52 protein-coding genes and 1 riboswitch (1 of these 53 running past the window's edge) are annotated in these 57,671 nt (G+C 45.9%); of the genes, 34 read left to right on the forward strand and 18 right to left on the reverse strand.

Features of this window, described 5'->3' with window-relative positions; all coding sequences use genetic code 11:
* Positions 1-78 precede the first annotated feature (78 nt).
* Genes hemG through AB4512_RS09385 form a run of 3 tightly spaced genes read right to left on the reverse strand, consistent with a single transcriptional unit; the run spans position 79 to position 2,732 of the window.
* Positions 79-606, reverse strand: a complete 528-nt coding sequence (gene hemG / locus AB4512_RS09375) for a menaquinone-dependent protoporphyrinogen IX dehydrogenase (protein ID WP_017058824.1) — start codon at positions 604-606, stop codon at positions 79-81.
* Between the two features lie 10 nt (positions 607-616).
* A complete protein-coding gene (locus AB4512_RS09380; RefSeq protein ID WP_008223210.1) occupies positions 617-2,074 on the reverse strand; it encodes a TrkH family potassium uptake protein in 1,458 nt (485 codons plus the stop codon).
* Between the two features lie 34 nt (positions 2,075-2,108).
* On the reverse strand, positions 2,109-2,732 hold the full coding sequence (locus AB4512_RS09385) for a YigZ family protein (protein WP_017058823.1): 624 nt from the start codon (positions 2,730-2,732) through the stop codon (positions 2,109-2,111).
* A gap of 227 nt (positions 2,733-2,959) precedes the next feature.
* Between AB4512_RS09385 and fadB the strand changes: the two genes are divergently transcribed.
* The 3 genes from fadB (at position 2,960) to AB4512_RS09400 (ending at position 7,544) form a co-directional block, all read left to right on the forward strand.
* Complete coding sequence (fadB, locus tag AB4512_RS09390) at positions 2,960-5,131, forward strand: fatty acid oxidation complex subunit alpha FadB (protein ID WP_017058822.1); 2,172 nt, start codon at positions 2,960-2,962, stop codon at positions 5,129-5,131.
* Between the two features lie 26 nt (positions 5,132-5,157).
* Complete coding sequence (gene fadA, locus AB4512_RS09395; RefSeq protein WP_372174821.1) at positions 5,158-6,321, forward strand: acetyl-CoA C-acyltransferase FadA; 1,164 nt, start codon at positions 5,158-5,160, stop codon at positions 6,319-6,321.
* Between the two features lie 242 nt (positions 6,322-6,563).
* A complete protein-coding gene (locus AB4512_RS09400) occupies positions 6,564-7,544 on the forward strand; it encodes an MDR family oxidoreductase (RefSeq protein ID WP_017058820.1) in 981 nt (326 codons plus the stop codon).
* Between the two features lie 135 nt (positions 7,545-7,679).
* On the opposite strand, the gene AB4512_RS09405 is transcribed toward AB4512_RS09400, so the two are convergent.
* Positions 7,680-8,621 (reverse strand): LysR family transcriptional regulator, encoded by a 942-nt coding sequence (locus AB4512_RS09405; protein WP_004736673.1) that lies wholly within the window; start codon positions 8,619-8,621, stop codon positions 7,680-7,682.
* A 156-nt stretch (positions 8,622-8,777) separates the two neighbouring features.
* Complete coding sequence (locus AB4512_RS09410; RefSeq protein WP_004736674.1) at positions 8,778-8,963, reverse strand: hypothetical protein; 186 nt, start codon at positions 8,961-8,963, stop codon at positions 8,778-8,780.
* 149 nt (positions 8,964-9,112) lie between these two features.
* Between AB4512_RS09410 and tusA the strand changes: the two genes are divergently transcribed.
* The gene (gene tusA / locus AB4512_RS09415) at positions 9,113-9,364 is read left to right on the forward strand and encodes a sulfurtransferase TusA (protein WP_004736675.1); all 252 of its coding nucleotides are present in this window, start codon (positions 9,113-9,115) and stop codon (positions 9,362-9,364) included.
* A gap of 83 nt (positions 9,365-9,447) precedes the next feature.
* Here tusA and AB4512_RS09420 read toward each other — a convergent pair whose 3' ends face one another.
* Complete coding sequence (locus AB4512_RS09420) at positions 9,448-9,702, reverse strand: hypothetical protein (protein WP_136977445.1); 255 nt, start codon at positions 9,700-9,702, stop codon at positions 9,448-9,450.
* A 151-nt stretch (positions 9,703-9,853) separates the two neighbouring features.
* Entirely contained in the window at positions 9,854-10,408 is a 555-nt protein-coding gene (locus AB4512_RS09425; RefSeq protein WP_017058817.1) for a TMEM165/GDT1 family protein, read from the reverse strand.
* A gap of 93 nt (positions 10,409-10,501) precedes the next feature.
* A riboswitch (yybP-ykoY riboswitch) is annotated at positions 10,502-10,618 on the reverse strand.
* Positions 10,619-10,828: 210 nt separating this feature from the next.
* On the opposite strand from AB4512_RS09425, the gene glyQ reads away from it, so the two are divergent.
* From glyQ to AB4512_RS09445, 4 genes are all read left to right on the forward strand, one after another.
* On the forward strand, positions 10,829-11,746 hold the full coding sequence (gene glyQ / locus AB4512_RS09430) for a glycine--tRNA ligase subunit alpha (RefSeq protein ID WP_017058815.1): 918 nt from the start codon (positions 10,829-10,831) through the stop codon (positions 11,744-11,746).
* Between the two features lie 2 nt (positions 11,747-11,748).
* Positions 11,749-13,815 (forward strand): glycine--tRNA ligase subunit beta, encoded by a 2,067-nt coding sequence (gene glyS, locus AB4512_RS09435; protein WP_372174823.1) that lies wholly within the window; start codon positions 11,749-11,751, stop codon positions 13,813-13,815.
* 202 nt (positions 13,816-14,017) lie between these two features.
* Positions 14,018-16,105 carry an alpha-amylase gene (locus AB4512_RS09440; RefSeq protein WP_372174825.1) on the forward strand — a complete coding sequence of 696 codons (2,088 nt, stop codon included), beginning with the start codon at positions 14,018-14,020 and terminating at the stop codon, positions 16,103-16,105.
* A gap of 254 nt (positions 16,106-16,359) precedes the next feature.
* A complete protein-coding gene (locus AB4512_RS09445) occupies positions 16,360-17,610 on the forward strand; it encodes a valine--pyruvate transaminase (protein ID WP_372174827.1) in 1,251 nt (416 codons plus the stop codon).
* 109 nt (positions 17,611-17,719) lie between these two features.
* On the opposite strand, the gene AB4512_RS09450 is transcribed toward AB4512_RS09445, so the two are convergent.
* From AB4512_RS09450 to dnaA, 5 genes are all read right to left on the reverse strand, one after another.
* The gene (locus AB4512_RS09450) at positions 17,720-18,154 is read right to left on the reverse strand and encodes an Hsp20 family protein (RefSeq protein ID WP_009848140.1); all 435 of its coding nucleotides are present in this window, start codon (positions 18,152-18,154) and stop codon (positions 17,720-17,722) included.
* A 504-nt stretch (positions 18,155-18,658) separates the two neighbouring features.
* Entirely contained in the window at positions 18,659-21,076 is a 2,418-nt protein-coding gene (gene gyrB, locus AB4512_RS09455; protein WP_017058811.1) for a DNA topoisomerase (ATP-hydrolyzing) subunit B, read from the reverse strand.
* A gap of 17 nt (positions 21,077-21,093) precedes the next feature.
* Positions 21,094-22,173 (reverse strand): DNA replication/repair protein RecF, encoded by a 1,080-nt coding sequence (gene recF, locus AB4512_RS09460; protein ID WP_017058810.1) that lies wholly within the window; start codon positions 22,171-22,173, stop codon positions 21,094-21,096.
* Between the two features lie 53 nt (positions 22,174-22,226).
* The gene (gene dnaN, locus AB4512_RS09465) at positions 22,227-23,327 is read right to left on the reverse strand and encodes a DNA polymerase III subunit beta (RefSeq protein WP_017058809.1); all 1,101 of its coding nucleotides are present in this window, start codon (positions 23,325-23,327) and stop codon (positions 22,227-22,229) included.
* A gap of 81 nt (positions 23,328-23,408) precedes the next feature.
* Positions 23,409-24,830: a chromosomal replication initiator protein DnaA gene (gene dnaA, locus AB4512_RS09470; RefSeq protein ID WP_017058808.1), complete on the reverse strand. Its 1,422-nt coding sequence runs from the start codon at positions 24,828-24,830 to the stop codon at positions 23,409-23,411.
* A gap of 311 nt (positions 24,831-25,141) precedes the next feature.
* Here dnaA and AB4512_RS09475 point away from each other — a divergent pair, with 311 nt between their 5' ends.
* The 24 genes from AB4512_RS09475 (at position 25,142) to AB4512_RS09590 (ending at position 47,199) form a co-directional block, all read left to right on the forward strand.
* Positions 25,142-25,891 carry an amino acid ABC transporter substrate-binding protein gene (locus tag AB4512_RS09475; protein WP_009848135.1) on the forward strand — a complete coding sequence of 250 codons (750 nt, stop codon included), beginning with the start codon at positions 25,142-25,144 and terminating at the stop codon, positions 25,889-25,891.
* Between the two features lie 135 nt (positions 25,892-26,026).
* Positions 26,027-26,698 carry an amino acid ABC transporter permease gene (locus AB4512_RS09480; RefSeq protein WP_009848134.1) on the forward strand — a complete coding sequence of 224 codons (672 nt, stop codon included), beginning with the start codon at positions 26,027-26,029 and terminating at the stop codon, positions 26,696-26,698.
* Positions 26,695-27,432 (forward strand): amino acid ABC transporter ATP-binding protein, encoded by a 738-nt coding sequence (locus AB4512_RS09485; RefSeq protein ID WP_017063027.1) that lies wholly within the window; start codon positions 26,695-26,697, stop codon positions 27,430-27,432. The genes AB4512_RS09480 and AB4512_RS09485 overlap by 4 nt, the downstream gene beginning before the upstream one ends.
* A gap of 206 nt (positions 27,433-27,638) precedes the next feature.
* Positions 27,639-27,773 (forward strand): 50S ribosomal protein L34, encoded by a 135-nt coding sequence (gene rpmH / locus AB4512_RS09490; protein WP_004735800.1) that lies wholly within the window; start codon positions 27,639-27,641, stop codon positions 27,771-27,773.
* Between the two features lie 45 nt (positions 27,774-27,818).
* Positions 27,819-28,142, forward strand: coding sequence for a ribonuclease P protein component (gene rnpA, locus AB4512_RS09495; protein ID WP_017055478.1), 324 nt, complete (start codon positions 27,819-27,821; stop codon positions 28,140-28,142).
* The gene (gene yidD / locus AB4512_RS09500) at positions 28,109-28,366 is read left to right on the forward strand and encodes a membrane protein insertion efficiency factor YidD (protein WP_004735802.1); all 258 of its coding nucleotides are present in this window, start codon (positions 28,109-28,111) and stop codon (positions 28,364-28,366) included. Before rnpA ends, yidD begins: the two co-directional genes overlap by 34 nt.
* 2 nt (positions 28,367-28,368) lie before the next feature.
* Complete coding sequence (gene yidC / locus AB4512_RS09505; protein ID WP_017069558.1) at positions 28,369-29,991, forward strand: membrane protein insertase YidC; 1,623 nt, start codon at positions 28,369-28,371, stop codon at positions 29,989-29,991.
* A gap of 130 nt (positions 29,992-30,121) precedes the next feature.
* Positions 30,122-31,483 (forward strand): tRNA uridine-5-carboxymethylaminomethyl(34) synthesis GTPase MnmE, encoded by a 1,362-nt coding sequence (gene mnmE / locus AB4512_RS09510; RefSeq protein ID WP_029235098.1) that lies wholly within the window; start codon positions 30,122-30,124, stop codon positions 31,481-31,483.
* 50 nt (positions 31,484-31,533) lie between these two features.
* Complete coding sequence (gene mioC, locus AB4512_RS09515) at positions 31,534-31,968, forward strand: FMN-binding protein MioC (RefSeq protein ID WP_372174828.1); 435 nt, start codon at positions 31,534-31,536, stop codon at positions 31,966-31,968.
* A 482-nt stretch (positions 31,969-32,450) separates the two neighbouring features.
* On the forward strand, positions 32,451-34,346 hold the full coding sequence (gene mnmG, locus AB4512_RS09520) for a tRNA uridine-5-carboxymethylaminomethyl(34) synthesis enzyme MnmG (protein WP_017058802.1): 1,896 nt from the start codon (positions 32,451-32,453) through the stop codon (positions 34,344-34,346).
* Entirely contained in the window at positions 34,346-34,978 is a 633-nt protein-coding gene (gene rsmG / locus AB4512_RS09525; RefSeq protein WP_017058801.1) for a 16S rRNA (guanine(527)-N(7))-methyltransferase RsmG, read from the forward strand. Before mnmG ends, rsmG begins: the two co-directional genes overlap by 1 nt.
* A gap of 14 nt (positions 34,979-34,992) precedes the next feature.
* Positions 34,993-35,766, forward strand: a complete 774-nt coding sequence (locus AB4512_RS09530; protein WP_029235097.1) for a ParA family protein — start codon at positions 34,993-34,995, stop codon at positions 35,764-35,766.
* Between the two features lie 23 nt (positions 35,767-35,789).
* The gene (locus AB4512_RS09535) at positions 35,790-36,671 is read left to right on the forward strand and encodes a ParB/RepB/Spo0J family partition protein (RefSeq protein WP_017058799.1); all 882 of its coding nucleotides are present in this window, start codon (positions 35,790-35,792) and stop codon (positions 36,669-36,671) included.
* Between the two features lie 192 nt (positions 36,672-36,863).
* The gene (locus AB4512_RS09540) at positions 36,864-37,253 is read left to right on the forward strand and encodes a F0F1 ATP synthase subunit I (protein WP_017058798.1); all 390 of its coding nucleotides are present in this window, start codon (positions 36,864-36,866) and stop codon (positions 37,251-37,253) included.
* A gap of 8 nt (positions 37,254-37,261) precedes the next feature.
* The gene (gene atpB, locus AB4512_RS09545) at positions 37,262-38,059 is read left to right on the forward strand and encodes a F0F1 ATP synthase subunit A (RefSeq protein WP_017058797.1); all 798 of its coding nucleotides are present in this window, start codon (positions 37,262-37,264) and stop codon (positions 38,057-38,059) included.
* A gap of 48 nt (positions 38,060-38,107) precedes the next feature.
* Positions 38,108-38,365: a F0F1 ATP synthase subunit C gene (atpE, locus tag AB4512_RS09550; protein ID WP_004411110.1), complete on the forward strand. Its 258-nt coding sequence runs from the start codon at positions 38,108-38,110 to the stop codon at positions 38,363-38,365.
* A 59-nt stretch (positions 38,366-38,424) separates the two neighbouring features.
* Positions 38,425-38,895: a F0F1 ATP synthase subunit B gene (gene atpF / locus AB4512_RS09555; protein WP_032545592.1), complete on the forward strand. Its 471-nt coding sequence runs from the start codon at positions 38,425-38,427 to the stop codon at positions 38,893-38,895.
* Positions 38,896-38,910: 15 nt separating this feature from the next.
* Positions 38,911-39,444 carry a F0F1 ATP synthase subunit delta gene (atpH, locus tag AB4512_RS09560; protein ID WP_017058795.1) on the forward strand — a complete coding sequence of 178 codons (534 nt, stop codon included), beginning with the start codon at positions 38,911-38,913 and terminating at the stop codon, positions 39,442-39,444.
* 13 nt (positions 39,445-39,457) lie between these two features.
* Positions 39,458-40,999, forward strand: coding sequence for a F0F1 ATP synthase subunit alpha (gene atpA / locus AB4512_RS09565; protein ID WP_372117522.1), 1,542 nt, complete (start codon positions 39,458-39,460; stop codon positions 40,997-40,999).
* 48 nt (positions 41,000-41,047) lie between these two features.
* Positions 41,048-41,914: a F0F1 ATP synthase subunit gamma gene (atpG, locus tag AB4512_RS09570; protein ID WP_372174830.1), complete on the forward strand. Its 867-nt coding sequence runs from the start codon at positions 41,048-41,050 to the stop codon at positions 41,912-41,914.
* Between the two features lie 52 nt (positions 41,915-41,966).
* On the forward strand, positions 41,967-43,370 hold the full coding sequence (gene atpD, locus AB4512_RS09575; RefSeq protein WP_017071781.1) for a F0F1 ATP synthase subunit beta: 1,404 nt from the start codon (positions 41,967-41,969) through the stop codon (positions 43,368-43,370).
* An 18-nt stretch (positions 43,371-43,388) separates the two neighbouring features.
* Positions 43,389-43,811, forward strand: coding sequence for a F0F1 ATP synthase subunit epsilon (locus AB4512_RS09580; RefSeq protein WP_017069564.1), 423 nt, complete (start codon positions 43,389-43,391; stop codon positions 43,809-43,811).
* A gap of 182 nt (positions 43,812-43,993) precedes the next feature.
* Entirely contained in the window at positions 43,994-45,352 is a 1,359-nt protein-coding gene (gene glmU / locus AB4512_RS09585) for a bifunctional UDP-N-acetylglucosamine diphosphorylase/glucosamine-1-phosphate N-acetyltransferase GlmU (protein ID WP_372174832.1), read from the forward strand.
* Positions 45,353-45,579: 227 nt separating this feature from the next.
* The gene (locus tag AB4512_RS09590; protein WP_372174834.1) at positions 45,580-47,199 is read left to right on the forward strand and encodes a diguanylate cyclase; all 1,620 of its coding nucleotides are present in this window, start codon (positions 45,580-45,582) and stop codon (positions 47,197-47,199) included.
* Between the two features lie 70 nt (positions 47,200-47,269).
* Here the strand turns inward: AB4512_RS09590 and punC are convergent, their stop codons facing one another.
* Positions 47,270-48,481: a purine nucleoside transporter PunC gene (gene punC / locus AB4512_RS09595; RefSeq protein WP_017063021.1), complete on the reverse strand. Its 1,212-nt coding sequence runs from the start codon at positions 48,479-48,481 to the stop codon at positions 47,270-47,272.
* Positions 48,482-48,644: 163 nt separating this feature from the next.
* On the opposite strand from punC, the gene punR reads away from it, so the two are divergent.
* On the forward strand, positions 48,645-49,559 hold the full coding sequence (gene punR / locus AB4512_RS09600) for a DNA-binding transcriptional activator PunR (RefSeq protein ID WP_372174836.1): 915 nt from the start codon (positions 48,645-48,647) through the stop codon (positions 49,557-49,559).
* Positions 49,560-49,656: 97 nt separating this feature from the next.
* On the opposite strand, the gene ilvA is transcribed toward punR, so the two are convergent.
* Genes ilvA through ilvG form a run of 5 tightly spaced genes read right to left on the reverse strand, consistent with a single transcriptional unit; the run spans position 49,657 to position 55,993 of the window.
* Complete coding sequence (ilvA, locus tag AB4512_RS09605) at positions 49,657-51,201, reverse strand: threonine ammonia-lyase, biosynthetic (RefSeq protein WP_102429012.1); 1,545 nt, start codon at positions 51,199-51,201, stop codon at positions 49,657-49,659.
* 3 nt (positions 51,202-51,204) lie between these two features.
* Entirely contained in the window at positions 51,205-53,046 is a 1,842-nt protein-coding gene (gene ilvD, locus AB4512_RS09610; RefSeq protein WP_065584155.1) for a dihydroxy-acid dehydratase, read from the reverse strand.
* Between the two features lie 33 nt (positions 53,047-53,079).
* Positions 53,080-54,048, reverse strand: coding sequence for a branched-chain amino acid transaminase (locus AB4512_RS09615; protein ID WP_017071777.1), 969 nt, complete (start codon positions 54,046-54,048; stop codon positions 53,080-53,082).
* 12 nt (positions 54,049-54,060) lie between these two features.
* Positions 54,061-54,345, reverse strand: coding sequence for an acetolactate synthase 2 small subunit (ilvM, locus tag AB4512_RS09620; RefSeq protein WP_017055442.1), 285 nt, complete (start codon positions 54,343-54,345; stop codon positions 54,061-54,063).
* A gap of 1 nt (position 54,346) precedes the next feature.
* Positions 54,347-55,993, reverse strand: a complete 1,647-nt coding sequence (gene ilvG, locus AB4512_RS09625; RefSeq protein ID WP_102321080.1) for an acetolactate synthase 2 catalytic subunit — start codon at positions 55,991-55,993, stop codon at positions 54,347-54,349.
* 472 nt (positions 55,994-56,465) lie between these two features.
* On the opposite strand from ilvG, the gene AB4512_RS09630 reads away from it, so the two are divergent.
* Positions 56,466-57,671, forward strand: the 5' portion of a protein-coding gene (locus AB4512_RS09630; RefSeq protein ID WP_017058783.1) for a YifB family Mg chelatase-like AAA ATPase. The gene runs 318 nt beyond the window's last position; only the first 1,206 of its 1,524 coding nucleotides appear in the window; it begins with the start codon at positions 56,466-56,468; the stop codon falls past the right edge of the window.

The raw sequence follows: 57,671 nt of genomic DNA on the forward strand, positions 1-57,671 counted from the left end.
CCCTTTTTTAAGTTTTTTTCGTTTTTTTATTCGTTCGATTAAAAAGAACTCAAAACGCCTCAAAAGTAGGCTTTTATCTTACATATTCTTCAGTTTTTCAGTGAACAAAGAGACTTTTTCCCAGTTTGTGTACTCAACTTCCTTCGTTGTATCCGTTTCACCACCTGTCATATTCATAATAAAGCGGATCATGGTTCTATCGAACCAGTTATAACGTGGGTAATAGAGGGCACCTGCAAATACACCGATTAAAGTCGGCTGCCATGGAGACTTGGTAAGGAACTTCTTAATATACGCACTGCCTTCTGGTGTATCTTTGCCTTGGTCTTCTTTACGCGCCGTTAAGTTAACACAGAAGAACGCAACCTTGCTTGATTGCAACTGAGTAAGGTTGGCATCAATAAATTGATATAGCTTCTTATTAAGGTGGCCATAACGAATCGATGCGCCAATCAACACTCTGTCGTACTGAGCAAAGTCCACCTTGCCAATAGTGTGCAGATCTTGAAGCTCACATTCGAACTCACTCATTTCTTCTTTTATATAGTTCAAGATTTTCTTGGTCTGCCCTTCACGGCTTGAATACAAAAATAGAACTTTTGCCACAATGTTGTCCTTAGCTACGCCAAAACGTAGGGGTCAATAAGATTAATAAGGTGAAGATTTCTAATCGGCCAAACAGCATAGATACGATAAGTACCCATTTTGCTTTGTCGTTCACATCGCCAAAGTGCACCGCGACTTCACCAAGGCCCGGGCCAAGGTTATTTAATGTCGCCGCTACCGCAGAGAAAGCACTCAACTCGTCCATACCAGTTGCAATAAGAGCCAGCATACAAACCACAAACACTAATGCGTATGCAGAGAAGAAGCCCCAGACCGCATCTACAACACGTTGTGGTAGTGCAGAACCGCCAACCTTGATGGTATAGACAGCCCGTGGGTGAACAAGACGCTTCATTTCACGAGCACCTTGCAGAGTAAGTAGTAAGATTCGAATCACTTTCATACCACCACCCGTAGAACCTGCACATCCCCCTATAAAAGAAGAGAACAAAAGCAGTACGGGTAAGAACAATGGCCACTCTGAGAAACCCGTCGTTGTAAAACCCGCGGTCGTAGAGATAGACACGGTTTGGAACAAGGCTTGGTCGAAAGCATCGTAGTACGAATCATAAGAGTGATGATTGAGCAGTAATAAGAAACAAACCAAGAACAGTACTGCCTGAATAAAGATAAAGGCGCGGAACTCAGGATCTTTCCAATAATACTTAGGATGCACACCACCTGAAGCAAATGCAGCAAAGTGAAGCGAATAGTTACATGCGGATATAAGAAGGAACACAACTGTAATCATGTTGATCGCAGGGCTATTGAAATACCCCATGCTCGCATCGTGAGTCGAGAAGCCACCAATCGCAATAGTAGAGAAGCTATGACTGATGGCATCAAAGAAGCTCATCCCAGCAAGCCAAAACGCCACTGCACAAGCAATGGTTAAGCTCAGGTAGATGTACCAAAGCGCTTTTGCCGTTTCAGCAATACGCGGAGTCATCTTGCTATCTTTTACTGGACCCGGGATTTCAGCACGATATAACTGCATACCACCGATACCCAGAACAGGGAGGATAGCTACCGCTAATACGATGATACCCATACCACCAAACCATTGTAGGAACTGACGATAAAAAAGAATCGCCTTAGGCAGATCATCGAGGCCGACAATTACGGTCGCACCTGTCGTAGTTAATGCAGAGAAGGATTCGAAGAAAGCATCGGTTACCGACACATTGGGGTTATCGGCGATCAAAAACGGCAGCGCACCCGCACTACCGATTACCGTCCAAAACAGAACAACAATCAAAAAGCCATCACGCGCTTTCAATTCATGCTTATAACGTCGGTTTGGAAACCAGCAAGTTGCTCCACAGAATAAGAGAACGAAGAAGGTCGTCACAAATGGCACACCCGCACCATCTCGATAGATCAGTGCGACGAGCGCAGGAGCAAGCATTGATACACTAAAAAGTGCTAATAATAATCCGACGATTCGAATAATTGAGCGAAATTGCATGAGCTATTGAACGAAGCGAAATGCTTCACACTTCCTAGTTGTCTTTGACTTTCGTTACCAGTGCCTTAGCACCGCTTTTATTGATCATGGTTTGGGTAAACGAATCTACCTGAAGGAGCTCTATTTCAATAATAAGCTCAACTTGAACACCATAATCCGCTTGGACCTCAACAGCCTGATGCTGAGCCATGATGGATTGTGCGATCGGCACAAAGCCATAGTCTAACTCTAGCCGTAATTTTGTGGTTATTTTTTTCTCGATAGTTTGAAGCAGCTTGAGAGCTTGTTGTACGCCACCGCCGTAAGCCTTAACCAAACCGCCGGTTCCAAGCTTAATTCCGCCAGAGTAGCGCGTCACAACAGCCGTTAATTCACCGACACCAGAGCCCGATAGTTGCGCCAAGATAGGCTTACCCGCTGTACCCGAGGGTTCACCATCATCACTGAAACCCCAAAGCATTGAGTCTTCAGGTCGACCAGCAACAAAACCCCAACAGTTATGTCGTGCTGAAGAATGCTCTTTTTTCACCTGTTCTACGAACTGTTTTGCAGCTTCAACACTTGGAGTATGAGCAAGATGCGTAATAAAGACGCTCTTTTTTATCTCTTCTTCAAACAGAGCCGACGCAGAAGGTATTAAATAAGGCTGTTCATTCATATCGTTAACTTAGTTAATAAGAGCGACGAAGTGTATCACGCGTGAATAATAAGGGTTAGAGGATCTGTGCTATCGCACAATGTTAAACAATTGTTTAAAAAATGTATTGAAATTAATCAAGCAGAGGTACAGACTAAGATAACTGGTCTTACCAGGTATTCTACAATAATAGAAAGATAACAAGATTCTCTCAAACAATCGTGGATTGTATGTCATGGAGATAGACAATGATTTACCAAGCTAACACCCTACAGGTAAAGGAATTACAAGATGGTATTGCGGAATTAAGCTTCTGTGCACCAGCCTCTGTAAACAAACTCGACCTTGCTACTTTAGAATCACTAGATAAAGCGTTAGATGCTCTTAATGCTCACGCAGGATTACGTGGTTTAATCTTAACTTCAAACAAAGACGCGTTCATTGTAGGCGCAGACATCACTGAATTTCTTGGCCTATTTGCTAAGCCAGAAGCAGAACTTGATGAATGGTTAAGATTCGCTAATTCAATCTTCAGCAAGCTCGAAGACCTTCCTGTCCCAACTCTTTCAATGATGCGTGGCCATGCCCTTGGCGGCGGCTGTGAATGTGTACTCGCTACCGATTTCCGTATCGGTGACAAGACCACCAGCATTGGCCTACCTGAAACCAAACTTGGCATCATGCCTGGTTTTGGTGGTTGTGTACGCCTACCTCGTGTTATCGGTGCTGACAGCGCAATGGAAATTATCACGCAAGGCAAAGCATGCCGTGCAGATGAAGCGCTTAAAGTTGGCTTGTTAGATGCGATTGTTGAAACAGACCAGTTACTAGAATCGGCAATCAATACCGTTTCTCTGGCTGCTAATGAAAAATTAGACTGGCAGCTACGCCGTAAACAAAAGACATCAGCGCTTTCACTAAGCAAACTCGAAGCGATGATGAGCTTTACCATGGCGAAGGGCTTAGTTGCTCAAAAAGCAGGGCCTCACTACCCAGCTCCGATTACTTCTGTGATTGCGATTGAAGAAGCAGCACGCAGCAATCGCGATGCAGCACTCGACATCGAACGTAAGCACTTCGTTAAGCTAGCGAAATCGGAAGAAGCAAAAGCATTAGTTGGCTTATTCCTGAATGACCAGTACATCAAAGGCTTAGCGAAACAAGCGGGTAAGTCAGCAAACAAAGCAACTGAGCGTGCAGCCGTACTTGGTGCAGGTATCATGGGCGGCGGTATTGCTTACCAATCAGCTCTAAAAGGCGTGCCAGTGATGATGAAAGACATCGCACAAGCATCGCTTGATCTAGGTATGAACGAAGCATCTAAGCTGTTGAATAAACGCTTATCACGCGGTCGCTTAGATGGATTCAAGATGGCAGGTATTCTGTCTTCTATTACTCCAAGCCTGCATTACGCGGGTGTAGAACAGTCGGATGTGATTGTTGAAGCAGTAGTAGAAAACCCGAAAGTAAAAGCAGCAGTACTGAGCGAAGTGGAAGGTTTGGTTGGTGAAGACACGGTTCTAACATCAAACACCTCTACAATTCCGATCAACCTGCTAGCGAAATCACTGAAGCGCCCAGAAAACTTCTGTGGCATGCACTTCTTTAACCCTGTGCATCGCATGCCTTTGGTTGAGATCATCCGTGGTGAACAAACTTCAGAAGAGACCATCAATCGCGTGGTTGCTTACGCAGCGAAGATGGGTAAATCCCCAATCGTTGTTAACGACTGCCCAGGCTTCTTCGTTAACCGTGTACTTTTCCCTTACTTTGGCGGTTTCAGCATGTTGCTACGCGACGGTGCTGATTTCACTAAGATCGATAAAGTGATGGAGCGCAAGTTCGGTTGGCCAATGGGCCCGGCTTACTTACTAGACGTTGTAGGCCTAGACACTGCACACCACGCACAAGCTGTGATGGCGCAAGGTTTCCCAGAGCGTATGGGCAAAGAAGGTCGTGATGCGATTGATGCACTTTACGTTGCTGAAAAATACGGTCAGAAAAACGGTAGCGGTTTCTACACATACAGCGTAGACAAGCGTGGTCGTCCGAAGAAGACCTTCTCTGAAGACATTCTTCCTATCTTGGCTGACGTATGTCAAGCACCACAAGATTTTGATGACCAAACAATTATCCAGCGCGTGATGATTCCAATGATCAACGAAGTGGTGCTTTGTCTAGAAGAAGGCATTATCGCGACACCGCAAGAAGCGGATATGGCACTGGTTTACGGTTTAGGCTTCCCTCCATTTAGAGGCGGCGTATTCCGCTACTTAGACAGTGTGGGCATTGGTAACTTCGTTGAAATGGCGAAAGGCTACCAAGACTTAGGTGCAATGTACCAAGTTCCTCAGCTATTGCTTGATATGGCAGCGAAGGGCGAAAGCTTTTACGACAGCCAACAAGCCAGTTCTCTGTAACCCACATTTGGAAAAGGAATAGCAAAATGAAAAATGTAGTTGTTGTTGATTGCCTTCGCACCCCAATGGGACGTTCCAAAGGTGGAGCTTTCCGTCACACTCGTGCTGAAGATCTGTCTGCACATTTGATGAAAGGCATTTTAGAGCGCAACCCAGAAGTAAACCCTGTCGAAATTGAAGATATTTACTGGGGTTGTGTACAACAAACACTAGAGCAAGGCTTCAACGTTGCACGTAACGCTGCCTTGCTTGCTGGTCTACCGATTGAGATTGGTGCTGTAACAGTCAACCGTTTATGTGGTTCATCTATGCAAGCTTTGCATGATGCAACTCGCTCTATCATGGTTGGTGATGCTGAAATCTGCCTGATTGGTGGTGTGGAGCACATGGGCCACGTACCAATGAACCATGGTGTTGATTTTCACCCAGGCATGTCAAAACACGTAGCGAAAGCGGCCGGCATGATGGGGCTAACCGCTGAGATGCTAGGTAAAATGCACGGTATTAGCCGTGAAGACCAAGATGCATTCGCAGCACGCTCACATGCTCGAGCTCAAGCAGCAACAGTTGAAGGTCGTTTCAAAAACGAAATTCTACCAACCGAAGCTCACGCAGCCGACGGTTCACTGTTCACTCTGGATTACGATGAAGTCATTCGCCCAGAAACTACGGTTGAAGGCTTATCTCAGCTTCGCCCGGTATTTGACCCAGCAAACGGTACGGTAACAGCAGGTACTTCATCAGCACTGTCTGATGGTGCATCGGCAATGCTTATCATGAGCGAAGAGAAAGCCAACGCACTTGGCCTGAAGATTCGCGCTCGCGTGAAGTCGATGGCTATCGCTGGCTGCGATCCTTCAATCATGGGTTACGGCCCAGTACCAGCGACGAAAAAAGCACTTAAACGTGCAGGCCTAACCATCGAAGATATGGGTGTGATTGAGCTAAACGAAGCGTTTGCTGCTCAATCTCTTCCATGTGCGAAAGACCTAGGTCTACTGGATGTTATTGACGAGAAAGTAAACCTTAACGGCGGTGCGATTGCTCTGGGTCACCCACTAGGCTGTTCTGGTTCTCGTATCTCGACGACGCTAATCAACCTGATGGAAGCACAAGACGTGAAATACGGCTTGGCGACTATGTGTATTGGTTTAGGCCAAGGTATTGCAACGGTATTTGAACGCCCATAGCGTTTACTGACTGTAATATTTGAAGGGTAATCTTTTGTGCAGCTATATTTATATAGCTGCACTTTTTATTGCTTGGCATCCAACAATGCATCGATTGTGTTCAGCGAACTCAACGAGAGAAAAACCAACCCTGACATCTATGCACAAAACGCATATATTCAATGTTGATGTTTCATTATTTTTTCTCGGATGATTCAACTAAAGTTACTTCAGTTTCCTAATATTCCTCCACGGAGCAGATCATGTTTAAAGCACTTGTACTAAACCAAGAAGACAAAAAAACTATCGCGTCAGTTTCTCAAATTGAAGAATCTCAATTACCAGAAGGTAACGTGAAGATTGATGTTAGCTACTCTTCTTTGAACTACAAAGATGGTTTGGCGATTACAGGTAAAGGGCGCATTGTTCGCAACTTCCCTATGGTTCCTGGTATCGACCTTTCTGGTGTGGTTTCACAATCTGATGACCCACGCTACAAAGCAGGCGACGAAGTTGTTTTAACGGGTTGGGGGGTTGGTGAAGGTCACTGGGGCGGCATGGCTGAAAAAGCGAGCCTAAACGGTGATTGGTTAGTGCCAATGCCTAAAGGTCTAGACGCTAAGAAAGTCATGGCGATCGGTACAGCAGGCTTCACGGCAATGCTTTGTGTGCAAGCTATCGTAGATGCAGGCATCAAACCAGAAGACGGTGAAATCCTAGTTACCGGCGCAAGTGGCGGTGTAGGTAGCGTATCTATCACTCTACTAAACCAACTGGGCTACAAAGTGGCAGCAGTGACTGGCCGTGCTTCTGTAAACGGTGAACTACTTAAATCACTAGGCGCGACACGTATTGTAGAGCGTGCTGAACTAGAAGAACCAGCTAAGCCACTAGAAAAACAACTGTGGGCTGGCGCTATCGATACGGTAGGCAGCAAAGTGCTTGCGAAAGTATTGGCGCAAATTGATTACAACGGTGCGGTTGCGATGTGTGGTCTAGCAGGCGGTTTTGACTTACCAACCACGGTAATGCCATTCATTCTGCGTAACGTTCGCCTACAAGGTGTTGATTCTGTAATGTGCCCTCGTGAAAAACGTATTAAAGCGTGGGAACAACTGGCTGAGCTACTACCAGAATCTTTCTACGCTCAAGCAACCAAAGAAGTGTCTTTAGACGGTGCAATTCAAGCAGCAGAAGACATCACTAACGGTCAAATCACTGGTCGCGTAGTCATTAAACTATAGGCTCTCAAACATAAAGTTATCAAACCTTAAGCAACAGCTTTAGGCTTGGATAACCCAAAACAACAAAGGGCTGATTTTTATCAGCCCTTTTGCGTTTTTGTCATTCGGGTCAAGTGAACTCAGACTCAGATCCGGTTAACCCAAACCGACATCCGCAATCCGTTTTTGAATCAACTCACCACACTCTTCTTTTACCACTCTTCTTAACCATTGTTGTGAAGCAGAAGAATCGCAACGCGAGTGCCAGATCAGTGAGTAATCAAACGGCATAAATTCAAATGGTAATGGCTTAACAACCAAGTCATAACGCTCTGCTACCAAATAAGCCAAATCAGCAGGCACAGTAATCACCAACGGCATTCTATCAACAATCGCCAATGCAGCTTCAAGGTGATAAGCACGCAACACCATTTTACGAGGCTGTTGATTGGCTAACGCGTTGTCTAATAAAGCCTTAACACCATCACTGATCGCAATCATCGCATGTGGGAGTGAAACATAGTCTTCAAGGCTTAAAGGTTGATCGGCTAATGGATGGTTTTTAGATAACAGACACGACACACCAACCGGCCCCAAGACTTCTTGATGAAGTGGTGCAATGCTGCCACTCGGACGACAGATCGCCATATCAACGCGTTCGGTGCTGAGCTGTTTAAACAAATGCTCATGCTGCAACGGAGCAAACTCCAAAGAGATATTGGGTGCTTGTTCATAAATCTTAGGCAACGCATAAGGCAAGATGGTTTGCATCGCATAATCGGTGGTAGCGATCAGAAAACGTTCGCTGCAATAGTAAGGGTCAAAGTCACTCGGACTCAGCAATTGGCGAAAAGACTCCAAAGGCTGATCAATACGCTGACTGATCTCGAGTGCTTTCTTGGTAGGAATAAGGTGCTGACCTTGACGTGTAAACAACGGATCGTTTAGTAATTCTCTTAAACGCCCTAATACTCGACTGGTTGCGGATTGGCTTAAGTTAAGACGAAGCGCGGCCTGGCTTACGCTGCCCTCTTCAATCAATACCTTTAAAGCGACCAATAAATTAAGGTCTCTACGATAGATGTCTTCTAATTCCACGCCACTTACCTAGCTGTATACGATTGCCATTAGTCACTAAGTTGTTTATAGCATGCTTTAGATAAAAAAAATCCCGCAATTACGCGGGGAAGCCCAAGAAAATTGGGGGATAGTGTCGGAATGTTGTCGTATCGGAATTCGCTTGCTGTATTCGGGTTAGTGCTCTTGCTCTTCGGCTATGCCTTGCCAACGGCGCATCTCTACCCAAATACCAATAATCGTTGCTACTATGCCAAAAATAGGCATCAGTGAGGTCTCTGTCGATGAGCGTAGTACTAACGCACAAAAAGAAATAAAACAGAGAACCGAATAAATTGTTAATCTATCTAATCCTGTCAACATCGCCACTCCTTAGCTAGTTGCCTTTGCTTCAAGTTGTTATCAACTTGTTAACTAAGTTATAGGAAATGATTCTGTTTGCCAAGCACTTATTGCATATTTTTTCTGCAGACGTATTATTCACTCGTTAGATAGATATAGAGATACAAACCATGACATTCAAACCTGAACTGGCAACCCATACTTTAGAAGCTGAAGGCCTGCGTTGCCCGGAACCAGTAATGATGGTCAGGAAGACAATTAGAAACATGCAGGATGGCGATGTGTTACTGGTAAAAGCTGACGATCCTTCGACAACTCGAGATATTCCGAGCTTTTGTCGATTCATGGATCACCAGTTGGTAGGCCAAGCAACAGAAACGTTGCCTTACCAGTATTTGATCAGAAAGGGATTGGAGGCGTAACGCCCCACCGACTATCAAGTATCAAAAAAGCCGCTCGTACCTTATGTTCTTAAACAGAACTCAGAGTACGAGCGGCTTTTTGTTTATTCGCTTCTAGATTTGTTTTGCAGATGCTCCAGCTGATGCTGAATTTCTCGGATATCTTTGCGCATCGGAATAATATGCGCGACCCGAATCCAAGCCTCTACCGCAAGTGCAGTCATGATGATGGCACCCGCGACCATTGGTAGCCACATGTCCGTCAACACCATGCCTAACAGTGTAAGTGCAAGACCAAAAGTAAATAGATAACTTTGGCTTTGTGGAGTAATACCCATATAACGCGTCAACATAGTCATGCCCTCGTGTTCTTAACTCACAAGATTAAAATATCATGACAAGTATGACAGTTATATGTCCATTCGCTCGATAAACCCCACAATACTGTAAGAGTATGACCTACAACACATTACTCTACTGATTGAGTATAATAAGACTCAATACCACCTGTTAATAGAAAGCAGCAGCGATAGCTAAACCCACGAATAGCAAGGCTGTGATCTTACGAATCAGATCAAGAGGCATCTTATCAGCAGACAGCTTACCGATGATCACCACAGGCACATTTGCCAGCAACATACCAATGGTTGTACCCAGAATCACCCACGCTAATGCATCTGCATATTGAGCCCCTAGGATAGAGGTCGCAATTTGGGTTTTATCGCCGATCTCAGCAATAAAGAAAGCGATAAAACTGGCGACAAACGGTCCTCGGTTTGAGATCTGTTCATCGTCATCTAACTTATCGGGAATCAAAATCCAGCCAGCCATCGCAATGAAACTGACCACCAGCACCCACTTTAATACTTCAGGTGAAAGATAATCAGCAACCACGACCCCGAGCCATGCTGCAAGGGCATGATTGGCAATGGTGGCAAAGAAGATAGCTGCGATGATAGGTATCGGCTTGCGATATCGACTGGCTAATAAAAGAGATAGCAACTGAGTCTTATCACCGATCTCGGCTAAGGCGACAGTTGTAATTGAAATTGCTAAAACGCTCACGACATGCTCATTTGGGATGGGGATTATTATATTTAACCAAAGACAAACCTCGCGCCCCATCCCGGTTCACGATGCTTGTCTATGGTCTTGCTAAGCACCACCAAGGTGGTGGTTGCCTCGAACGCCATGATGATTTTGCATCAATTATGTTGACGAACGAACTCATTCAATAGGATATGAATAAGTAAGCTACTCCCCAAAGACCGCGAGATTTTAATAGCCCATGCTTTCAAACACAAGTGTCAAAGTTATCAAAATATCCACTTGTGCCGAAAAACAAACATTAAAGGCACAAAAATCCACTAAACGACATTTTAGACCACTAATTAAACAAGATTACCCCTACTCGCTTTACGAATATCTCGGTATACTCAGAGGTTATTTTTCTCATTCATTTAAAAGAATCGCGCGAACCTGACTATGCAAAAATACGATATCAAAACCTTCCAGGGAATGATCCTCGCGCTGCAGGATTACTGGGCTCAAAACGGTTGTACCATTGTTCAACCTCTAGATATGGAAGTAGGTGCCGGCACCTCTCACCCAATGACATGTCTACGAGCACTTGGCCCAGAGCCAATGTCTACAGCTTACGTTCAACCTTCTCGTCGTCCGACCGATGGCCGTTACGGTGAAAACCCGAACCGTCTGCAGCACTACTACCAATTCCAAGTAGCGCTAAAACCATCGCCAGACAATATCCAAGAGTTGTACCTAGGCTCCCTAGAGGTTCTTGGTGTTGACCCACTTGTTCACGACATTCGCTTCGTTGAAGATAACTGGGAAAACCCAACACTAGGCGCATGGGGCCTTGGTTGGGAAGTATGGCTAAACGGCATGGAAGTAACTCAGTTTACTTACTTCCAACAGGTTGGCGGCCTTGAGTGTAAGCCAGTAACTGGCGAGATCACTTACGGTATCGAGCGTCTAGCAATGTACATCCAGGAAGTAGATTCTGTTTACGACCTAGTATGGAACGTAGCACCAGACGGTTCTAACGTGACTTACGGTGACATCTTCCACCAAAACGAAGTTGAGCAATCGACGTACAACTTCGAGCACGCAGACGTAGATTTCCTATTCACTTTCTTCGACCAGTGCGAGAAAGAGTGTAAAGAGCTACTTGAGCTTGAGAAGCCACTGCCGCTTCCAGCTTACGAGCGCATTCTAAAAGCAGGTCACGCATTCAACATCCTTGATGCGCGCAAAGCTATCTCTGTAACAGAGCGTCAACGTTACATCCTTCGTATCCGCAACCTGACTAAATCAGTTGCTGAAGCGTACTACGCGTCACGTGAAGCGCTTGGCTTCCCAATGTGTAAGAAGGAAGGTAAATAATCATGGCGAAGAATTTTCTAATTGAACTGGGTACGGAAGAGCTTCCACCAACAGCACTTCGTTCTCTAGCAGAAGCGTTTGCTTCTAACTTTGAAGCAGGTCTTAAAACGGCTGAGCTTTCTCACGAAGGCATCAAGTGGTACGCAGCACCTCGTCGTCTAGCACTTAAAGTAACTGCACTGGCTGAAGGCCAAGCAGACAAAGTGGTTGAGAAACGTGGCCCTGCTGTTTCTGTGGCATTCGATGCTGAAGGCAACGCGACCAAAGCGGCACAAGGTTGGGCTCGTGGTAACGGTATTACTGTTGAGCAAGCTGACCGTCTGAAAACAGACAAAGGCGAGTGGCTTCTTTTCAAACAAGAAGTAGCTGGCAAACCAGTTCAAGAATTGGTGATGGACATTGCTGCGAAAGCACTGGCTGGCCTACCAATTCCTAAAGCAATGCGCTGGGGTAACTCAGACATTCAATTTATCCGTCCAGTAAAAACACTGACAGTACTACTAGGTGATGAGCTTGTTGAAGGCGAAATCCTAGGCGTAGCATCTGCTCGTACTATCCGTGGCCACCGTTTCATGGGCGAACAAGAGTTCACAATCGACTCTGCTGACCAATACCCTGCGATCCTAGAAGAGCGCGGTAAAGTAATGGCAGATTACGAAGCGCGTAAAGCGATCATCCTTGCTGATTCGCAAAAAGCGGCAGCTGCGGTTGGCGGTACAGCTGACCTAGAAGATGACCTTGTTGAAGAAGTAACGTCTCTGGTTGAATGGCCAGTAGTACTGACAGCGAAGTTTGAAGAAGAGTTCCTAAAAGTCCCTTCTGAAGCTTTGGTTTACACCATGAAGGGTGACCAAAAGTACTTCCCTGTTTACGATGACAACAAGAAGCTACTACCGAACTTCATCTTCGTATCGAACATCGAGTCTAAAGAGCCTCGTCACGTTATCGAAGGTAACGAGAAAGTGGTACGCCCACGTCTTGCTGATGCTGAATTCTTCTTCAACACAGACCGTAAGCGCCCGCTTATCGACCGTCTTGCTGAACTAGACCAGGCTATCTTCCAGAAGCAATTGGGTACTATCAAAGACAAAACAGACCGCATCACAGAGCTTGCAGGCTACATTGCTGAGCAAATCGATGCTGACGTTGAAAAGTCTAAACGTGCTGGCCTACTGGCTAAGTGTGACCTAATGACCTCTATGGTATTCGAATTTACGGATACTCAAGGTGTGATGGGCATGCACTACGCGACTCACGACGGTGAAGACAAGCAAGTTGCACTGGCACTTTACGAGCAATACATGCCTCGTTTCGCGGGTGACGATCTACCAAGCACTGGTATCTCTTCAGCAGTAGCAATGGCAGACAAGCTAGACACTATCGTAGGTATCTTCGGTATTGGCCAAGCACCAAAAGGTTCTGACCCATTTGCACTTCGTCGTGCGTCTCTAGGTGTGCTACGTATCATCGTTGAAAACGGCTACAACCTAGACCTAACTGATCTGATCGGCAAAGCGAAAGAGCTACTAGGCGACAAGCTGACTAACAAAAACGTAGAAGCTGACGTTACCGACTTCATGCTAGGTCGTTTCCGCGCATGGTACCAAGATGCTGGTTTCAGCGTTGATATCATCCAAGCGGTACTAGCACGTCGTCCAACTAAGCCTGCTGACTTTGACCAACGTGTTAAAGCGGTTTCTCACTTCCGTGAACTGGAAGCAGCAGAAGCACTAGCAGCAGCGAACAAGCGTGTAGGTAATATCCTTGCGAAATTCGATGGCGAGCTACCAGCTGAAATCGACCTAACGCTTCTTCAAGAAGACGCAGAGAAAGCACTGGCTGAAAACGTTGAAGTAATGACGGAAGCACTAGAACCAGCATTCGCAACAGGTAACTACCAAGAAGCCCTAAGCAAGCTTGCTGATCTACGTGAACCAGTTGATGCATTCTTCGATAACGTAATGGTTATGGCTGATGACGAAGCGCTTAAGAAGAACCGTCTAACGCTACTGAACAACCTACGTAACCTGTTCCTACAGATTGCTGACATCTCTCTACTGCAAAAATAAGCACAAGTGAGACAATTACTCTAAGTCATACTCTGAGTAATTAACGGTAAACACCCAAAGGGAAGCGAAAGCTTCCCTTTTTGTTTTTGTGAACCAAGCATTTGTTTGTAGAGGTCTTATTGATTAACTGAATGAAACAGCACTCAGACTGTAGAGGGCATTGTTTGCTATAACTGACCTGTTTATTCAGGGGAAGGGAACAATGAAAAAAACAGTACTCGCGCTTTCAATACTCGCACTCAGCGCATGCAGCCAAACCAGTGACAACAACCTATTACTGACAATTGATAACGACACTGTCGTATTCGAATCATCCGGTAAAGGCACCGTGATTGCAGAACAGGAACTCGCGAAAGGTAGCTATACCTTCTCTATCAGCGATACTCAAAATACCTGTGGCACCAACTATGCGCTGGCTGAAGAAAACCGCATCAAATTCAATAAACCCCTTCGCCTAGACGACTGCGCCGAGAAGTCTGAATTAGATATCAAGATCTTTCGCGCTAACACCTATCAGTTTATGCTCAACCCACAAACCAATGAACTGACCGTTCAGATAAAGCCGAAGCAACAACAAGTACAAAGCTTTGCTTGTCCGGTTCCTAGTGACGAACCAACCATCATCGACGTTGCTCAAACCTTTGATGATGGCACCGTGGTTAGAGACGCTCTTTCAGGCAAACAAGTCACAGTAACGAATGGCAGCGTCACCATGCAGCCAGCAGAAAATAGCCAAGGTGTTCTGCTGCTTGAGAAAGTAGAACCAGAAACCAAAGCTGACTTTAGTTGGGATAACGCCACGGTTTACTTCGTAATGACTGACCGTTTCCACAATGGTAATCCTGATAACGACAACAGTTACGGTCGCAACCAAGATGGACAAGACGAAATCGGCACCTTCCACGGTGGTGACTTGGCAGGCTTAACCGAAAAACTCGATTACATAGAATCACTCGGTGCTAATGCTATCTGGATAACGTCTCCGTTAGAGCAAATCCACGGCTGGGTTGGCGGCGGTGATCGAGGTGACTTCAAACACTACGGCTACCACGGCTACTACCATCAAGATTGGACCAAGCTCGATGACAACATGGGCACCGAAGACGAGCTAAAAACCTTCATCGATACCGCGCATAGCAAAGGCATTCGTGTTGTTTGGGATGTGGTAATGAACCACACCGGCTATGCGACGCTTGCCGACATGCAAGAGTTTGATTTTGGTAAGCTCAACCTAACTGACGAAGAAGCCAAGCAAACACTTGGCGAAAACTGGACAGATTGGCAACCTGCCAAAGGTCAGAACTGGCACTACTTCAACAACTACATCTCTTACAGCGACAAAGAAGCGTGGGAAAAGTGGTGGGGCAAAGCTTGGCTACGCAGCGATATCGGCGCCTATGACTCTCCGGGCTACAATAACCTCACCATGTCTTTGGCGCATCTGCCCGATTTCAAAACAGAGTCGACAGAGACAATCGGGCTGCCTAATTTCTATCGCAATAAGTCCACCAGCGCGACCGATGAACTCAAAACACCTCGTAACCATTTAATCACTTGGTTATCGGATTGGGTGCGCGAATATGGTGTCGATGGTTTCAGGGTCGATACCGCTAAACACGTTGAACTCGAAGCATGGGCAGAACTGAAAGAGAGCACCAACCAGGCACTAGCTGAGTGGAAACAGAGCAACCCAGACAAAGCCTTAGATGATTTACCTTTCTGGATGACTGGCGAAGTGTGGGCACACAGCGTAGTCAAATCAGATTACTTTGCTAACGGCTTTGATTCGATCATCAACTTTGATTTCCAGAGCGACATCGCCCCTAAGGCGCTGAAGTGTCTATCCGATCTTGATGCTGATTACCTTCGCTACGCAGACAAGATCAACAGTGACAGCGAGTTCAATGTGTTGAGTTATCTCTCGTCTCACGACACCTCACTATTCTGGACACAGCACGGCAGCGACTTTGCCAAGCAGACCAAAGCCGCGAATGCATTAATGCTTGCTCCGGGCGCGGTACAGATCTATTACGGTGATGAAATAGCCCGTGACTTTGGCCCAACAGGTTCCGATCCAATGCAAGGCACCCGTTCAGACATGCCTTGGGATCAAATCTCCGGCGAACGTGCAGAGTTGCTAGAACATTGGCAAGCGCTTGGCCAATTCCGCCAACGCCACCCAGCTGTCGCGCAAGGTAAGCACATCATCCGTAACAGCAAGGGTTATTACGCCTTCGAACGCCAATACCAAGATGACAAGGTATTGGTTGTGTATACAGGTTCGAAGTAAACACGCACGGTTATCAAACGACATAAATTAAAAGGGAAGCTTCGGCTTCCCTTTTTTGATCACCAAAAGCGCGTTCAATAAGCAAGCTGTCACTCATTAGCCAAACTTTATAGAAGTTTTTTTCGTGTTAGAGCATTTGGCGCTATGCGTCGCAAAAACATTGCGGTATGTTCAAGGAATACACTGATGGCAGGCATAAGGTCTGCCTTACTGACACATAACAAGCAATCACAATGAATTAGGTAAAATTAGTAATGCAGTTCTCTAAGTTTGGCGAAAAGTTTAATCGATACTCTGGAATCACTCGTTTAATGGATGATTTGAATGATGGCCTGCGCACTCCTGGCGCTATCATGCTCGGTGGTGGCAACCCAGCCGCTATCCCTGCCATGCTCGATTACTTTAACCAAGCCAGTGCCGACATGCTCGCCAGTGGAGAACTCATCGCCGCCCTCGCCAACTACGATGGTCCGCAGGGTAAAGACAGCTTCATCAAATCGTTAGCAGCAATGCTGAAAGAGACCTACGGTTGGGACATCAGCGAGAAGAACATCAGCCTGACTAATGGCAGTCAAAGTGGCTTCTTCTACCTATTCAACCTGCTAGCAGGCCAACAGCCTGACGGCTCACATAAGAAAATCCTACTGCCGATCGCACCGGAATACATCGGCTACGGCGACGCGGGTATTGAGGACGATATTTTTATCTCTTACCACCCAGAGATCGAACTGCTAGAAAACCGTCAGTTTAAATACCACGTTGATTTTGAACAACTAAAGGTTGATGACTCAGTCGCGGCTATCTGTGCATCTCGTCCAACCAACCCAACGGGTAACGTACTGACCGACGAAGAAGTGTGTAAACTGGATAAACTGGCGCGTGAAAACAACATCCCACTGCTGATCGACAATGCTTACGGCCTGCCGTTTCCTAACATCATCTTTGAAGATGTCGAACCGTTCTGGAATGAAAATACGATTCTGTGCATGAGCCTTTCTAAGCTTGGTTTGCCGGGTGTGCGTTGCGGTATCGTAATTGCGAGTGAAGAAGTAACACAAGCATTGACCAACATGAATGGCATCATTAGCTTAGCGCCAAACAGTGTTGGCCCTGCAATTGCCAATCACATGATTGAAAAAGGCGATTTACTGCGCTTAAGTAGCGAGGTAATCAAACCTTTCTATAAAGATAAGTCACTACGTGCAGTTGAACTGTTACAAGACGCTATCGACGACCCTCGCTTCCGTATTCACAAGCCTGAAGGCGCTATCTTCTTATGGCTATGGTTTGATGAGCTGCCGATCACCACAATGGAACTGTACGACCGCCTTAAAGCTCGCGGCGTATTGATTGTTCCGGGTGAATACTTCTTTATCGGCCAAGAAGACGAGTGGGATCATGCCCATCAATGTCTACGTATGAACTACGTGCAAGATGATGAGGCGATGCAGAAAGGCATTGCTATCATTGCTGAAGAAGTGAAAAAGGCTTACTCAGAGCAGTAATAAGAGCTTTTAGCTTACCGCAGGTCAAATACAAAAAGAGCACCTCATTAGGTGCTCTTTCACTTTTACTTCCCGATATTTTTTAGCTCTAAGAAGGAGCTAACAGTAATTAGCCTTCTAGTAAACTATTACCATTGATAGCAATCTTACGTGGTTGCATCGCTTCTGGGATTTCGCGTTCGAGGTCGATGTGAAGAAGACCATTTTCCATGCTTGCACCTACCACTTTTACGTAGTCAGCCAGTTGGAATTTACGCTCGAAATCGCGCTCTGCGATACCTTGGTATACGAAGGTTTTCTCTGCTTCTGCTTTACGCTCACCTTTCACAATTAGCATGTTCTCTTTCTGAGTCAGATCTAATTGGTCATCAGCAAAACCAGCGACTGCCATAGTAATACGGTAGTTGTTCTCGTCTTTTTGCTCGATGTTGTATGGAGGGTAACCGCCAGAAGAGTTCTTCGATGTATTCGCTTCCATCATATTGAATAGACGATCGAAGCCGATTGCGTTGCGGTAAAGTGGAGTGAAATCTACAGTTCTCATAATGCTATCCTTTTAGTAAGCAATAGTCTTAGCTGCGAATTTTACTTGGATCTAACCTGTGTGTGACCCAGTAAACAGCTAAGAGATTCAATTCGCATTCCTCGGGTTTCACCTCTATTGGCGACAACGCTGGGACATGGCAATGAATCAATTTTTAAGTTGTGTGCTGCCAAAGTTATCCTCTATTAAGCGATACTTCGTTAGCGGTAATGAAGGTTCTGTTTCTTCTCTTGTAGAGCAAGACAGTCATCCTCTTCACAAATAGATATATGGATTGAGCAAAATAGTTTCAAGGGGTTATTTTCAATTATTTTTGCAACTCAATATTTTTCAATATCTTACAAACATAAAAAAGCACCATCCAAAGGATAGTGCTTTTTTATGTTTTTAGTTTTTTGAGACGAAGCTATTTGGCTTTAGTTCAAGGAAGAGGCGCGGAGCATACGAATGTATGTGAGCACCTCTGACACAGAAATTAAGCCAAAGAGCGAAGTATCAAAGAGACTAAACGTCTAGGTTTGCTACTTTCAGTGCATTCTCTTCGATGAAGTTACGACGAGGTTCAACTTGGTCACCCATTAGCGTCGTAAACAACAAATCAGCACCAACAGCGTCTTCAATTGTTACTTGCATCATACGGCGAGTTTCAGGATCCATCGTGGTTTCCCAAAGTTGATCAGGGTTCATCTCACCTAGACCTTTGTATCGCTGTAGGCTTAGACCACGACGAGACTCTTTCACTAACCAGTTCAGAGCATCAACGAAGCTAGAAACTTCTTGAGTACGCTCACCACGCTTAATGTAAGCGCCTTCTTCAATCAAGCCATCAAGAGCTTCAGAAAGATCCGCTAGCTTACCAAACTCTTTAGAGTTAATAAGATCGATGCTTAGTAGGTGTTCATGAGTCACACCATGAGTACGAACCACAATCTTAGGAACGCTTAAGCCTAGCTCTTCGTGTTTTTCAACTTCAAGGCTGTATTGGCTTGCACCTACTTCTTTCGCGTTTAGCTGTTCAACAAGCTGCTTACCCCAAGCTTCAACTGCCGCGTCATCATGACACTGCTCGGCCGTTAGACGAGGAACGTAAATCAGTTCGTGAACCAATGCGCGTGGGTAACGGCGGCTCATACGATCAACAAGCTTGATGCCTGCATTGTATTGCTGAACAAGCTTCTCTAAACCTTCACCTGCAAATGCTGGCGCTTCAGGGTTTACGTGCAGTTCTGCGTTGTCTAAAGCCAAAGATACTTGATACTGGTTCATCGCATCTTCATCTTTAATGTACTGCTCTTGCTTACCTTTCTTCACTTTGTAAAGTGGCGGTTGAGCAATGTAGATGTAGCCACGTTCAATCAGCTCTGGCATTTGACGGTAGAAGAACGTCAGTAGCAGGGTACGGATGTGAGAACCATCGACATCGGCATCGGTCATGATGATGATGTTGTGGTAACGCAGTTTATCTGGGTTGTATTCGTCACGACCAATACCACAACCAAGAGCGGTGATTAGCGTTGCTACTTCTTGAGAAGACAGCATTTTATCGAAACGTGCTTTCTCTACGTTAAGGATTTTACCTTTCAGCGGTAGGATTGCTTGGTTCTTACGGTTACGCCCCTGCTTAGCTGAACCGCCAGCAGAGTCTCCTTCCACAATATATAGTTCAGACAGTGCAGGATCTTTTTCCTGACAGTCAGCAAGCTTACCAGGAAGACCCGCTAAATCTAATGCGCCTTTACGACGAGTCATTTCACGAGCTTTACGCGCTGCATCACGAGCACGTGCTGCATCAATAATTTTAGAACAAACTGTTTTCGCTTCACCTGGGTTCTCAATAAGGAACTCAGACAACTTCTCACCCATTGTAGATTCAACGGCAGACTTCACTTCTGAAGAAACCAGCTTATCTTTAGTTTGGCTTGAGAACTTAGGATCAGGCACTTTAACAGAAACAATCGCCGTCAGACCTTCACGAGCATCATCACCAGAGGTCGCAGTCTTCGCTTTCTTAGAGAAGCCTTCCTTGTCCATGAAGCTGTTCAGAGTACGCGTTAGCGCCGCACGGAAACCTGCTAAGTGAGCACCACCATCGCGTTGAGGGATGTTGTTGGTGAAACAGTAGATGTTTTCTTGGTAGCCGTCATTCCACTGCATCGCAACTTCAACGGTAATACCGTCTTCGCGCTCAGAGTTAAAGTGGAAGATTTTTTGGATGATTGGCGTTTTGTTAGTATTAAGGTGTTCAACAAACGCTTGGATACCGCCTTCGTATTCGAAGTGATCCATTTTGTCTTCTTCGCGCTCGTCAATTAGCTTAATTGATACACCTGAGTTCAAGAATGATAGCTCACGTAGACGCTTAGCTAAAATGTCGTAATGGAACTCGATGTTAGTGAAGGTTTCTTCACTCGGCCAGAAACGAATCTCTGTACCTGTTTTATCCGTGTCACCGATAACCGCTAGTGGCGCTTGAGGCTCACCGTGGCTGTAGGTTTGAGTGTGGATTTTGCCACCGCGGTGGATAGTAAGAGTAACTTGCTTAGAAAGTGCGTTAACTACTGAAACACCAACACCGTGCAGACCACCAGATACCTTGTACGAGTTATCATCGAACTTACCACCAGCGTGAAGAACCGTCATGATTACTTCGGCTGCAGATACGTTTTCTTCTGGGTGCAATTCTGTTGGAATACCACGGCCGTCATCGCTCACAGACACAGAACTATCTTCATGGATAGTTACAATGATGTCATTACAGTGACCAGCTAGCGCTTCATCAATAGAGTTATCTACCACCTCAAAAACCATGTGGTGCAGACCGGTACCATCATCCGTGTCGCCAATGTACATTCCAGGACGCTTACGTACCGCATCCAGACCCTTCAGTACTTTAATACTCGATGAATCGTAATTATCTGACATAGTTACTCTCTGACTAATTATCCTTGCTCTATTTTGCCATGTTCCACATGAAACATCCTGCTATTTTCGTCATGCATATCTGCAATCTGATCAGCGGTAATAGAGCTTACAAAAACTTGAGCCTGGGTCGCCTTTAAACACTCAGCAAGACGTGCTCGGCGTTGGCTATCTAATTCGGAAGCGAAGTCATCTATCAAATAGATGCACTGCTTACCTGTCATTTGAGTGAGGTGTTGCCCTTGTGCTACTCGTAGCGCGCACACCATCAACTTCAATTGACCTCGTGACAAGACATCTTCCACTGGAGTGCCGTTCACTTTTATCTTCAGATCCGCTTTGTTTGGCCCACTAAAGGTGTAACCAAGCTGCTGATCCCTTTCAAAATTCTTTTCTAATATATCGGCGTACGGGGTGTCTTTGTCCCAGCCACGATAGTAGTTAATCTTTATCTCAAACTCAGGAAGGAAGGTCGCACAGATTTCTTCGGCGACTTCTTTGAGCTGATCAACGTAGGTGGCACGCCACTGACTGATGCTTTCTGCTAAACGGGCCAATTCTTGGTCCCAATAGCTCAGCTCTCGATAGTGCGTTGCCGTTTTCAATAAGGCGTTTCGCTGCTTATTGAGGCGCTTTACCCTGCCCCACGCATCATAAAAGCCCGACTCACTGTGGAAGACTCCCCAATCAATGAATGCTCGGCGATGCTTAGGTCCATCTGTCAGTAAATCAAACCCTTCGGGGTGAATCAACTGCAAAGGTAAGACTTGAGCTAACTGAGCCAACTTTTGCCCAGTTTGACCGCTTATTTTAACCTCTGTCGTGCCATCGCGCTGCTTATTAATGCCAATTGGCAGCTCAAATTGATCCGAGGTCATAAAACGGCCGTGTACAAACAGCTCACTACACTCGTTTTGTATGATACGACCGGTAAGTGAACTCTTGAATGAGCGACCGTGTCCGAGCAGATACACCGCTTCAAGGACGCTGGTTTTGCCGCTTCCGTTAGCCCCTATAAGAAAGTTAAAGCCTGATGACGGTTGAATGTCACAGGCTTCAATATTTCTAAACTGCTTAACGATTAAGCGCGATAAAGGCATAACGTCTTCATATTAATCTTCAATCACGACTCGGTAGGTCAACATGGGGCAGCTTATAAGCGAATTGGCATAACAACGTACATCGCGCTGTCATCTTGTGCGTTCTCAATAAGAGCACTCGCATTGGCGTCTGACATTGAGATACGAACCTGTTCACAACGCAGTGTGTTCAGAACATCCAATACGTAGCTTACGTTAAAGCCAATCTCTAGAGCATCACCGTCGAAGTTAACATCGAGTACTTCTTCTGCTTCTTCTTGCTCTGGGTTGTTCGCGGTAATACGCATCTCGCTATCCGCAAGATTAACGCGAACACCACGGAATTTTTCATTCGATAGAATCGCAGCACGAGAAAATGCTGAACGTAATTCATCACAGCCAGCTTCAAGTGTCTTGGTGGTATTTTGCGGCATTACGCGGCGATAATCAGGGAAACGACCATCTACTAACTTAGAAGTGAAGACATAGTTGTTCACTTCCGCACGCACGTTAGAGTTACCGATTTGTAGTGTTACTGGCTGTTCAGGTGCATCCAATAGCTTCACTAACTCTTGCACACCTTTACGAGGAACAATGATCTGCTTCTGAGCAAAATCCGCACCCAGTTGTGCTTGAGATACTGCCATACGGTGACCATCGGTCGCTACGCTGCGCAGGATAGAGCCTTCAATCTCAAACAACATACCGTTGAGGTAGTAACGAACATCTTGGTTCGCCATTGAGAATTGTGTTTTCTCGATAAGACCGCGAAGTTCAGCTTGTGTCACTGACACTTCAACTTCACTGCTCCAGTCTTCAATATTTGGAAAATCTGCCGCAGGTAATGTTGCTAAAGAGAAGCGGCTACGACCAGAGCGAACCTGAATACGGTCACCATCCAATACCACAGTGATCACTGAGTTATCTGGCAATCCACGGCAGATATCTAGGAATTTACGTGAAGGTACGGTAATGCTACCCGCTTCGAAATCACCTTCAAGCGTTACACGGCTGATCAGTTCAACTTCTAGATCCGTCGCTGTCATCGACAACACGTTATCTTCTACTTTAATCAGTAGGTTTCCTAGAATTGGAAGCGTTGGCCTGCCACCGAGTGCGCCAGATACTTGTTGTAATGGCTTAATCAGGTGACTACGTTCAATGGTAAATTTCATATCTTGCTCTTACGGTCTAAATGGCACTGCGTAATAGTACGTGGCCAAGATTCTGCTTATTAAGGTTAAGAATACTGTGTATTAAGAAGAAAGGGTACGAATCAAGTTCGAATAATCTTCTTTAATGTCGTGGCTCTCTTCACGCAGCTGAGCAATCTTACGACAAGCATGTAGTACCGTCGTGTGGTCACGACCACCGAATGCATCGCCAATCTCAGGCAAGCTGTGGTTTGTTAGCTCTTTCGCCAGTGCCATCGCCAATTGACGTGGACGAGCAACAGAACGAGAACGACGCTTAGACAATAGATCAGCGACTTTGATTTTGTAGTACTCAGCGACTGTCTTTTGAATGTTATCAATAGTGACCAGTTTTTCTTGCAGGGCAAGTAAGTCACGCAGTGCTTCACGCACGAAGTCGATCGTGATCGGGCGGCCAGTGAAGTTTGCATTCGCAATAACACGGTTCAATGCGCCTTCCAGTTCACGAACGTTAGAGCGTAGACGCTTGGCAATAAAGAACGCCACTTCATCCGCAAGGTGAATTTGGTGGTCTTCGGCTTTCTTCATCAAGATCGCAACACGTGTCTCAAGCTCTGGTGGCTCAATCGCTACCGTCAAACCCCAGCCGAAACGAGATTTAAGACGATCTTCTACCCCGTTGATCTCTTTTGGATAACGGTCAGACGTTAGGATGATCTGTTGGTTGCCTTCAAGCAGCGCGTTAAAGGTATGGAAGAACTCTTCTTGAGAACGCTCTTTATTAGCAAAGAATTGGATGTCATCGATAAGCAATGCATCAACACTACGGTAGTAGCGCTTAAATTCTTCGATCGCGTTGTTTTGCAGAGCCTTTACCATATCCTGAACAAAACGCTCTGAGTGCATGTAAACCACTTTCGCATTCGGCTTATTATCAACAATGGCGTTACCCACCGCATGCAACAAGTGCGTTTTACCTAAACCAGTGCCGCCGTATAGGAACAACGGGTTGTAGGCTGTACCTGGGTTATCAGAAACCTGACGTGCCGCAGCCAAACCGAGTTGGTTCGACTTACCTTCAACAAAGTTATTGAACTTATGTTTTGGGTTCACGTTTGAGCGGTGATTCAAGTCAACCGCGACAGGCTCTTCATCACGCCAGATATTATGGACAGGTTTGCGAGCTTGTAATTGCGCAGGTGCTGATGACTCAGCGGCCACATCAGCTGCAGTGCGAGTCTGAGTTGGTGTCGGTGTCGCAGGCTTTGGTGCAATCACACGCTTGCTTCCCACTTCAAAATGAAGATGTGGGATATCGTTACCGCAATATTCTTGCAGCAGACGGTTAATGCTATTTAGATACTTATCACGAACCCAATCGAGTACGAAACGGTTCGGTGCAAATAGAGTTAGAGTATTGTCATTGAGTTCCGCTTGTAACGGACGAACCCACATACTGAATTCTGTAGCTGGTAACTCTTCTTGAAGCTGTTGCAAACACTGCAACCAAAGCGAAGATGACACGGTGCCCTCACTCTATTTAAAGTAATATGAAATGACCGCTAATTTTACCTGTTGATAAGTCAGATCACCAGCAATTGATCACAGATCCAGTGAATAAGATCCAAGTTATTCACAATAAATTTGTAATTTATCGGTGGATCCACACATCTTGCCCCTAATTTACTCACACAATGATCCACTTATGCCCGGATCCTTGCTAGTTATCCCCAAATCGGGAATTCAATCTGGTTATGGTTAATAACATCTGGTTATTTATTCTAGTGAGCATTTTCCCAGTAACATCCAAACCCATAAATATAAGGAGTTACCAAATGAATAACTGGATTAAGGCTGCAATTGCGGCTATCGCACTCTCTGCTGCTACTGTTCAAGCTGCGACTGAAGTTAAAGTCGGCATGTCTGGTCGCTATTTCCCGTTTACGTTCGTTAAACAAGACCAGCTACAGGGTTTTGAAGTGGATTTATGGGATGAGATCGGTAAGCGTAACGATTACAAGGTTGAATACGTAACGGCAAACTTCTCTGGTCTGTTTGGTCTTCTTGAAACGGGTCGCATCGATACCATTTCAAACCAAATTACAATGACGGATGCACGTAAAGCGAAATACCTATTCGCAGACCCATACGTAGTAGACGGCGCACAAATTACCGTTCGTAAAGGTAATGACAGCATTAAAGGCATCGAAGACCTTGATGGCAAGACGGTTGCGGTAAACCTAGGCTCAAACTTTGAACAACTGCTTCGCAGCTACGACAAAGATGGCAAGATCAATGTAAAAACCTACGATACAGGTATTGAACATGACGTGGCACTGGGTCGTGCCGATGCATTCGTAATGGATCGCCTATCAGCACTAGAGCTTATCAAGAAGACTGGTCTACCATTACAACTAGCAGGTCAGCCATTCGAAACAATTGAAAACGCTTGGCCTTTCGTCGACAACGATAACGGCAAAAAACTGCAAGCAGAAGTAAATGAAGCATTAGCAGCAATGCGCGCAGATGGTACGCTAGAAAGTATCTCTCAGAAATGGTTTGGTGCGGACATTACTCAGAAGTAATTACTCACTTTCTCCATTCAAGGCCCACTGCTTTATACAGCGGTGGGCTTTTTGCTTTTGTGCACTGATTAAAAAACCTGATACAACAGTACTTACATATAGAACAACACTGCCAATAAAAATACGAGATAGATTATGGGATTTGACTTTAATTACATGCTAGAGCTGTTGCCAATACTACTGAAGTATTTAGGCACCACGATGGAGATGGCGACCTGGGGCTTGTTCTTTGCTCTGATCCTGTCTCTGATACTGGCGAATATTCGTGTATTCAAAATCCCAGTGCTCGACCAACTGAGCCAGCTGTACATTAGCTTCTTCCGAGGCACACCACTGTTGGTGCAGCTGTTCCTCCTTTATTACGGCTTACCACAAGTCTTCCCGTGGATGGTTGGGTTGGATGCCTTCAGCGCCGCTGTGATTGGCTTAACCCTGCACTTTGCCGCGTATATGGCAGAAAGTATTCGTGCCGCGATTATCGGTATTGATCGCAGCCAGATGGAAGCCAGCCTTTCGGTCGGTATGACAACCAGCCAAGCGATGCGCCGAGTGATCTTACCGCAAGCAACTCGCGTGGCACTGCCGTCGTTGATGAACTACTTCATCGATATGATCAAGTCGACTTCACTTGCCTTCACCCTAGGTGTCGCCGAAATCATGGCTAAAGCTCAGATGGAGGCTTCTTCAAGTTTCCGCTTCTTCGAGGCTTTCTTAGCAGTCGCACTGATTTACTGGGGCGTGGTGGTTATCCTCACTCGTATTCAAATTTGGGCCGAAGTGAAACTGAATAAGGCGTATGTACGATGATCAAATTACAAAGTATCCACAAGCAGTTTGGTGACACCGAAGTTTTGAAAGGGATCGACCTAGAAATCAAACAAGGTGAGATAATTGTCATCATAGGTTCAAGTGGTACGGGTAAATCTACCCTACTGCGTTGTGTGAATTTTCTAGAGCAAGCCGATCAAGGCACGATTTCGATTGATGATATCAAGGTTGATACTCAGAAACACACTAAGGCAGAGGTGCTTGCACTGCGTCGTAAGACCGGTTTTGTGTTCCAAAACTATGCACTGTTCGCTCACCAAACCGCGAGACAGAATATTGCTGAAGGTTTAATTACCGTTCGTGGTTGGAAAAAACAGCAAGCCCATGAAAAAGCACAACAAATACTTGATGATATTGGCTTAGGTGACAAAGGTGATAGCTACCCAGCCGCGCTCTCTGGTGGCCAGCAACAACGGGTGGGTATTGGCCGTGCAATGGCACTACAACCCGAGCTTTTACTGTTTGATGAGCCGACTTCAGCGCTCGATCCTGAGTGGGTTGGCGAAGTGCTTAACCTAATGAAAAAACTGGCAAATCAGCATCAAACCATGCTGGTGGTTACCCATGAAATGCAGTTCGCGAGAGAGGTCGCAGACCGAGTGATCTTCATGGCTGACGGTCATATTATCGAGCAGGGATCTCCACAGGATATTTTTGGTAATCCACAGGATCCTAAATTAAAAAAATTCTTAAATAAGGTTGGGATCGACTAAGGATCCTTGTGATTTTAGTTATTCTACGTATAATCCCCCGACCGGAATTTTAGTTAACCCAATCATTGACACTTTTTGTGACAGTGATTACAATTCCGCCTCTTTGTTGAGAGGCGTCGGTTTTCCTTTCTTATATAAAGAAGAGAAAAAATGCCCACGCCGGGTTTAACAAAAACCTAAAACTACTGATCAGTAAGGTAATTACAATGAAACGCACTTTTCAACCTACAGTTCTAAAGCGTAAGCGTACTCACGGTTTCCGTGCTCGCATGGCTACTAAGAACGGTCGCGCAACAATCAATGCACGTCGTGCAAAAGGCCGTAAGCGTCTTTCTAAGTAATCTTTGATTATTTTGAATAAGCTAGCCTTCGGTCGGGAGTTACGCTTGTTAACTCCCGAACATTATCAAAATGTCTTCAAGCAAGCTCATCGAGCTGGCTCCCCTCATTTCACCATCATTGCCCGAAATAACTCTCTTTCAAATCCTCGTCTTGGATTAGCCGTTCCGAAAAAGCAGATTAAAACCGCCGTGGGTCGTAACCGATTCAAGCGTCTTACTCGTGAAAGCTTTCGTAACACTCAACACAAACTTCCTAACAAAGATTTTGTTGTAATCGCTAAGAAGAGCGCGCAAGATTTAAGCAATGAAGAAATGTTCAAGCTACTCGACAAATTATGGCTTCGCCTGTCTCGCCCTTCGCGTGGATAGCGCTAATACCCATCTATTTTTATAGATGGTTTATTAGTCCACTCATCGGCCCACGCTGCCGATTTACTCCAACCTGCTCTTTATATGCGATAGAAGCATTGAAAGCTCACGGTTTTGTAAAAGGGTGTTGGTTATCAGGCAAACGTCTATTAAAATGCCATCCTTTGAACGAAGGGGGCTTTGACCCCGTTCCACCAGTCCAAAAACAAGACAGAGATAAATAACGATGGATTCTCAACGTAATATCCTGTTAATCGCATTGGCTTTGGTTTCTTTCCTACTGTTCCAACAATGGAACGTAGCTCAGAATCCAGCACCACAAGCGGTTGAGCAGGCACAATCTGGCAGCACCCTACCAGCGCCATCTTATGCAGATGATCTAGACCCGGCTCCTGGTCAAGTTGCTTCTTCTGCTAAAACTATCACAGTAACAACTGATGTACTGACTCTGTCAATTGATACGGTTGGTGGTGATGTCGTTAAAGCAAACCTAAACGATTACTCTGCTGAGTTCGATTCTGAAGATACGTTTGTTCTTCTTAAAAACGAACCAGGTCACCAATTTATCGCACAAAGCGGTCTAGTGGGTCCTCAAGGTATCGATTTAAGCAGCACAAACCGCCCAAGCTACACAGTTTCAGCAGACAGCTTCACGCTTGCTGATGGTCAGGATGAACTACGCATCCCGATGACTTACCAAGCGAACGGCCTTGATTACACGAAAACATTCATCCTTAAGCGTGGCAGCTACGCAATGGATGTTGAATACGATGTAGTCAACAACTCTGGTAACAACGCGACATTCGGCATGTACGCTCACCTGCGTCAGAACGTAATGGATGACGGCGGTAGCCTAACAATGCCAACTTACCGTGGTGGTGCTTACTCTACGGAAGATACGCGTTACAAAAAATACAGCTTCGACGACATGCAAGATCGCAACCTGTCTCTTAACCTAGCAAACGGTCAAGGTTGGGCAGCGATGATTCAGCACTACTTTGCAAGTGCTTGGATCCCACGCGACGAAGCAGGCAGCAACCTTTACACTCGTGTAATCGGTAACCTAGGCGACATCGGTGTTCGTATGCCGAACAAGACTATCGCTAATGGCGACGAAGCGAGCTTCAAAGCAACGCTTTGGGTTGGTCCTAAACTTCAAGACCAAATGGCTGAAACTGCACCTAACCTAGACCTAGTAGTTGACTACGGTTGGTTATGGTTCATTGCTAAACCACTTCATACTCTGCTTTCGTTCATTCAAGGCATCGTTGTGAACTGGGGTCTGGCAATCATCTGTCTAACTTTCATCGTTCGTGGTGCTATGTACCCACTAACGAAAGCTCAGTACACGTCTATGGCGAAAATGCGTATGCTTCAGCCTAAGCTGACTGCAATGCGTGAGCGTATCGGCGACGACCGTCAACGCATGAGCCAAGAAATGATGGAGCTTTACAAGAAAGAGAAAGTAAACCCACTAGGTGGCTGTTTACCTATCCTTCTGCAAATGCCTATCTTCATTTCGCTATACTGGGCACTAATGGAGTCTGTTGAACTGCGTCACTCACCGTTCTTCGGTTGGATTACTGACCTTTCAGCACAAGACCCATACTACATCTTGCCACTTCTGATGGGTGCTTCAATGTTCCTAATCCAGAAGATGAGCCCGACAACTGTAACGGATCCAATGCAGCAGAAGATCATGACCTTTATGCCGGTTATGTTCACATTCTTCTTCCTGTTCTTCCCTTCAGGTCTGGTTCTATACTGGCTAGTATCGAACATCGTAACTCTGATTCAGCAAACGCTTATCTACCGCGCGCTGGAAAAGAAAGGCTTACATTCTAAGTAAGTTCGATAATAGAAAGAGACAAAGAAAGGCGACCAAAAGGTCGCCTTTTTGTTTTTAGCTGATTACAATTCAGCTAATTGATTAATCGTGAGCGCCCCTTTTTGGCTTTCACATGCTAGCAGGCACAACTATGACTACAGATACGATTGTTGCTCAAGCGACTGCACCCGGCCGTGGCGGTGTCGGTATTATTCGCGTTTCAGGCCCACAAGCAGCCCAAGTTGCGCTTGAAGTTACCGGCAAAGTACTGAAACCACGTTACGCTGAGTACACCCCTTTTAAATCTCACGATGGTTTAGAGCTAGACCAAGGCATCGCGCTTTACTTTCCTAACCCGCACTCGTTTACCGGTGAAGACGTTTTAGAGCTGCAAGGCCACGGTGGTCCTGTGGTAATGGATATGCTCATCAAGCGCATCCTCGCTATTCCAGGGCTACGCGCAGCACGCCCAGGTGAGTTCTCGGAGCGTGCCTTCTTGAACGACAAGATGGATTTAACCCAAGCAGAAGCGATTGCTGACCTCATTGATGCCAGTTCAGAAGAAGCGGCGAAATCAGCTCTGCAATCGTTGCAAGGTGAGTTCTCGAAACGCATTAATACGCTGGTGGACTCTCTGATTCACTTACGCATCTATGTTGAAGCCGCTATCGACTTCCCAGAAGAAGAGATTGATTTCCTTGCTGACGGTAAAGTAAGTGCTGACTTACAAGCTATCATCGACAACCTCGAAGCGGTTCGCCAAGAAGCCAATCAAGGTGCCATCATGCGTGAAGGTATGAAGGTGGTGATTGCAGGTCGTCCTAATGCCGGTAAGTCGAGCTTACTGAATGCATTATCGGGTAAAGACTCCGCGATTGTGACTGATATTGCAGGTACAACCCGTGATGTACTTCGTGAACATATCCATATTGATGGTATGCCACTGCACATTATTGATACCGCAGGCCTGCGTGAAGCCTCGGATGAAGTCGAAAAAATCGGTATTGAACGCGCTTGGGAAGAAATTGCTCAAGCCGATCGCGTTTTATTTATGGTCGATGGCACCACTACCGATGCAACCGACCCGAAAGATATCTGGCCAGATTTCGTTGATCGTCTGCCGAATAACATCGGAATGACCGTGATTCGTAACAAAGCCGATCAAACCGGTGAAGATCTCGGGATTTGCCATGTTAATGATCCAACTCTGATTCGACTATCAGCAAAGACGGGACAAGGCGTTGATGCACTACGTAATCACTTAAAAGATTGCATGGGCTTTGCTGGTGGCAATGAAGGTGGCTTCATGGCACGTCGTCGCCACTTAGATGCCCTAGAACGCGCATCTGAGCATCTAGATATTGGCCAGCAACAGCTCGAAGGCTATATGGCAGGGGAAATCTTGGCAGAAGAACTGCGTATAACGCAGCAACACCTTAACGAGATTACTGGTGAATTCAGTTCCGATGACCTACTCGGCCGTATCTTCACCTCTTTCTGTATTGGTAAATAACCTTTAAAGGCCGGCTCATGCTGGCCTTTTTCTTTAGTAAGGACAGCTTAATGATCCACATTATTACAGGCAGCACCTTAGGTGGTGCAGAGTACGTTGGCGATCACCTTAATGATCTTCTTGAAGAGCAAGGCCACGAGATCACCCTTCATAATCAGCCTGAATTCGATGATATTCCCCAACAAGGCTTTTGGTTGCTGGTGACTTCAACTCATGGTGCGGGTGAATTTCCAGATAATATTAAGCCGTTTATCGACGCATTGACCCAGCAATCTCCAGATTTAAGCCCGGTTCGCTTTGCTGTCGTGGCGCTTGGTGATTCGAGTTACGATACCTTCTGTTTGGCGGGAAAATCAGTCCACAGCCAGATGAAAGAGCTCGGTGCTCAGCCTATTTCTGACTGTTTTACCATCGATGTATTGGAAACTCCGGTACCAGAAGACGCAGTAGAAGCTTGGTTCAACGATCATAGCGACCAGTTTTAACCTCTCTCCTCTCTCAAAAAGCGGCTTATGCCGCTTTTTTTGTCTCTGAACATCGTGATTGTGAATAACTTTTTTTCAAAAACATCGAAAATTAGCGATCTATTTTCAATTTCTTCTGTGGATAAGATCATACATATACGGTGATTAACCTACAGTTATCCAAATAACAAGTTTTAGGCTAATTTCCTCCTGTGAATAAGTAGCCATTTTGATCCCAGCTAATCCTCATCCTGATCAAAGTTAGATCACATCATTTGATCCAAAAAAGATCCATGATCTCGTTGATCATTTCCGACTTATCCACAGATACCCTCGATCCTAATAATAGATCTAATAAAAGATCTCCTTAAAGATCTTATCTATATTAATTAAAAACAGCTTTTTCGAAAAATCCCAAAAACGTTTTCTCAGGCTATGAAAACAGGTAGAATATCGCTCCTTTTTATCAATCTAGAAAACGTTTGAATACCTGAGGTCGGTTCATGCTTTATCACGAAAAATTTGACGTCATCGTTGTTGGTGGTGGCCATGCAGGAACGGAAGCCGCACTCGCATCTGCACGTACTGGTCAAAGTACGTTATTACTTACTCATAATATCGATACACTAGGACAAATGTCTTGTAACCCAGCCATTGGCGGGATCGGTAAGGGCCACTTGGTAAAAGAGGTCGATGCAATGGGTGGATTAATGGCGCAAGCTATTGATCATGCAGGTATTCAGTTCAGAACATTGAACGCATCAAAAGGCCCTGCGGTTCGTGCTACTCGTGCACAAGCTGACCGCGCACTGTACAAAGCCTTTGTTCGTAACGTTCTTGAAAACACGCCAAACCTGACTTTGTTCCAACAGTCGGTTGATGACTTGATCGTTGAACAGGATCAAGTGGTAGGTGTGGTAACGCAGATGGGCCTTAAGTTCCGCGCAAGCGCTGTGGTTCTGACTGTGGGCACATTCCTAGGCGGCAAGATCCATATTGGTATGGAAAGTTCTTCAGGTGGCCGTGCTGGTGATCCACCATCGATCGCACTGGCTGACCGTCTTCGTGATCTTCCATTCCGAGTTGATCGCCTGAAAACAGGTACTCCTCCTCGTATCGATGCGCGTAGCGTTGATTTTTCTGAGCTTGAGGTTCAGCACGGTGATAACCCGACGCCTGTTTTCTCGTTCATGGGCAGCCGAGCTCAACAACCTCGTCAAATTCCATGTTACATCACGCATACCAATGAAAATACGCATGACGTAATTCGTGCCAACCTTGATCGCAGCCCTATGTACGCGGGTGTGATTGAAGGCATTGGCCCTCGTTACTGCCCTTCGATTGAAGACAAAGTAATGCGTTTTGCTGACAAGAACAGTCACCAAATTTTTATTGAGCCAGAAGGTCTAACGACTCACGAGCTATACCCGAATGGTATCTCTACCAGTCTGCCGTTTGATGTACAGGTTCAAATTGTTCGTTCGATGAAGGGCTTTGAAAATGCTCATATCGTTCGCCCTGGCTATGCGATTGAGTACGATTTCTTTGATCCTCGCGACCTTAAGCTGACTTACGAAACTAAGTTTATCAAAGGTCTATTCTTTGCGGGTCAAATCAACGGTACCACTGGCTATGAAGAAGCGGCTGCACAAGGCTTGATGGCCGGTCTGAATGCAAGTTTGTTTACTCAAGGCAAAGAAGGCTGGAGTCCACGTCGTGACCAAGCTTACATGGGCGTGCTTATCGACGACCTATCTACCATGGGTACCAAAGAACCTTACCGCATGTTTACGTCTCGCGCGGAATACCGTCTGCTGCTTCGTGAAGACAACGCCGATATCCGTTTGACTGAAAAGTCGCGTGAACTTGGCCTTGTTGATGACGCTCGTTGGGCTCGTTTCAACGAGAAGATGGAAAACATGGAGAAGGAGCGTCAACGTCTGAAAGAGACTTGGATTAATCCAAAATCTGAAGATATTGATCAACTGAACCAAATTCTGAAAACACCAATGTCTCGTGAAGCGAGCGGTGAAGATCTTCTTCGTCGCCCTGAAATGACTTATTCACAGTTAACCGCATTGGATCGTTTTGGTCCTGCACTGGAAGATCAACAAGCGTCTGAGCAAGTTGAGATCCAAGTGAAGTACGATGGTTACATTCAGCGTCAACAAGACGAAATTGAAAAATCACTGCGTCATGAAAACACCAAACTGCCTGCTGATATCGATTACAGCAAGGTAAAAGGACTTTCTAACGAAGTGGTTCTTAAACTAACGACAGCTAAGCCTGACTCAATTGGTATTGCTTCGCGAATTTCAGGTATCACACCTGCAGCAATCTCAATTCTGTTGGTTTACTTGAAAAAACACGGCCTGTTGAAAAAAGGTGAGGAAGCATAATGAGCGCATTACGCGAAAAACTGGATCACCTTATTGGCCAGACTGAACTTGAAGTATCTGAAAAACAACGTGGCCAGTTGGTTGGCTACGTTGAGTTACTGAACAAGTGGAACAAAGCTTATAACCTAACATCAGTTCGTGACCCACAAGAAATGATGGTGAAACATATCTTAGATAGCATCATTGTTAGCACTCACTTACAAGGTAAGCGCTTTATCGATGTGGGTACGGGACCTGGTCTTCCTGGGATTCCGCTCTCAATCATGAATCCAGACTGCGAATTTTACTTGCTAGACAGCCTAGGTAAGCGTATTCGTTTTATCAAACAGGTGATTCATGAGCTGGGTATCGACAACGTGGTACCGGTTCAAAGTCGCGTTGAAGAATTTCAACCAGAAGAAAAGTTTGATGCAGTGCTCAGTCGTGCATTTGCGTCAATGACAGACATGGTAGAGTGGTGTCACCATTTACCTAAAGAGCAATCCGGTGTATTTTTGGCTCTTAAGGGACAACATCCTAGAGACGAAATCGACCTGTTACCTGAATGGTGTTCAGTGACAGACATTAAAGCTTTGCAAGTGCCAGAGCTTGATGGAGAGCGTCATCTAGTTACTTTATCGCGTCAGGGATAATCAGCGAGGCCATAGTGGGTAGAATCGTAGCAATTGCCAACCAGAAGGGTGGCGTAGGAAAAACAACAACTTGCATTAATTTAGCAGCATCAATGGCGGCAACAAAACGCAAGATATTGGTTGTTGACCTCGATCCTCAAGGTAATGCCACTATGGCGAGCGGTGTCGACAAGTATCAAGTTGAAGCAACAGCTTACGATTTGTTGGTTGAAGACACCCCATTTGATGAGGTGGTTTGCCGGAGTACATCTGGCAATTATGACCTCATCGCCGCGAACGGTGATGTTACTGCGGCAGAAATCAAGCTGATGGAAGTGTTTGCTCGTGAAGTTCGTTTAAAAAATGCACTCGAACCCATTCGCAATAACTATGATTTCATCTTTATTGATTGTCCGCCCTCATTAAACCTTCTTACAATCAACGCGATGGCTGCGGCCGACTCCGTATTGGTTCCTATGCAATGTGAATACTTTGCTTTGGAAGGTTTGACTGCATTGATGGATACCATCAGTAAGCTAGCGGCTGTTGTAAACGAGAACCTGAAGATCGAAGGTCTTCTGCGTACTATGTACGATCCTCGCAACCGCTTATCGAACGAAGTATCTGATCAACTCAAAAAACACTTTGGTAGCAAAGTCTACCGAACTGTGATCCCTAGAAATGTGCGTCTGGCAGAAGCCCCGAGTCACGGCAAGCCAGCAATGTACTACGACAAATATTCCGCAGGAGCTAAGGCTTACCTTGCTCTTGCTGGCGAAATGTTGCGTCGTGAAGAAGTCCCAGTATAGGTCCAACCAAAGGAATTCGCTCAATGTCTAAGCGTGGTTTAGGAAAAGGGCTAGATGCATTGCTTGCAACTAGCTCATTGGCTCGTGAAAAACAGCAAGTTGCTTCTCATAGTCAGGCGTTGTCGGCTGATGGTGAGCTTATTGAACTGGCTGTTGGTTGCTTGAAGCCTGGTGTATATCAACCGCGTAAGGATATTGCGCCTGAAGCGCTAGAAGAGCTGGCAGCATCAATTCAATCTCAAGGCATTATCCAACCGATCGTAGTTCGCCCATTGGCGCACGACCAGTTCGAGATTATTGCTGGTGAACGTCGTTGGAGAGCGGCTCGTCAAGCTGGCCTTAAACAAGTGCCATGTTTGGTCAAGAGAGTCGAAGACAAAGCCGCTATCGCGATGGCGTTGATTGAGAATATTCAGCGTGAAGATCTGAATGTTATCGAAGAAGCACAAGCGCTAGAGCGACTACAGAACGAATTTGAGCTGACACACCAACAAGTCGCTGATGTAATCGGTAAATCGAGAGCTACGGTGAGTAACTTATTACGTCTAAATCAGCTCGAAAATGAAGTAAAAGGTTTAGTTTCCAATAAACAACTGGAAATGGGGCATGCTCGAGCACTGCTTGCGCTTGAAGGTGATACCCAGGTTGAAGCAGCAAACACTGCGGCAACCAAAAAAATGACCGTGCGTCAAACTGAGCAACTTGTCAAAAAGTGCTTAAAACCAGACGTTGAAGGTGAATCGAAGCCTGAAGACACAGAAGCTATCGAACTTTCACGAAGACTCACGGAAAAATTGCAAGCAAACGTTTCAGTTACTCGTTCTGTTAGCGGTAAGTCAAAAGTGACAATTACTCTTGATGAGCCTCACAAATTAGAGCAACTTATTGCTAAACTAGAGTACTAAATGAGATAATTGATTTAGGTCAATTATGTAATAAACAAGTAATTTCGTACAAAAGTTGTAGGTTTGTATGCAAAAATGTAAATGATTGCTGCATTGTTATTGCAATCAATTTGGCTGAACGTATAATTTTCGCCAATTTCTCAGCACGCTTTTAAGCGAGTAGTAAAGAAGGCTTAAAAGAGGAACGAATACATGGTAGCGGCGTTAGCAAGACCAGGACGAGTGCTTGCAAAGCAAATGTTATTGATCGAGCTTAGCGCGGTTATATTAGTGGCGATAGGGTTAGGTTTAGCTGTTAATCCTGATTGGGGTTTTGCTGCATTAATCGGTGGCGGTATTTTTGTCATCGCAAATGCAGTTTTTTGTGTGTGTGCTTTCCTATTTAGTGGAGCTCGCGCAACTAAGTTAGTTGCGGCGTCGTTCTATGCAGGCGAAGCGCTAAAAATCCTTATCACAGTTCTACTATTCTCTATTGTCTACATGTATATGCAGGTGGAATTAGTTCCCCTCAAACTGACCTATTTACTGGTTCTAGGTATTAATATCTTTGCGCCAGTGCTTTTCATTAACAATAAAAAATAGGATGAGTTATGGCTGCGCCAACAGCATCCGGATACATTGAGCACCACTTACAAAACCTTTCTTTAGCTAAGTTTGGTCTTGTAGAGGAGACAAGTTTCTGGAACGTACATATAGACAGTCTGTTTTTTTCGGTGTTGACAGGGATGTTATTCCTTTGGGTTTTTCGCTCAGTCGCTAAGAAAGCAACAGTAGGTGTACCTGGTAAGCTTCAGTGTTTTGTTGAAATGGTAGTTGAATTCGTTGATGGCAACGTTAAAGACACTTTCCATGGCCGCAACCCTCTGATTGCTCCATTAGCACTGACTATATTCTGCTGGATTATTTTAATGAACTTGATGGACTTAGTGCCTATCGATTTCTTACCATATCCTGCGGAGCATTGGCTAGGTATCCCTTATTTGAAAGTGGTTCCTTCAGCTGATGTTAATATAACCATGTCAATGGCCTTAGGTGTTTTTGCTCTGATGATCTACTACAGCATCAAAGTAAAAGGCTTAGGTGGATTCGCCAAAGAACTTGCTTTACATCCATTTAATCACCCAATCATGATCCCGTTTAACCTACTGATTGAAGTGGTATCGCTACTCGCGAAGCCTCTATCACTTGGTATGCGTCTATTCGGTAACATGTTCGCAGGTGAGGTTGTATTCATTCTTTGTGCGGCAATGCTACCGTGGTATTTACAATGGGTAGGCTCTCTACCTTGGGCTATCTTCCATATCTTGGTTATTTTGATTCAAGCATTTGTTTTCATGATGTTAACAATTGTTTATTTATCAATGGCCCATGAAGATGGCGATCACTAAAAATTTTTAAGTTTTATTCTAACTATTAATGTTAATCGGAGAACGTAAATGGAAACTGTACTAAGTTTTTCAGCAATCGCTGTTGCTATTATTGTTGGTCTTTGTGCCGTAGGTACTGCAATTGGTTTTGCTATTCTTGGTGGTAAATTCCTAGAAGGCGCTGCGCGTCAACCTGAAATGGCTCCAATGCTACAAGTTAAGATGTTCATCATCGCTGGTCTACTGGATGCTGTTCCAATGATCGGTATCGTAATCGCACTACTATTCACGTTTGCTAACCCATTTGTTGGTCAACTAGCAGGCTAATTAACTGTTAATTAGTTAATTAAATTTTTGTAGTTGATTCTTAACGAGGGGTAGCTGTTGTGAATATGAACGCAACTCTGTTAGGTCAAGCAATTGCTTTTTCTATGTTTGTTTGGTTCTGCATGAAATATGTATGGCCACCAATCATGCAAGCAATTGAAGAGCGTCAGAAAAAAATTGCTGACGGTCTAGTAGCCGCTGAACGCGCTGCTAAAAACTTGGATCTAGCACAAGCCAACGCTTCTGACCAATTGAAAGAAGCGAAGCGCACCGCAACTGAGGTTATTGAACAGGCAAATAAACGCAAGGCTCAAATTATTGATGAAGCTCGCGAAGAGGCTCAGGCAGAACGCCAGAAAATCTTAGCGCAAGCGGAAGCCGAAATTGAAGCTGAGCGCACACGTGCCCGTGATGACCTGCGCAAACAAGTCGCAACTCTGGCAATTGCTGGTGCTGAGAAAATCCTTGAGCGTACAATCGATAAAGATGTACACGATGATCTTCTTAACAACATTACTGCAAAACTTTAAAGCAAGGGGCTGTATATGTCTGATTTGACTACAATCGCACGCCCCTATGCTAAAGCAGCGTTTGACTTTGCGGTAGAGAAAGGTGAGCTAGACCAATGGGGTCAGATGCTTACTTTTGCTGCCGAAGTGGCACAAAATGATGATGTTCACAATTTCTTAAGCAGCTCTCAAACTGCTGAAAAATTAGCTGAAGTATTCATTGTAATTTGTGGCGAACAATTTGATGAATTCGGCCAGAACTTGATAAAAGTAATGGCAGAGAATGGCCGCTTAATGGCTTTTCCTGATGTTTGCAAAGAGTTCTTATTGCTCAAACAAGAGCACGAGAAAGAGATCGACGTTGAAGTCACTTCAGCGGTTGAACTTTCTAAAGAACAACGCGCAGAGATCAGCAGCAAATTGGAACAGCGCTTAGCGCGCAAAGTTCAGCTGAATTGCAGTATAGATGAGACTCTACTTAGTGGAGTTATTATTCGAGCCGGAGACCTAGTCATCGATAACTCAGCGCGCAGTCGTTTAGACCGCCTGAGCGATGCATTGCAGTCTTAATGGGGATTGGAGCATGCAACTTAATTCCACTGAAATTAGCGATCTAATTAAACAACGTATTGAATCTTTCGACGTTGTTAGTGAAGCTCGCAATGAAGGTACTATCGTTTCGGTAAGCGATGGCATCCTTAGCATTCACGGCCTAGCGGACGTGATGCAAGGTGAAATGATTGAACTACCGGGTGGCCGTTACGCGCTAGCACTTAACTTGAACCGTGATTCGGTTGGTGCTGTTGTAATGGGCCCATATGCTGACCTACAGGAAGGCATGAAAGTTACAGGTACGGGTCGTATTCTCGAAGTACCAGTAGGTCCTGAAATGCTTGGTCGTGTGGTAAACACGCTAGGTGAGCCAATTGATGGTAAAGGTTCTATTGATGCGAAATTGACTTCGCCTGTAGAAATTATCGCACCAGGTGTAATCGACCGTAAATCGGTAGATCAACCTGTTCAAACTGGTTACAAGTCAGTTGACTCAATGATCCCTATCGGTCGTGGTCAGCGTGAACTTATTATCGGTGACCGTCAGACTGGTAAAACAGCGATGGCGATCGATGCGATTATTAACCAAAAAAATTCTGGTATTTTCTCTATCTACGTTGCAATCGGCCAAAAAGCGTCGACTATCGCTAACGTAGTTCGCAAACTAGAAGAGCACGGCGCACTAGCAAACACTGTTGTTGTTGTTGCATCGGCTTCTGAATCTGCAGCGCTGCAATACCTTGCACCGTATGCTGGTTGTGCGATGGGTGAATACTTCCGTGATCGCGGTGAAGATGCACTGATTGTTTATGATGATCTATCTAAGCAAGCTGTCGCTTACCGTCAGATCTCACTACTGCTTAAGCGTCCACCAGGTCGTGAAGCGTTCCCTGGTGATGTTTTCTACCTTCACTCTCGTCTACTAGAGCGTGCTGCTCGTGTAAGCGAACACTACGTAGAAGAATTCACTAAAGGCGAAGTGAAAGGCAAGACGGGTTCTTTAACTGCTCTTCCTATCATCGAAACGCAAGCTGGTGACGTATCTGCATTCGTACCGACGAACGTAATCTCGATTACCGATGGTCAGATCTTCCTACAAACTGAGCTATTCAACGCGGGCGTACGTCCAGCTGTTGACCCTGGTATCTCAGTTTCTCGTGTAGGTGGTTCGGCGCAGACTAAAATCATCAAGAAGCTATCTGGCGGTATCCGTACTGCTCTAGCTCAATACCGTGAACTTGCAGCATTTGCTCAGTTCTCTTCGGATCTTGATGAAGCGACTAAGAAGCAGCTAGACCACGGTCAAAAAGTTACAGAACTGATGAAGCAGAAGCAATACGCTCCTATGTCTGTATTTGACCAATCTGTTGTCGTCTTCGCTGCAGAGCGTGGATACCTTCAAGATGTAGAGCTTTCTAAAGTTCTAGATTTTGAAGCCGCTTTACTGTCGTTTGCTCGTAGTCAATATGCAGATCTAGCGACACAGATCGACACAACGGGTGCTTACAACAATGATATCGAAGCTGAGCTGAAGAAGCTTGTTGACGATTTCAAAGCAACCCAGACCTGGTAATTGGTGGGTGACCTTAGGGTCACCTCATACCATTAACGGAGAGTAACGATGGCCGGCGCAAAAGAGATACGTAATAAAATCGGTAGTGTTAAAAGCACACAGAAGATTACGAAAGCAATGGAAATGGTAGCAGCTTCAAAAATGCGTCGTTCTCAAGACGCTATGGAAGCTACTCGTCCATATGCAGAAACAATGCGTAAAGTGATCGGTCATTTGGCTAAAGGCAGCCTTGAGTATAAGCATCCTTATCTTGAGGAGCGTGAAGCCAAACGTGTTGGTTACATCATCGTTTCTACAGACCGTGGTCTTTGTGGTGGTTTGAACATTAACTTGTTTAAGAAAGCCATGAATGACATGCAAGAGTGGTCTGGTAAAGGTGCTGATGTTGAGCTTGCAATTGTAGGTTCAAAAGCAACAGCATTTTTCAACAACAGCGGCGCGAAAGTAGCAGCTCAAGTTTCTGGCCTAGGCGATAGCCCAAGCCTTGAAGACTTAATCGGCTCTGTAAGCGTAATGCTGAAGAAATATGATGAAGGTGAATTGGATCGCCTGTACGTAGTGTTCAACAAGTTTGAAAACACTATGGTACAAGAACCAACGATCGATCAATTACTTCCTTTGCCTAAATCGGATAGCGAAGACATGCAGCGTGATCATGCTTGGGACTACATTTATGAGCCTGAGCCAAAACTACTACTAGATGCACTATTGGTTCGTTACGTCGAATCTCAAGTGTACCAAGGTGTAGTTGAGAACCTTGCTAGTGAGCAAGCGGCTCGAATGATTGCAATGAAAGCTGCAACAGATAACGCTAGTGACCTAATCGAAGATTTAGAACTTGTGTACAACAAGGCGCGTCAAGCGGCTATTACACAAGAACTTTCTGAAATCGTTTCAGGCGCGGCAGCGGTTTAATCGCTTATTCGGTTTAAAGCTTAGGTAAAACTAATTAGTTAGAGGATTAACGATGGCTACAGGTAAGATCGTACAGATCATCGGTGCGGTAGTCGACGTAGAGTTCCCACAGGGCGAAGTACCTCGTGTATACGATGCTCTGAATGTTAATGAAGTACAAGAACGTCTAGTTCTTGAAGTTCAGCAACAACTTGGCGGTGGCGTAGTTCGCGCAATCGTAATGGGTAGCTCTGATGGTTTACGTCGTGGTTTGACAGTTGAAAATACTGGCGCTCCAATCTCAGTACCAGTGGGTACTAAGACCTTAGGTCGTATCATGAACGTTCTTGGTGACGCGATTGATGAGTGTGGTGAAATCGGTGCTGAACAGCACTACGCAATTCACCGTGAAGCGCCAAGCTACGAAGAACAGTCTAACGAGACAGCTCTTCTAGAGACGGGTGTTAAAGTAATTGACTTGGTTTGTCCATTCGCTAAGGGTGGTAAAATCGGTCTATTCGGTGGTGCTGGTGTAGGTAAGACCGTCAACATGATGGAACTTATCAACAACATCGCACTTCAACACTCGGGTCTATCTGTATTTGCAGGTGTTGGTGAGCGTACTCGTGAAGGTAACGATTTCTACTTTGAGATGCAGGAAGCGGGTGTTGTAAACATCGAAAAACCTGAAGAATCAAAAGTAGCAATGGTTTACGGTCAGATGAACGAGCCACCAGGTAACCGTCTACGTGTTGCACTGACTGGTCTAACAATGGCAGAACGCTTCCGTGACGAAGGTCGTGACGTACTACTGTTCATTGATAACATTTACCGTTACACGCTTGCAGGTACTGAGGTATCAGCACTTCTAGGTCGTATGCCTTCTGCGGTAGGTTACCAACCTACACTTGCTGAAGAAATGGGTGTTCTACAAGAGCGTATCACGTCAACGAAAGCGGGTTCTATCACGTCTGTACAGGCGGTATACGTACCAGCGGATGACTTGACTGACCCGTCTCCAGCAACAACGTTCGCGCACTTGGATGCAACGGTTGTACTTAACCGTAACATCGCAGCAATGGGTCTATACCCAGCGATCGACCCGCTAGATTCTACTTCTCGCCAACTGGATCCATTGGTTGTTGGACAAGAGCACTACGACACAGCTCGTGGCGTTCAGTCTACACTTCAGCGCTATAAAGAGCTGAAAGATATCATTGCTATCCTAGGTATGGACGAGCTATCTGAAGAAGATAAGCAAGTAGTATCTCGTGCTCGTAAGATTGAGAAGTTCCTTACTCAGCCTTACCACGTAGCGGAAGTATTTACAGGTGACCCAGGCATTTACGTACCTCTTAAAGAGACTCTACGTGGCTTCCAAGGTCTACTATCTGGTGAATACGATGACATTCCAGAGCAAGCGTTCATGTACTGCGGTACTATCGACGATGCTATTGAGAATGCTAAGAAGCTATAAGGCTAACTAGGAGGCGATATGGCAGCAATAACCTTTCATCTAGACGTAGTGAGTGCAGAGAAAAAGCTTTTCTCTGGTCTTGTTGAGACGTTTCAGGTGACCGGTAGTGAGGGTGAACTTGGTATTTTCCATGGTCACTGTCCACTGCTGACCGCTATCAAGCCTGGCATGGTGCGTATTGTTAAGCAGCACGGCCACGAAGAAATCATTTATGTTTCTGGTGGTATGGTAGAAGTTCAGCCTGGTACAGCAACTGTACTGGCTGATACAGCTATCCGTGGTGAAGAGCTAGACGCAGCAAAGGCGGAAGAAGCTAAGCGCAAAGCTGTGGAGAATATCCAAAATCAGCATGGCGACATAGACTTCGCACAAGCGGCCGGTGAACTGGCTAAAGCCATTGCTCAGTTACGAGTGATCGAACTGACAAAACAGCGTCGTTAATCTTTTTAAGATTACAGACTCTGAGATAAAGGCGACCTAAGGGTCGCCTTTTTGCATTTTTAGATTCTCAAAAATGCTTCTTTTACGTATCACTACTGGTTAAATGGTTATTGCGATTTAATTTTTTGCCCAAAAACGGTTACAATATCAGCTTAATAAAAATAACGTTGGATAGGTTTACAATGAAGTTTAGCGCGGTAATTCTCGCGGCGGGCAAAGGCACTCGCATGTATTCAAACACACCAAAGGTTCTGCACACACTTGCGGGTAAGCCAATGGTGAAGCATGTTATCGATACATGTAATGGTCTAGGCGCTCAAAACATCAACCTGGTTTACGGCCACGGTGGTGATCAGATGAAGGCTACCTTAACTGAAGAATCTGTAAACTGGGCACTGCAAGCTGAACAGCTCGGCACAGGTCACGCTGTGGATCAAGCATCTGCACATTTCGCTGATGATGAAAAAGTATTGGTGCTCTACGGTGATGTTCCACTAATCTCACCTGAAACCATTGAAAACCTATTAGACGCTCAACCAAACGGTGGCATCGCGCTACTTACTGTCGTGTTAGACAACCCGATGGGCTACGGACGTATTATTCGTCGTAATGGCCCTGTTGTGGCTATCGTTGAACAGAAAGATGCAACGGATGAGCAGAAGCTTATCAAAGAGATCAATACCGGCGTTATGGTGGCGACTGGTGGCGATCTGAAGCGCTGGTTGTCAGGTCTAAGCAACGACAACGCACAGGGTGAATATTACCTGACTGACGTTATCGCTGCGGCTCACGACGAAGGTCGTGCAGTTGAAGCGGTACACCCAGTAAGCCCGATTGAAGTGGAAGGCGTAAACGACCGCTCCCAACTGGCTCGTCTAGAGCGCGCTTACCAAGCTGAGCAAGCCGATAAGCTATTGAAGCAAGGCGTAATGCTACGCGACCCAAGCCGCTTTGATCTGCGTGGTGAACTGCAGTGCGGTATGGACGTTGAGATTGATACTAACGTTATCATCGAAGGCAGTGTCAGCATTGGTGATAATGTGGTTATTGGTACGGGATGTGTACTGAAAGACTGTGAGATTGACGACAACACCATCGTTCGTCCATACAGCGTTATTGAAGGGGCAACGGTGGGGGAAGACTGTACCGTTGGTCCATTCACTCGCCTACGTCCGGGTGCCGATATGCGTAATAACTCGCACGTCGGTAACTTTGTTGAAGTGAAGAACACTCGCCTTGGCGAAGGCTCTAAAGCCAACCACCTGACTTATCTTGGGGATGCTGAAATTGGTCAGCGCGTAAACGTGGGGGCGGGTGCAATTACTTGTAATTATGATGGTGCGAATAAGTTTAAGACCATCATTGGCGACGACGTATTCGTTGGTTCAGACAGCCAATTAATCGCGCCTGTTACGATTGGTAATGGTGCTACCGTTGGAGCTGGCTCTACAGTGACGCGTGATGTGTTGGAAAATGAGCTGGTTATCAGCCGAGCTAAAGAGCGCAAGATCGCTGATTGGAAACGTCCGACTAAGAAGTAACCTTTCCGCCTCCAGCACTTAAAATTGGATTCCAATCAAAGCCAGTAACGTCAGTTGCTGGCTTTTTTGTCAGAATTTACTGACAGTGAAATAATAGATTTGCCAATTGTATTTTGTTGGAGGCTTGTTAGTATTCAGGTTACGGTTCGGTAAAGTTGGGTTAATACATCGTGATATTGGTTGAAAAGAAATGGCAAACATTGCCGATCATTATTTTGTCTTTTTCAATGTTAATAGGTCTCTATGGCTTTTATGTCACCTTGGAAAAGTTAGTGGTGGAGAATGAGCGCGATCATCTTGTCTCTTTGATGTCCGATGTTATCTATGAAATTCGTGAAGACAGTGAGTTATTTACGGCTGGCGTGGATGTTGATCACTACATTGGAGGGTTAACCCAAGCCAATACTCGCCTTCGAATTCAAGTGATCAATACCGATGGGGTAGTGATAGGGGATACGGACTTATCTGAGCATGCATTGGCGAGAGTGGAAAACCACGCTAACCGCCCCGAATTCCAACAAGCGCTTCAACAAGGTATTGGCAGTGATGTCCGTTTTAGTACCGTGACCTCCATCGACCGAATCTATTATTCAATGAAAGAGAGCGTTAACGGACAAGATTTCGTTGTCGTGATCTCCTCGCCAATGCATCAATTGAAACAGATGAACTTCCAATTAATGGGAATACTGGTGGGCATGGTCGTGCTGAGTTTAAGCTTCTTGATTGGCACCTCTTACGTGAGCAATCGCCAAATCGTTCAGCGAGTGGAAGAGGAGCAAAAGAAGCAAGATGAACGGATTCGCCAAAGAACCCATGAAATTGAGCTGATGCATCGCCTTGCGACTATGCTGGCCGCGTGCAGCAACATGGTTGAGGCGCAGCAGATCGTTTCAGATATCTTGCCGCGTATTCTTGGTCAGGTGAATGGCAGTGTCTCTCTGATGCGTGCCTCACGTAACCAGTTGGTTACCCAGCTTGATTGGGGAGAAACATGGCCAGGCAGTGTCAGCTTTGCTCCGGAAGAGTGCTGGTCGCTGCGCAAAGGGCGTGCTCATCTATCGAATAACGATTTTCATTCTCTTACTTGTGGTCACATGCATGAAATGGACAACAATCAAACCTTGTGTATTCCGCTGACGGCGCACGGCAATACCATTGGCATTATGCACCTCTATTTTGGTCAAGGTGATATCAAGATTGATCCGATTATCGAACAGTTGGCTTTTAGTGTTTCTGAACACTTGGGGCTCGCTTTAGCCAACCTCAGCTTGCAAGAGAAACTGCGTTCTCAAGCATTGAGCGATCCGCTGACTGGCTTATTCAACCGTCGTTTCTTCGAACAAAAACTGGAAGAGCACTCAATGAATTCGCCCACCAGCGAGCAGCCATTATCGCTATTGATGCTCGATTTGGATCACTTCAAACGCTTCAATGACAACTTTGGTCATGATGCAGGTGACTTCGTATTGAAAGAGATCAGCGCACTGCTCAAACAGAGTGTTAGCGAAGACGAGATTGCTTGCCGACTCGGTGGTGAGGAGTTAGCGGTACTGCTTCCACATTATTCAATGCAAGAAGCGACGGAGTTTGGTCAAACCTTGTGTGATGCGGTGCGTTCAATGCACCTTGAGCATAAAGGTCTGTCATTAGGTCAGTTGGGTGTTTCGATAGGTGTCGCCACGTATCCTAAGCCAGCGTCTGATACTGAATCTCTGGTTAAGATGGCCGATAATGCTTTGTACATGGCGAAAGATATGGGCCGTAGCCGAGTGGTTAACTATGATGAATACAGCCGTCATAAAGCGCCTGCGTTAGAAGTAGTCGATGGTGAAGTTGCTGCTAAATAAGTAGAAGTAAAATTTTGATATAAAAAAGAGCGAGTAATCTCGCTCTTTTTTGTTTTCGTTAACTTAGAAACTAGTCTTGTTTCTCGTCAGCGACTACTCGAGAGTTGTCAGGTGTCGCGAAGTGTTCAGAAAGCTCTTTGTTCGAAACAATATAGCCAACCCACAACGCACCCAAACAGATCACAACGGCAATACCCGTCGCGCTTAGTGCTTGGCTAGCCATTGCCGCGACCAATGCACTTGATAGGCCACTGATACTGATTTGCAGGCTGTTTTGTAGACCAGCAGCTGTTGCTGGGCTTTGTTTAGCGCTTGATAGAGCACGGTTTACTACGATTGGGTAAAGTGCGCCGTTTGCGACAGCAATCAAACAGAAAGGCGCAAGTAGAGGCCAGATTGACGTCAGTTCCCACTGTGATGCGATAAAGATAAGCATCGCCGCTACACTGAACAAACCGATAAGGTTTCTTAGTACAACGCCATCGCCATATTTCTTCACTGCTTGCTTACCGAAGTAACCACCCGCCATGAACGCGATTGTTTGTGGGATAAAGCTCAAACCGATGTCTTTTGCTTCATAACCTAGTTGAGCCATGATCTCTGGCATACCCGTTAGGTAAGCGAAGAACGCTGCAGATGCTGAAGCAAACATTAAGACATTACCCATGTAAGGCTTTGATTTAAGCAACATCTTGATGTCTGTCTTAATCGATGTCTGTTTTACTTCAGGCGCTTCTTTTGGTTGAGCCATTGTTGTCGCCACTAGCAGTGCACCCATCAAGGTTAATGTGATGAAGATGCTGTGCCAGCCAAAGCTATCCGCCAGTAACACACCTAGCTGAGGTGCTAATGCAGGAGATAGCGCAACCAAAGGCATGATGGTTGCAAAAATTTGTTGGCTACTGCTTTGTGAGTAACGCTTGATAACCATTGCTTGCCAGATTACCGCAGGAGCACATACGCCGATCGCTTGAATGAAGCGCAGTGTCAGTAGATGCCATACCTCGGTGCTGAATGCTAAGCCGAATGAAGCTGCAGTAAAGATAACAAGACCAACCGCCAGCGTATTACGGTGACCATACTTGTCACTCGCCAGACCCCAAAGAAGCTGACCCATTGCCATACCGCCAAGGAATACCGTTAAAGACAGGGCAATCTGCTCTGGGCCGGTTGCGAAATCAACTTCCATTGCCTTAAATGCAGGAAGGTACATATCGGTCGCAATAAAGCCAAGCATTGAAAGAACTGCAAGGTAGACCAATTGAAATTTAGAAATATTCATAAGATGCCATTAAGCTAAAGGTAATGATGTTTTTATCATCAAAAAAATTGTTTGATATACAGAAGTGAAAGCCCCTGTTTATTTATGCTGACATTCTATTTTTCAGACCTGATAAAATAAAACGCTAAAATATGTGGTTATCAATCAAAAAAATTGAAGGCTTATGTTCTCTAAATCCTCTTTAGAAATGCTCGATACGGTAGCGCGCTTGGGCAGTTTTACCGCGGCGGCTGAGCAGTTGCACAAAGTGCCCTCGGCGATCAGTTATGGTGTCAGACAGGTCGAACAAGAACTGGATGTGCTGCTTTTCAGGCGTTTACCGAGAAAGGTTGAGCTCACTCCGGCAGGTGAACTGTTCATTGAAGAGGCGCGTGCACTACTGAGGCAAATGGAAGAGGTCAGTGCCCAGACTCGTCGAGCAGCTCGAGGTTGGAAGAAAACCTTGCGTCTGACGCTCGATAATGTGGTGAAGCTCGACAAGATGAAGCCGATGATTGAAGAGTTCTATCAAACCTTTGAGTTTGCCGAACTTCAGATCAACATGGAGGTATTCAACGGCTCATGGGAAGCGATTGCACAGGGCAGGGCGGATATCGTGATTGGCGCCACCTCAGCTGTGCCAGTTGGTGGCGATTTTGAAGTCAAAGACATGGGGCAATTAGATTGGGCATTTGTAATGTCGCCAAGTCACCCGTGTGTGCGCGAACAGAACCTCAATGAAGAGTTCGTGAGCCAATATCCAGCCATCTGCTTGGATGATACCTCCAGTGTGCTCCCTAAGCGACACACAGGCCACTACTTAAGTCAAAGACGCCTGTTGTTACCCAATTGGTATAGCGCAATTGAATGCCTTAAAAATGGAGTAGGGGTGGGTTATATGCCGAGGCACATTGCCGCGCCAATTATCGAACAAGGCTTGCTGGTGGAAAAAATACTGCCTGAACCGAGTCCGCAGAGTCATTGTTGTTTGGTGTGGCGAAAAGACGATAACCATAAGTTGATCGAGTGGATGGTGAAATACCTAGGATCGAGTGAACAACTTCACCAAGATTGGTTGGATCATCGCAAGGCGGTCTAATGATCTTAGCGAGAAGATCCTTTTCAAGTTTGAGTTGAATCAGCACCAATAAAAAGAGCGAGTAAATACTCGCTCTTTTTGATTCGGTCGTTAACTCTTATGACAAGAAGAACTTGTAGGAAGGGTTATCGGTTTCATCTTTACACTGATAGCCAAGCTCTCGTAGATGTGTTGAGAACTGAGCTAAATCATCATCATCCAGTTCGAATCCACACAATACACGGCCGTAATCAGCGCCGTGGTTACGGTAGTTGAACAGACTGATATTCCAATGGGTACCTAAGGTATCAAGGAACTTAATCAATGCTCCTGGGTATTCAGGAAACTCGAAGCTGTATAGGCGCTCTTTCAATGGTTTTGATGGTTTGCCACCAATCATGTAACGAATGTGCAGTTTTGCCATCTCATCATCAGAGAGATCGACAACCGGGTAGCCGCCCTCACGTAAGTCATTGATGATGTGTTCGAGTTCTTCTTGACCACCTTGTAGGCGTACACCAACGAAGATATTCGCTAGGCTTTCGTCGTTGTGGCGGTAGTTAAACTCAGTTACCGCTCGACCACCAATAATATTACAGAACTCTAGGAATGCTCCTTGTCGCTCTGGAATCGTAACCGCAAGTAGACCTTCTCGCTTCTCACCTAGTTCACAACGTTCAGAGACATAACGCAGACCATGGAAGTTGGTATTAGCACCAGAAAGTACAGTTGCCAGTTGTTTGCCTTGCAGTTGGTTCTGCTCTGCAAACTTCTTTAAACCAGCCAGAGCAAGCGCACCAGAAGGCTCGGCAATCGCACGAGTGTCTTCAAAGATGTCTTTGACCGCAGAGCAGATCTCATCGCTAGACACGGCAATGTGACCATCGATGTACTGCTGACACAGACGGAATGTCTCTTCACCAATGCGCTTAACCGCAACGCCATCGGCAAACATGCTGACTTGATCCAGTACTACTGGCTCACCGGCATCCAGTGCTGCTTTCAAGCAAGATGAATCTTCAGGTTCAACCGCGATGACTTTTATTTCCGGCATCAATTGCTTAACTAGCACGGCAACACCCGCAGCCAAACCACCACCACCGACAGGCACAAAGATGTAATCCATGTGACCATTTTGCTGAAGCATTTCCATACCCATGGTGCCCTGTCCGGCGATCACCAATGGGTGATCGAATGGAGGCACAAAGGTGTAGCCATGTTCAGCGGAAAGGCGTTCTGCTTCAGCTTTAGCTTCATCAAAGTTGCTGCCGTGTAGAACTACGTTACCGCCAAAGCCACGTACCGCATCAACCTTGATGTCTGGTGTGGTTTTTGGCATCACAATCGTGGTTTGAATACCAAGCTTAGAACCGGACAGCGCCATACCTTGAGCATGGTTACCTGCCGATGCTGCAATCACACCTGCGGCTTTCTGTTGCTCTGAAAGGCTTGATACCATGTTGTAGGCACCACGTAGCTTGAACGAGTGGACCGGCTGACGGTCTTCACGCTTTAGCTGAACCTGATTACCAATGCGAGCACTTAAGCGAGGCATCTCTTGCAGAGGTGTCACGATTGCGGCTTCGTAAACTGGCGCTCTCAGGATCTGACGCAGATAATCTGCGCCAGTTTGTTTTTGGGGACTGACCGTGTCATCACTCATAGACTAGCCCTCTAGCTTAGACTTATCACGCACGGCGCCTTTGTCGGCACTGGTCGCCATGCTTGCGTAAGCTTTCAGTGCGAAAGACACTTCACGCTGACGGTTTTCTGGTTTCCAGCCTAGTGCGTCTTGCTTAACACGACGCGCTTCTAGTTCAGCTTCAGGCACATCAAGTGTGATCGAACGGCTAGGGATGTCGATAGTGATGATATCGCCAGTGTTTACTAGACCAATCACACCGCCACTTGCTGCTTCTGGAGAAGCGTGACCGATAGACAGACCCGATGTACCACCCGAGAAACGACCATCTGTTAATAGAGCACAAGACTTGCCTAGACCCATAGATTTTAGGTAAGTGGTTGGGTAAAGCATTTCTTGCATGCCCGGACCACCTTTAGGACCTTCGTAACGAATAACAACCACTTCGCCCGCTTTCACTTTGCCACCTAAGATGCCATCAACAGCACTATCTTGGCTTTCAAATACGATAGCAGGACCTTGGAATTTCAGGTTCTCTTCATCAACACCTGCTGTCTTAACGATACAACCGTCAACGGCGATGTTGCCTGAAAGTACGGCTAGGCCACCTTCTTGGCTGAATGCATTCTCTTTAGTACGGATACAACCTTCTTTACGGTCGTCATCAAGACGATCCCAACGGCAATCTTGTGAGAAGGCTTTGGTGGTACGAATACCTGCTGGGCCCGCGCGGAAGAACTTAAGTACCGCTTCGTCTTCTGTCTGCATGATGTCGTATTGAGCTAGCTGCTCTTGCATGCTTAGGCCAAGTACAGTGCGAGTTTGGTTGTTCAGTAGGCCTGCGCGGTCTAGTTCACCTAGGATAGCCATAACACCACCAGCGCGGTGAACGTCTTCCATGTGGTATTTAGGTGTTGAAGGCGCAACCTTACATAGGTGTGGAACGCGGCGAGACATCTCGTCGATATCACCCATATCAAAGTCGACTTCACCTTCTTGAGCTGCTGCCAATAGGTGAAGAACGGTGTTACTCGAGCCACCCATTGCGATATCTAGAGCCATTGCATTTTCAAAGGCTGCGCGGTTCGCGATGTTACGAGGCAGTGCTGATGCGTCATCTTGCTCGTAGTAACGCTTAGTCAGGTCAACGATACGCTTACCAGCATTGATGAATAGCTCTTCACGGTCAGCGTGGGTTGCTAGCATAGAACCGTTACCAGGCTGAGATAGGCCTAGCGCTTCAGTTAGACAGTTCATTGAGTTAGCCGTGAACATACCTGAACAAGAACCACATGTCGGACACGCAGAACGTTCTACTTGCTCACTTTGCTCATCAGAAATCGTTGGATCGGCACCTTGAATCATTGCATCAACAAGGTCTAACTTGATGATTTGATCGGAAAGCTTGGTTTTACCTGCTTCCATTGGGCCGCCTGATACAAAGATCACTGGGATGTTAAGGCGCATTGCAGCCATCATCATTCCCGGAGTGATTTTGTCACAGTTAGAGATACATACCATCGCATCCGCACAGTGCGCATTCACCATGTATTCTACTGAGTCTGCGATAAGCTCACGTGATGGCAGTGAGTACAGCATGCCACCGTGACCCATTGCGATACCATCATCAACTGCGATGGTGTTGAATTCTTTAGCGATACCGCCCGCTTTCTCGATTTCACCTGCTACCAATTGACCCATATCTTTAAGGTGAACGTGGCCTGGTACAAATTGAGTGAAAGAGTTTACAACCGCGATGATTGGCTTACCGAAGTCATCATCTTTAACACCAGTTGCACGCCATAAAGCGCGCGCACCAGCCATGTTGCGTCCGTGGGTAGTCGTTGCTGAACGATAGATTGGCATTGCTTAAATCCTTATAAAATATTTGGCTGTTGCTTACTTAGTTGTTTGCGTTTGGTTTTCTGAAGTTTGGTCTGCTGGGTAAACGTAGTCTAACCAGCCCCACTTATCTTCAGTGGTTCCATTGAATAGACCAAAGTAAGCCGCTTGAACTTTTTCAGTGATAGGACCGCGTTTGCCTTCACCTACTGTAATTTTGTCTACGCTACGAACCGGAACGATTTCCGCCGCTGTGCCTGTCATGAATACTTCATCAGCAAGGTATAGCGCTTCACGAGCAATGTTCTCTTCACGGATCTCATAACCCATGTCTTTTGCTAGTGTCATGATCGAATCACGCGTGATACCCGGCAGAATCGCACTGGTCGCTGGTGGTGTGGATAGCACGCCGTTACGTACCACAAAGATGTTCTCACCAGCCCCTTCAGAAAGGTAACCATCAACACTCAGTGCGATGCCTTCATCGTAACCATGACGGCGAGCTTCGCCACCAACTAATAGTGAAGATAGGTAGTTACCACCGGCTTTTGCTGCGGTTGGGATCGTGTTTGGAGCGGCACGGTTCCAGCTAGAAATCATTGCATCAACGCCGTTTTCTAGTGCTTCTTCGCCTAGGTAAGCCCCCCAAGGGAAAGCAGCGATGATCAGTTCCATCTCAGTATTTTCTGGCGGGCAGACACCCAAACCAACGTTACCTACGAAACCTAGAGGGCGGATGTACGCTGACTCTAGCTTATTTTGGCGTAGCGTTTCGCGAGTCGCTTCCATAATTTCTTCCTCAGTGTAAGGAATAGGGAAGCGATAGATTTTTGCTGAGTCTTTTAGGCGCTTAGCATGTTCAGGGTGACGGAAGATAACCGGCCCTTTTGGTGTGTTGTAACAACGAACACCTTCAAACACAGAAGTACCGTAGTGCATTGCGTGAGTCAGGACGTGAACGTTCGCCTCTGCCCAAGGAACCATCTCACCGTTAAACCAAATATAGTCTGCCGTTTTAGCTGTCATGTTTGTGGTTCCTTATGCGTTTATCTTTTGTTGTAAGTTGTTGTTTGGCAATTCATTACGACTGATAGAGATAACGTCAACGGTACGCACATCCCACAGCTTTTCGATTTGATTGACTAAGAAAGAGATCGGACGGTCACTGTCTACAATGATCTCAACACTCGCCACTTTGCTTTCGTGGTTTTGAGTGCCCGCTACTTGCTTAACAATAAAGCCACGGTGGCGGATAACACGAAGAACACGCTCTAGTAGTACAGGCTTATCATCGGCTTTGATGTCTAATAGGTATCTTTTCATGTTATGTGTTCTCCAACATCTCACTGTTTGAAGCACCTGGCGGTACTAGTGGCCATACGTTTTCTTCTTCATCGATAAGAACATGAAGTAGGTAAGCGGTTTTGCTCTCTAGCATCTCTTTCAATGCTGGTTCTACTTCTTCTTTACGAGTGATGGTTTTGCCCGGGATATCGAACGCTTTCGCGAGCATCACGAAATCAGGGTTGTCATCTAAGATAGTTTCACTGTGGCGGCCATCAAAGAACAGCGATTGCCATTGGCGAACCATACCCAAACGAGAGTTATTAAGCAGTACCATCTTCACTGGGATCTGACGACGCTTCAATGTGCCAAGCTCTTGAATGTTCATCATGAACGAGCCGTCACCAGAGATTAGAATAGATTGGTCATCAGGACGCCCAACCGAAGCACCCATTGCAGCTGGCAAGCCAAAGCCCATGGTGCCTAAACCGGCAGAGGTAATGAAGTTCTGTGGATCGCGAGGCTGAATGTGCTGAGCTGCCCACATTTGGTGTTGGCCCACATCAGTCGATACGATAGAGCTTGCTGGCATCATGTCTGACAGTTGCTTCAACAGCAGTGGAGCAAAAATCAGATCACCAGGGTGGTCGTAACGCCATTTGAATGAGCTACGAAGACCTTCAGAGTGATGAACCCAAGAGGAGATGTCTTGGCTTAGCTCTAGTTGAGGCATGATCTTGTTGATGTCACCGCGAATTGGCGCATTGGCAAGACGCAGTTTGCTGAACTCAGCGGCATCGATATCGATATGGATAACCTTAGCATGCGGCGCAAAGGTATCGAGTTTGCCAGTTACTCGGTCATCAAAACGAGCACCGACAACAATCAACAGGTCACTCTCTTGAACCACAAGGTTAGCGGCTTTAGTGCCGTGCATACCCAGCATGCCAAGGTAGTGTGGGTCGTCACGTTCGATAGTGCCCAAGCCTTTCAGTGTGCTTACTGCTGGCATTGGGTTTAGGCGTAAAAACTCACGAACCGCATCGGTTGCTTTAGCAAGTTGAACACCACCACCTACGTATAAAACAGGACGGGTCGCTTGAGACAAAAAGTACTGTGCCTGTTCAATGGCATCAGTTGTCGCAACAGGAATTGCGGGTGGAGTAAATTCAGGAAGAGCGTTAACAGGTGCTTCTGCTAGTTGAACGTCTTTAGCGATATCGACGATAACCGGGCCAGGGCGGCCAGACTTTGCTACCACAAACGCTTCAGCGAGGGTTGGAGCTAGCTCTTCAATATCAGTTACTAGGTAGCTGTGTTTAGTACATGACAGAGACATACCAATCACATCCATTTCTTGGAATGCATCGGTACCAATGTGGGAACTTGCAACCTGACCTGTGATAGCAACCAATGGGATTGAATCCATAAAGGCATCAGCAAGGCCAGTGACTAGGTTGGTTGCACCTGGTCCCGAGGTTGCCATACAAACAGCGACATCTTGTGTTGCTCTAGCCATGCCGATCGCGGCCATAGCGGCGCCTTGCTCATGGCGACATAGGATATGTTCAACCCCGCCGTCATAGAGTGCATCGTAGATTGGCATGATGGCACCACCGGGGTAACCAAATACGGTCTCAATTCCTTGTTGCTTGAGTGCGGATACGACTAGTTCTGCGCCTTTCATCGGAATTCTCCCGTATTACCTTTATTTTGGTAACTGTTTCCTTTGTCTCTGCACATCTTGTGCTCCCATTCTTCCTGTAAATCGGCAAAGCCGAAAATGCTCAAAAATATAAAAATCGAATGTTTAAATTAGAAAAAACCCCCGGACTTGTCAGTGCGGGGGTTTTTTCTAATTCGTGGTTACTTTCTTCCCACTCGCCCCCGCGCTGTCTTAATAATGACTACGATAATCAGGTTAATCAGTGCGTAAATGCGAGCGTTAAAAATCATAATATTCGAGTTTTCTCGTTTATTGTCTTCAGTAAATGTCTACATCTCTAGTGTTATCACACAAATCTGCCGCATGACAAGGGAAATGTCATTCTTTTTTCACATTAAAATACCATTCCACCAAGCTATATAACAACCTTATCGCTTTGGTGAGCAACGAATATCCAGAGCGAATACTTTTAAATCAAAGACAAAGGAAAGTTATGGGACTCGCGATAATTCATAGCCGAGCTAGTGTGGGTGTAGAGGCGCCAGAAGTGACCGTTGAGGTGCATATAAGCAACGGAATGCCTGGCTTCACGCTGGTGGGTCTACCTGAAACAACGGTCAAGGAATCTAAAGATCGAGTGAGAAGCGCGATCATCAATTCTCGCTTTGAGTTTCCATCGAAAAGAATCACGGTTAATCTCGCCCCAGCCGATTTGCCCAAAGAAGGTGGCCGTTTTGACCTGCCCATCGCGCTTGGGATTTTGGTGGCGTCAGATCAGCTTCCGACATCAAAAATAGCTCAACATGAATTTATCGGTGAGTTGGCATTGTCAGGAGAACTTCGCTCGGTAAAGGGCGTTTTGCCTGCGACGTTAGCCGCCGACAGTGTAGAGCGATGCTTAGTTGTCCCACATCATAACGGTGATCAGGCTGCGTTGGTGGGCAAGGGAGCGCATAAATCTGCACAAACCTTGTTGGAGGTTTGTGCTGACATGTGTGGACAGGCTCAGCTTGGGCTATATAGAACGGAACATCATCAGGCTGATGTTTCAGTGCTTCGCGACCTACAAGATATTATCGGCCAACAACAAGGCAAGCGAGCTCTAGAGATAGCCGCTGCTGGGAATCATAACTTATTGTTTCTTGGCCCACCCGGAACCGGAAAAACTATGCTCGCTTCTCGACTGCGTGACCTATTACCTGAAATGAGTGATGACGAAGCGATGGAAACCGCGTCGGTGGCCTCGTTAACGCAACAAGAAATCAATCAATACAACTGGAAGCAACGACCTTTTCGCTCTCCTCACCATTCCAGTTCAATGGCGGCATTAGTGGGTGGTGGTTCGGTGCCTCGCCCCGGAGAGATCTCTTTAGCGCATAACGGCTTATTGTTCTTAGATGAGATGCCGGAGTTTGAGCGCAAGGTGCTTGATTCATTACGAGAGCCACTAGAGTCGGGCGAGATCATTATCTCCCGTGCTGCGGGCAAGACTCGTTTTCCTGCGCGTTTTCAATTGGTCGGTGCACTTAACCCAAGTCCAACGGGTTATTACGAAGGTAACCAGGCGCGCGCCAACCCACAGATCATCCTGCGTTACCTCAATCGCTTATCTGGGCCCTTGCTGGATAGGTTCGATATGTCATTGGAGATACCTCTGTTGCCAAAAGGAATGTTGGCCGAAGGCGGTGATCGCGGTGAA

It is taken from the genome of Vibrio sp. 10N.222.52.B7 (assembly GCF_041474275.1).
In the GTDB taxonomy this organism is placed as follows: domain Bacteria; phylum Pseudomonadota; class Gammaproteobacteria; order Enterobacterales; family Vibrionaceae; genus Vibrio; species Vibrio crassostreae_C.

What these genes read in the sequence shown, in the direction of transcription:
- AB4512_RS09380 (WP_008223210.1), bottom strand. Translation starts at nt 2,074, where the DNA reads ATGCAATTTCGCTCAATTATTCGAATCGTCGGATTATTATTAGCACTT.
- AB4512_RS09385 (WP_017058823.1), bottom strand. Translation starts at nt 2,732, where the DNA reads ATGAATGAACAGCCTTATTTAATACCTTCTGCGTCGGCTCTGTTTGAA.
- fadB (WP_017058822.1), top strand. Translation starts at nt 2,960, where the DNA reads ATGATTTACCAAGCTAACACCCTACAGGTAAAGGAATTACAAGATGGT.
- fadA (WP_372174821.1), top strand. Translation starts at nt 5,158, where the DNA reads ATGAAAAATGTAGTTGTTGTTGATTGCCTTCGCACCCCAATGGGACGT.
- AB4512_RS09400 (WP_017058820.1), top strand. Translation starts at nt 6,564, where the DNA reads ATGTTTAAAGCACTTGTACTAAACCAAGAAGACAAAAAAACTATCGCG.
- AB4512_RS09410 (WP_004736674.1), bottom strand. Translation starts at nt 8,963, where the DNA reads ATGTTGACAGGATTAGATAGATTAACAATTTATTCGGTTCTCTGTTTT.
- tusA (WP_004736675.1), top strand. Translation starts at nt 9,113, where the DNA reads ATGACATTCAAACCTGAACTGGCAACCCATACTTTAGAAGCTGAAGGC.
- AB4512_RS09420 (WP_136977445.1), bottom strand. Translation starts at nt 9,702, where the DNA reads ATGACTATGTTGACGCGTTATATGGGTATTACTCCACAAAGCCAAAGT.
- glyQ (WP_017058815.1), top strand. Translation starts at nt 10,829, where the DNA reads ATGCAAAAATACGATATCAAAACCTTCCAGGGAATGATCCTCGCGCTG.
- glyS (WP_372174823.1), top strand. Translation starts at nt 11,749, where the DNA reads ATGGCGAAGAATTTTCTAATTGAACTGGGTACGGAAGAGCTTCCACCA.
- AB4512_RS09440 (WP_372174825.1), top strand. Translation starts at nt 14,018, where the DNA reads ATGAAAAAAACAGTACTCGCGCTTTCAATACTCGCACTCAGCGCATGC.
- AB4512_RS09445 (WP_372174827.1), top strand. Translation starts at nt 16,360, where the DNA reads ATGCAGTTCTCTAAGTTTGGCGAAAAGTTTAATCGATACTCTGGAATC.
- AB4512_RS09450 (WP_009848140.1), bottom strand. Translation starts at nt 18,154, where the DNA reads ATGAGAACTGTAGATTTCACTCCACTTTACCGCAACGCAATCGGCTTC.
- gyrB (WP_017058811.1), bottom strand. Translation starts at nt 21,076, where the DNA reads ATGTCAGATAATTACGATTCATCGAGTATTAAAGTACTGAAGGGTCTG.
- recF (WP_017058810.1), bottom strand. Translation starts at nt 22,173, where the DNA reads ATGCCTTTATCGCGCTTAATCGTTAAGCAGTTTAGAAATATTGAAGCC.
- dnaN (WP_017058809.1), bottom strand. Translation starts at nt 23,327, where the DNA reads ATGAAATTTACCATTGAACGTAGTCACCTGATTAAGCCATTACAACAA.
- AB4512_RS09475 (WP_009848135.1), top strand. Translation starts at nt 25,142, where the DNA reads ATGAATAACTGGATTAAGGCTGCAATTGCGGCTATCGCACTCTCTGCT.
- AB4512_RS09480 (WP_009848134.1), top strand. Translation starts at nt 26,027, where the DNA reads ATGGGATTTGACTTTAATTACATGCTAGAGCTGTTGCCAATACTACTG.
- AB4512_RS09485 (WP_017063027.1), top strand. Translation starts at nt 26,695, where the DNA reads ATGATCAAATTACAAAGTATCCACAAGCAGTTTGGTGACACCGAAGTT.
- rpmH (WP_004735800.1), top strand. Translation starts at nt 27,639, where the DNA reads ATGAAACGCACTTTTCAACCTACAGTTCTAAAGCGTAAGCGTACTCAC.
- yidD (WP_004735802.1), top strand. Translation starts at nt 28,109, where the DNA reads ATGGCTTCGCCTGTCTCGCCCTTCGCGTGGATAGCGCTAATACCCATC.
- yidC (WP_017069558.1), top strand. Translation starts at nt 28,369, where the DNA reads ATGGATTCTCAACGTAATATCCTGTTAATCGCATTGGCTTTGGTTTCT.
- mnmE (WP_029235098.1), top strand. Translation starts at nt 30,122, where the DNA reads ATGACTACAGATACGATTGTTGCTCAAGCGACTGCACCCGGCCGTGGC.
- mioC (WP_372174828.1), top strand. Translation starts at nt 31,534, where the DNA reads ATGATCCACATTATTACAGGCAGCACCTTAGGTGGTGCAGAGTACGTT.
- mnmG (WP_017058802.1), top strand. Translation starts at nt 32,451, where the DNA reads ATGCTTTATCACGAAAAATTTGACGTCATCGTTGTTGGTGGTGGCCAT.
- rsmG (WP_017058801.1), top strand. Translation starts at nt 34,346, where the DNA reads ATGAGCGCATTACGCGAAAAACTGGATCACCTTATTGGCCAGACTGAA.
- AB4512_RS09535 (WP_017058799.1), top strand. Translation starts at nt 35,790, where the DNA reads ATGTCTAAGCGTGGTTTAGGAAAAGGGCTAGATGCATTGCTTGCAACT.
- AB4512_RS09540 (WP_017058798.1), top strand. Translation starts at nt 36,864, where the DNA reads ATGGTAGCGGCGTTAGCAAGACCAGGACGAGTGCTTGCAAAGCAAATG.
- atpB (WP_017058797.1), top strand. Translation starts at nt 37,262, where the DNA reads ATGGCTGCGCCAACAGCATCCGGATACATTGAGCACCACTTACAAAAC.
- atpE (WP_004411110.1), top strand. Translation starts at nt 38,108, where the DNA reads ATGGAAACTGTACTAAGTTTTTCAGCAATCGCTGTTGCTATTATTGTT.
- atpH (WP_017058795.1), top strand. Translation starts at nt 38,911, where the DNA reads ATGTCTGATTTGACTACAATCGCACGCCCCTATGCTAAAGCAGCGTTT.
- atpA (WP_372117522.1), top strand. Translation starts at nt 39,458, where the DNA reads ATGCAACTTAATTCCACTGAAATTAGCGATCTAATTAAACAACGTATT.
- atpG (WP_372174830.1), top strand. Translation starts at nt 41,048, where the DNA reads ATGGCCGGCGCAAAAGAGATACGTAATAAAATCGGTAGTGTTAAAAGC.
- atpD (WP_017071781.1), top strand. Translation starts at nt 41,967, where the DNA reads ATGGCTACAGGTAAGATCGTACAGATCATCGGTGCGGTAGTCGACGTA.
- AB4512_RS09580 (WP_017069564.1), top strand. Translation starts at nt 43,389, where the DNA reads ATGGCAGCAATAACCTTTCATCTAGACGTAGTGAGTGCAGAGAAAAAG.
- glmU (WP_372174832.1), top strand. Translation starts at nt 43,994, where the DNA reads ATGAAGTTTAGCGCGGTAATTCTCGCGGCGGGCAAAGGCACTCGCATG.
- AB4512_RS09590 (WP_372174834.1), top strand. Translation starts at nt 45,580, where the DNA reads ATGTTAATAGGTCTCTATGGCTTTTATGTCACCTTGGAAAAGTTAGTG.
- punC (WP_017063021.1), bottom strand. Translation starts at nt 48,481, where the DNA reads ATGAATATTTCTAAATTTCAATTGGTCTACCTTGCAGTTCTTTCAATG.
- punR (WP_372174836.1), top strand. Translation starts at nt 48,645, where the DNA reads ATGTTCTCTAAATCCTCTTTAGAAATGCTCGATACGGTAGCGCGCTTG.
- ilvA (WP_102429012.1), bottom strand. Translation starts at nt 51,201, where the DNA reads ATGAGTGATGACACGGTCAGTCCCCAAAAACAAACTGGCGCAGATTAT.
- ilvD (WP_065584155.1), bottom strand. Translation starts at nt 53,046, where the DNA reads ATGCCAATCTATCGTTCAGCAACGACTACCCACGGACGCAACATGGCT.
- AB4512_RS09615 (WP_017071777.1), bottom strand. Translation starts at nt 54,048, where the DNA reads ATGACAGCTAAAACGGCAGACTATATTTGGTTTAACGGTGAGATGGTT.
- ilvM (WP_017055442.1), bottom strand. Translation starts at nt 54,345, where the DNA reads ATGAAAAGATACCTATTAGACATCAAAGCCGATGATAAGCCTGTACTA.
- ilvG (WP_102321080.1), bottom strand. Translation starts at nt 55,993, where the DNA reads ATGAAAGGCGCAGAACTAGTCGTATCCGCACTCAAGCAACAAGGAATT.